Source organism: Gordonia aichiensis (assembly GCF_039946255.1).
GTDB classification, from domain to species: domain Bacteria; phylum Actinomycetota; class Actinomycetes; order Mycobacteriales; family Mycobacteriaceae; genus Gordonia; species Gordonia aichiensis_A.
The window spans coordinates 1-56,645 of record NZ_JBCDWL010000009.1 but is presented as its reverse complement, the minus strand read 5'-3'; the positions used below and the strand labels follow the sequence as shown (position 1 = coordinate 56,645).

The window sequence follows — 56,645 nt, the reverse complement described above, 5'->3', positions numbered from 1 at the left end:
GCGACGGGTGGCGGGCGGAACCGCGACCGACCGCTGGATCTTCGACTCGTTGTCGAGCGGCGACCGGGTCGATCTGCGCGGCCCGTGGGGCGATTTCGTCCATGACCTGGAGACCACCGGCCCGATGATCCTCCTCGCCGGCGGCACCGGACTGGCGCCGTTGAAGTCGATCGCGCTCGAAGCGCTCTCCCTCGACCCCGAGCGAGAGGTCCACCTCTACCACGGCGTGCGGTATGCCGACGACCTCTATGAGAGCGACTTCTGGCGGTCGATCGGCGTCGCGCATCCCGGCTTCCGGTACCAGCCCTGTGTCAGCCGCGAGACCGGCGTGGGCCGCCCGGGTTACGTCGGCGACGCCGTCGCCGACGACTTCGCCACCCTGCGCGGCGCCGTCGCCTACGTCTGCGGCCCGCCCGCGATGGTCGACGGCGCCATCAAGGCGTGCCGACGCAGGCGGATGTCCGCGCGGCACATCCACCGCGAGAAGTACACCCCGGCGACCGAACTCGCATCGGTCGAGGGGTGAGAGAGGCGGGGGCCGCTCGAGGCGTCAGCCGCCGCGCCTACCCGCGGAGCATCTCCGCGACCAGGAACGCCAGCTCCAGCGACTGCTGCGTGTTCAGCCGCGGATCGCAGGCCGTCTCGTAGCGGCCCTCCAGATCCAGATCCGAGATGTCTTGGGCGCCGCCCAGGCATTCGGTGACGTCCTCGCCGGTGAGTTCGATGTGGATGCCGCCGGGATGGCTGCCCAGCGCGCGATGGACCTCGAAGAAGCCCTGCACCTCGTCGACCACCCGGTCGAAGTGGCGGGTCTTGAAGCCGGTCGACGCGGTGTGCGTGTTGCCGTGCATCGGGTCGCACTGCCAGATGACCTTGTGCCCGCTCTGCTCCACGGCCTGGACGATCGCCGGGAGCACCTCGCGGACCTTCCCGTTCCCCATCCGCGAGACCAGGGTGAGCCGCCCCGGACGGTTGTCGGGGTCGAGCGCCTCGACGTACTCGACGGCCAACTCGGGGGTGGTGGTCGGACCGATCTTGACCCCGATCGGGTTGTGGATCATCTTGGCGAGCGCGATGTGCGCGCCGTCGAGCTGACGGGTGCGCTCCCCGATCCACAGGAAGTGCGCCGACAGGTCGTAGAGCACCTTGTCGGCGCCGCCGCGCGGGTCGGCGGCCAGGCGCAGCATGGCCCGCTCGTAGTCCATGACGAGCGCCTCGTGCGAGGCGAAGATCGACGCCGACTCCAGGCTCGAGTCGGTCACGCCGCAGGCGTCCATGAACCGCAGACCGCGGTCGATCTCGGCGGCGAGCGCCTCGTACCGGGCGCCCGCGGGCGAGGTCCGGACGAACTCACGGTTCCAGTTGTGGACATGCGCCAAGCGCGCCTCCGAGCCGGTCAGCGCACGCACCAGGTTCATCGCCGCGGCGGCGTTCGCGTAGGCGCGGACCAGCCGTGACGGATCGTGGACGCGAGCCTCCTCGGTGGCTTCCAGACCGTTGACCATGTCGCCGCGGTACGACAGCAGACCGAGCGCGTCGGTGTCGGCCGACCGCGGCTTGGCGTACTGCCCGGCGATGCGAGCGACCTTCACCACCGGCAGGCTGGCGCCGTAGGTCAGCACGACGGCCATCTGCAGGAGGGTGCGGATGTTGCCCTTGATGTGCGGCTCGGTGTTCGCCGCGAAGGTCTCGGCGCAGTCGCCGCCCTGCAGCATGAACGCGCGTCCGTGGGCGACCTCGGCGAGCTGATCGGCCAGTGTCTCGACCTCGGACGGCATGCAGATCGGCGGCACGCTCTCGAGCACCGTCCGCATCTTGTGCGCTTCCGCCTCCGGCCAGTTCGGCTGCTGCAGCGCGGGACGCGCGAGCATGTCGTCGAACTCCTCGGCGAGATGTCCCGGCAGCGGAGGCAGCTCCGGAAGCTCGTTGATGGGCACGTCTACGGTCCAGTTCACCACTGCACCAGCCTAGCCTGACCGACCCGCCCGCGGTGCGCTCGACCCGCTGCGCGGACCCGGCCCGCCGACGGCTACCGCGCCGGGGCGTGCAGGACCGCCTCGATGGCGCGCCACTTCACCAGGTTGTGCCGGGCGTCGGCGAGCGCGTCGTGGGCGTTGGCAGGCGCCGGCGGCAGCTCCGGACGCCCGGCGGCCTCCCAGTGCTGCCGGAGTTCACGGGTGAATCTCGGCATCTCCCTGGGCAGTTCGGTCATCGAGCCCCACAGCTGACAGAGGACGACGTGGTCGTAGGCGCCCACCCACGCCCACAGTTCGACACGATCGGCGGGCTCGGTGAGGAATTCGAACAGGCTCTCGCGGATGGCCCGGCGACTCCGCCACGCCTTGTCGGCCGGGGAGGGCAGCTTGTCGAGCACGTTGGACCGCACCCAGTCGCCGGCCTTCGCGGGATCGAACTCGGTCGACACGGCGTAGAACTCGCGACCGTCCTCGCCGATCACCCCGATCGACACCAGCTCGATCGTCGTTCCGTCCTCGATGAATTCGGTGTCGTAGAAGTAGCGCACGGGTTCTCATTATCCACCCGGGGCAAGGAATACTGACTGTCATGCTCACTCCACGCGGTCAGCGGCCCGCGCCGCAGGCCCCAGGCGCGCCTGCGTTCGATCGATTCCAGCGGCGGCTGAGCGACTGGCGTCCGGGCCCCGCCACGCGGATCGGGATCGCCGTCGCCTTCCTCGCCTCGGCCGTCCTGCAGATCGTCGGCGTGCCCTTCACCTCGAGCTTCGCCACCCGCACCCGCTTCGACATGGACGTCTACCGGCTCGGCGGGCAGATCTGGCATCAGGGATTGAGCCTGTACGCCGACGGTTCGATGCCCTTCACCACCGACGGCATCTGGCTGCCGTTCACGTATCCGCCGTTCGCCGCCCTCCTCTTCACCCCGCTCGGCGCCATCCCCCTGTCGGTCGCGAGCATCGGCGTCTCGGTGGTCACGGTGCTGCTGATGATCTTCGTCACACACCTGTCGCTGACCGTGCTCGACCTCGGTTCCACCGCCAACCGCTGGTCGCTCGCCACCGCGCTGTCGATCGTGACGATCTGGTTCAACCCGTTCTGGATGACGCTCGGCTTCGGCCAGATCAACGTGGTGCTGATGGCGATGATCATGGTCGACGTCTTCCTCGTCCCGCGGCTGGGCCGGGGCCGGGCCCAGGGGGTGCTCATCGGATTGGCCGCCGCAATCAAGCTGACGCCGCTGGTGTTCCTGGGGATCTTCCTGCTGGCCCGCCGCTTCCGCGCCTTCCTGACCGGTGCGGCGACCTTCGTCGGTGCCGCGGCGATCGGCTGGCTCTGGATGCCCGACGACTCCCGCACCTACTGGACCGACACGCTGTTCCACACCGCGCGCATCGGGCAGCCCGAGGGCCGCATCAATCAGAATCTGAACGCGGCGTGGTTGCGCGTCTTCGGCGACGCGGGCAGCACCGCCGAGATCTGTTGGATCGTCTCGAGCCTGGCGGTCACCGGCCTGGCGATCGCCGCCGCGCTGCGGGCCCGCCCGGCGGCGGCGTTCAAGCCCGGTCCGATCGTCGGGCGCATCGACGCGCTGACGGTCACCTGCATCGTCGCCGTGTGGGGTCTGCTGGTCTCACCGACCACCTGGGCCCACCACTGGGTCTGGTGCATTCCCGCGGTCCTGAGCTGCGTGGCGATCGGCCTCACGGCCAGGCGGCGCGCGCAGCGCATCACCTACTTCACCCTCGCCGGCGTGGGCACGGTGCTCTTCGCCGTCGGCCCGTTCCAGCTGCTGCCGCCGATCGAACGCGGATGGGGACTGTGGCAGCACCTGGTCGGCAATTCGTTCACCCTCTGGGGGCTGGCGCTGCTGCTGGCCCTGTGGCTGCTGCCCCACCGGGACGGCGCCGTCCAAGCGGGCCGGCCTCAGACCGTCGACGACGATCCGCTGCCGACGTCGCCGGCCCGGCCCTGACCGATCAGGCCGCGTCGCCCGAGTCGACCCCGCGGACGCTCGGCGCCGCGGGCTTGGCGGTCCCGTCGGCGTTCTTCAAGCTCGCCGCGTAGACGTCGACGTACTGCTGACCGCTCAACCGCATCAGCGCATACATGATCTCGTCGGTGACCGCGCGTTCGATGAACCGGTTGCCCGCCATGCCCTCGTAGCGCGAGAAGTCGAGCGGCTCACCGACGCGGACGACGATCTTGGTGGGACGGGGCAGGATCGTGCCGGGCGGGTTGATCCGATCGGTGCCGACCATCGCCACCGGGATCACCGGCACACCGGTCTCGAGCGCCATCCGCGCGAGCCCGGTCTTGCCCTTGTAGAGGCGACCGTCCGGGGACCGCGTGCCCTCCGGGTACAGACCGAGCAGGCGTCCCTGTTCCAGCACGCGCTTGCCCGCGAGCAGCGCACCGGCCGCCGCGGTCGCCCCCGACCGGTCGATCGGAATCTGTCCGGAGGCGCTGAAGAACCAGCGCTGAAAGCGCCCCTTCAGTCCGGTACCGGTGAAGTACTCGCTCTTGGCGAGGAAGAAGATGCGTCGCGGCACCATCAGCGGCAGGTAGAAGCTGTCGACGACGGCCAGATGATTGGACGCGAGCAGCGCGGCACCGGACTTCGGAATGTTCTCCAGCCCCTCCACGCGCGGTCGGCCCATCAATCGCAGCCCGGGGCCCATGAAGATGTATTTGAAAAGGTAGTACCACATGTACGTTCCTGCCCCTCGTGCTCAGAATCCCAGTGCGTCGTCCAGAACGGCGCATCGTCGAAAACCGCTTCCGACAAGTCTGTGGTGCCGGGCGCCGGCGAGTGCGCTCCTCACGGTGCGCTCCTCACTGGGCGCTGTCGCCGATCGCGGCCAGCCCCTGGCGCGCCACCTGCGCGGCGCCGATCACCCCGGCGGCCTCACCCAGCTGGGTGCCGCGGATGCGCGCCAGCTGCCGATGGCCGGCGCCGGTGATCGCCGACGCGTAGTGCTCGCGGGCGTCGTCGAGGAACAGGCCCGAGGCCGCGCCGACGCCGCCGGCCAGCACGATCAGGTCGGGGTCGAAGACGTCGGCGATCATGCCCAGACCGTAGCCGAGCCAGCGTGCCATGTCTTCGTAGGCGGCCAAGGCCGCCGGATCCCCGTCTGCGGCGGCCGCCGCGACGCGTCGGCCGGTCAGCGACCCCGGATCGGCCGCCGACTCGGCGGCCAGCACGCTCCGCGGATAGTCCTGCGAGGCGAGGTACTCCAGTGCGGTGTCCACCAGGGCGGTCCCACTGCAGTAGCGCTCCCAGCAGCCGCGTTTGCCGCAGCTGCACGGGCGCCCGTTCGGCACCACCGTGAGGTGCCCGAACTCGGGTGCGACGCCGAAACTGCCCCGGTAGATGGTGCCGTCCATGATCATGCCCGCGCCGATGCCGGTGCCGATCGACAGTACGAGGGTGTTGTGCCCGCCCGCGGCGGCGCCGAAGTGGAGCTCGGCGATGGCCGCCGAGTTGGCGTCGTGCTCGGCGAAGACCGGCAGACCCAGCCGTTCGGACATGAGCTCGGGCACGCGCGTCTCCCGCCAAGCCAGGTGGGGCGCGTATCGGACCGTCTGCCGGTCCGGCGTCAAGAACCCGGCGATGGCCAGGCCGACGGCCGACACGGCCCACCGGTCGCGCAGTTCGGTCACCAGCCGCTGCAGGCAGTGCTCGAGCGATTCGGCGGTCGGCGGGGTCGCCGTCCGCAGTGTGTCGAGTTGACGGCCCTGGGCGTCGACGACGCTCGCCCGCACGCTGGTGCCGCCGATGTCGATCCCGATGGTCAGTTCACTGCTCACTCGCGGCTCCCCTTCACCGGCCCGGACGCGCGATGTCGACCGTGATCGCCTGGAACCGGGTGGACGACTGCGCTTCGCCACCGGGCTCGGACCGCAGCATCTCCGCGATCGCCTCGAGGACGGCGATGAACGCGGCGATCACCCGGGCCAACAGGTCGCCGAGTTCTTTGATGAGCGAACCGACCTCGCCGAGCAACTCGGGAACCGGAGACGCACCGAAGGTCGGACCGCCGACGCCTGCGATGAGGCCTGCCAGTTGATCGATCTGATCGGCGAAGCCCAGCAACAGGGCCTGCACCGGATCGCCGGCGCTCCCACCGCTCTGGTTCTCGCTCATCGTCAGTCGATTCCTCATCAGTCGGGCCGACCGTTCGGGCCGGACATTCACGGGGCGGACACCTGACGCTACCGGTCTGGGCGACGCTACCCTACGGCCGGACACCGCCCGGGTGATCGATGCCACATCGCCGGACTCGGGCGGCAGACGACTCGGGCGGCAGGTGACTCAGGCGGCGGGGTCCATGCGCCCGATCTTAACCGGCGGCTCCGACAACTCGGCTCCGACAGCCCCTCCGACAGGAGGGCGCAGGACACTGGTGTCCTGCACTACGCCCCGCCGGTGTCCGGCCGCACGGGCCAGACCGCGGGGTCGGGTCGGAAACGCAAGACGAGCGCCCCGTCGCGCCATTGCGCGGAGACCACCACACATCGCCTGAGCACCGACGGAAGCCGTACGGGGTACCGGAACCCGGACACGGTGACGAGCAGATCGTCACCGGACCGGCCCAGCTCCAGGCGGTCGGGGTCGGGCAGGCCCTGAATCCAGGACAGCTCGAAGACGCTGTCGAGTCCCTCGCCGGAGACGTGCGCGACGGTCAACGCCTGCGAGCCGCGCGGCCGACCGGTCGGTCGGGGCAGTTCGACGTCGATTCGACGGATCCGGGCGAGCCGATCGACGGCCGCCTCCCGCGGAACCGGTGCGACGGCGACCGCGGGGTCCTCCCGCATCAGCGCGCGGGCCTGCGCGAGCGCGTCGTCGGCGCCGTCACCGATGCCCGCGTTGACCAGCACCGAGCGGAGCGGCAGCCCCATCAGGTCGGCCACGGCGACGAAGTCGGGCAGCGCGCGACGGCCGCGGTCGCCGGCGTCGACGACCAGGTGGACCGCGACACCGTGCGGGTCGGCGAACAGTTCGATGAGGTCCTGACAGTCACGGTCGATCCCCTCGACCGCCGCCGACAGCTGCGCGACCGCCGGCTTCTCGGCGGCCTCGGCCAGCCGGGTATGGCGCGGCCACAGTCGTTCGAGTGCGGCCGAGAGCACTTTCGGAGCCCGCAGCAGCTCGAAGGGGTCGCCGACGCCCGACAGGTCGACGACGACCCGCTCCCATCGCCCGGCGGTCGCGGCCTCGCGGATCTGCCGCAGCAGCAAGAACTCCTGAGCACCCGGCAGCACCGTCAGCTCCCCCGGCGCCACCGAGGTCAGGGTGCCGACGAGCGGCAGCGGCGCCTTTCCCCCGACGACCGCCGTCAGTGCCGCCGTGAACTCGCCCCAGGCGGTCTCCACGACGGCGAGCGGATCCAACTGCAGCAGATCGGTCTGTCCGGTCACCGGCACCGGGTCGCCCGGGAGACGGAGAACCCCCAGCCGTTCGGGGAGGTGCGACCGGGATCCCAGCGACATCAGCACGGTCCCGCGGTCGGCGCCGACGCGCACACCTGCGGGCAGCCCGACGTCACCGCGAAGCGCCGCGGCCGCGGCCACGACGGACACGCCCGAGCCCCCCGGGCCGAGCACCAGATGGATGGGCGCGAGGTCGATCAGCCTTCGACCCTCTTCTTGAGATCGCCGAGCGCCGACTCGGTGATGGCCTTCTCCGCACGTCGCTTGAGCTGGCTGATCATCGGGATCTGCAGGTCGACCATCAGTGAATAGGTGACCTTCGTCGACCCCGGCACCTGCTGCGTCAGACGGTAGCTGCCCTCTTGTGCACGCTGCAGGTCGCTCGACACCAGCGACCAGGACACGCCGGCGCCGTCGTCGTCCCAGACATAGCGGAGCTCGTAGGTGTCGGCCAGGACGCCGGCGTCGACCACGAACCGCACCCGCACCCCGCGGCCCCGGGCGTCCCGCTCGAGCACCGTCGCCGAGCGCGCGGCGGTCACCCACTGCGGGTAGTTGTCGAAGTCCGCGATCACCGCCATCACGTCGGCGACGTCGGCGTTGACGACGATCGACTGCTCGGTGTGGTCAGCCATGCCTACTCCTTCGCGGCCGTGGCGGGCGCCCCGACTTCGCGGTCGCCTTCCAACAGCCACTTGACGTGGAACGACATCTCCTTGCCTGCGATCCGGCGCACCCGATTCATCTCCGCCAGCGCGTCCCAGCGTTCGCGGTCGTCTGCCGGGAGCGCCGAGAGCGGCTCGGCATGCAGGTAGTAGTGCAGGATGAAGCCGTCCATGCACGTCTCGCACCAGATCTCCATGGTGCCCTCGAGCGGACCGGTCACGGTCCACCGCACGCCCTGATCGCCTCGATCCTCGACGACGGTCAAGGACAGATCCGGCCACCACTGGCGCCACCGTGCCCGGTCGCCGACCACCGCACCGGCAAGGGAGGGCTCGGCAGCCACGAATACCTCGTCGGCAACCTGAATGCTCGTCACCGTCTTAGCTTCACACACCCGTCGCCGTGGGAGAAACCCGACTCGTGCGAAGAGTACGTCACCCTGGGGCTAGGATCACTGAAGAGATTCAGGTGATTCTGAGATTTTTCGGTTCGGGAAGGTGTATTGAATGGCCGAATGCCGCGTGCCCGCGAAGTTCGTAATCCCCGAGGAGCGGAATGCGTCCGACGTGCTTTTCGACATCGTCGAGAAGCAGCCGGGCAAGACCGTCTTCCGTAGGCAGCAGGGAAGCCAGTGGCTGCCGGTGACCGCGGGCGACGCCGGTGCGCAGGTGACGGCCTTGGCCAAGGGTCTCATCGCCTCCGGCATCAAGCCCGGCGACCGCGTCGCGCTGGTCTCGTCGACCCGTCTGGAGTGGACGCTCCTCGACTTCGCGATCTGGTCGGCTGGTGCGGTCACCATCCCGATCTACGACTCGTCGTCGGCGGCGCAGATCGACTGGATCATGCGCGATTCCGGCGCCATCGCGGTCATCGTCGAGTCCGCGGCCCATCGCAGCGTCCTCGACGACGTCGAATCGGTCACCGACGCGATCCAGATCTTCCAGATCGACACCGCCGACGGGCCGGGCGCAGTGGAGTCGCTCACCGCGGCGGGCGCCGGCGTCTCCGACGACGAGGTCACCGCGTGCCGCCGCACCCTCACCGCCGCCAGCCCCGCGACGCTGATCTACACCTCCGGCACCACCGGCCGCCCCAAGGGCTGCATGCTGACGCACGCCAACCTGCTCGGTGAGATCGGCGGCGTCATGCAGACCTCGCTGAACACCCTGCTCGGCGACGGCAAGCGACTGCTGCTGTTCCTGCCGATGGCGCACGTCCTGGCGCGCGCCATCAACCTGGTCGCGATCGAGGCCGGCGTCGAGGTCGGCTACACCTCCGACATCCCCAATCTGCTGCCGACCTTCGCGGTGTTCAAGCCGTCGCTGATCCTGTCGGTGCCGCGCGTCTTCGAGAAGGTCTACAACTCGGCGCGCCAGAACGCGCACGACGGCGGCAAGGGCAAGATCTTCGATCTCGCCGCCGATGTCGCCGTCGAGTTCTCCACCGCCAAGCAGGCCGGCGATGTCGGTCTGCTGCTGCGGGCCAAGCACGCGCTGTTCGACAAGCTCGTCTACGGCAAGCTGCGCACCGCGCTCGGCGGCGAGTGCGAGCTCGCCATCTCGGGCGGCGCACCGCTCGGCGCACGCCTCGGCCACTTCTTCAGCGGCGTCGGCATCCCCGTCTACGAGGGCTACGGCCTCACCGAGACCACCGCGGCGATCGCCGTCAACACCCCGGGTGAGGTCAAGGTCGGCACCGTCGGCCGCCCCATCCCGGGCAATGCGATCAAGATCGCCGACGACGGCGAGATCCTGCTCTCCGGCGAGGTCGTGTTCACCGGATACTGGCAGAACGAGGAGGCGACCGCCGCCGCGATCACAGACGGCTGGTTCCACACCGGCGACCTCGGCGATCTCGACGCGGACGGCTTCCTGCGGATCACCGGCCGTAAGAAGGAGATCATCGTCACCGCGGGCGGCAAGAACGTCTCGCCCGCCCCGATGGAGGACATCATCCGCGCCAGCGCGCTGGTCTCGCAGGCCGTGGTCGTCGGCGATCAGCAGCCCTTCATCGGCGCGCTGATCACCATCGACCCGGAGGCCTTCCCGGCCTGGAAGACCCGCAACGGCAAGCCCGCCGACGCCAGCGTCGCCGATCTCGCCGTCGACCCCGAACTGATCGCCGAGGTTCAGCTGGCCGTCGACGCCGCCAACGAGACCGTCTCGCACGCCGAGACGATCAAGAAGTTCCGTGTCCTCCCGTCCGACTTCACCGAGGAGTCCGGCGAGCTGACCCCGACCCTCAAGGTCAAGCGGAACGTCGTGGCCGACAAGTGGGGCGCGGAGATCGCGGCCATCTACGCGAAGTAGCAGTTCGGCTTCCCGCCGTGGCTTCGGGCGGGCGTTCTCGGTTCGGCAATCCGCACCGGGACGCCCGCCCGAACCTCTTCGGTCTCATGCGCCCTGCTCGGCGAGCGTCTGTGTCACCGAACTGACGAACGCGGGTCGAGGGCCGGCGGCGGGGATCGTGAGCCCTCCGCAGCGACGAGGCGCCAGCCGAGGAGCGAGGACTGCCGAACGAGCACCGCCGCCGGCCCTCGACCCAGAACCGACTACAGCAGACGCATCAGCCGAGCCGCCTGACTTCTCCACTGCCAGTTCTCCACCGCCCACTCGCGCCCGTGCCTGCCCATGGCGGCGGCGAGTGTCGGGGAGGCGAGGATCTCGATGATCGCCTCGGCGATCTCGTTGCGGCTGCGTCCGTCGACGACGGTGCCGGTCAGGCTCTCCCGAACGGTTTCGGGGGCGCCGCCGGAGTCGCCGGCGACGACGGGGACGCCGCTGGCCGAGGCCTCCAGGAAGACGATGCCCAGGCCCTCGACGTCGAGCCCGCGGCCGCGGGTCCGTGTCGGCATCGCGAAGACGTCGGCCATCGCGTGGTGCATCGGCAGTTCGGCGGCGGGCACGCCGCCGGTGAAGGTCACCGAATCGGTCACCCCGGCCCGTCGGGCCAGGGCGTGCAGCTTGTCCGCGTAGGGGCCGCCGCCGACGATCACCAGCCGCGCGCCGGGGATCGCCGCGCGCACCGTCGGCCATGCGTCGATGAGCGCGTCCTGCCCCTTGCGGGGAACCAGGCGGGACAGGCAGACCACGGTCGGCGCCTCGCCGAGCCCGTAGCGTTCGCGCAGCAGCGCCCGGGCCTGCGGGTCGGGCGCGAACCGCTCGACGTCGACGCCGCAGGAGACGTATTCGAGCGCCGCCCGCGGCCCGAACGCCGACGCGAACCGCCCGCGCGTGTAGCGGCTCACGTAGGTGATGACGTCGGTGTTGTCTCCGATGTACCGGAGCACCTGCCGGGCGCCGGGGAGCATCGACCAGCCCACCTCGTGCCCGTGGGTGCTGGCGACGACTCGACGCGCCCCCGCTTTGCGCAGCGCGGGTCCGAGTACCGCCAGGGGTGCCGCCGCACCGAACCAGACCGTGTGGATGTCGTTGTCGCGCACGAGTTTCGCCGCTCGGCGTCGGACGGCCGGGGTCGGCAGCATGAGGCTGGTCCGGTGCCGCACGATGCGATACGGCGCGGCCGCGTCATAGGCCTCGCAGCCCTTCCAACGCGGTGCGTAGACGATCACCTCGTCGGGCGGCAGGAAGGCGACCAGGTTCTCCAGGTACGACTGGATGCCGCCGGGGCGCGGCGGGAAGTCGTTGGTGACGAGCAGGGTGCGGCGCATCAGCGGACCTGCCCGCGCAACCACGTCTGCCAGTCGGCCACCACTGCGCTCTTGTCCACGCCGAGCGCCTCCTTCATCGCGGCATCGGTGGTCGCGGTGTCGCCGCCCCTGCCGACCCCGATGTACATCTGTTTGAGTCGGTCGTCGCCGAAGGTCTTGCCGACGTAGGCCGCGAACGACCATGCGCTCTGGTACGCCACGCGGGCGGCATCGGTGTCGACCGAGAAGGATCCGTCCGAGGGCAGCGCCCGCGGAACCTGGCCGCCGGCGACGGCCGCAGCCAGTTCCGGGGCGGCGTCGACCAGATCGCGGTAGGTGCCCTTGCGGCCGACGTACTCCGGAACGCCCTCGGTGAGCCACAGGGGCGCGCCTTCGGCGGTGGTCAGTCGCGAGGCGACGTGGGTCAGTTCGTGGCGAAGCACGACCGCCAGCGCCGCCGGCGACAGGCCACGGGCGGCCGGGGTCAAGACGATCCGCTGTCCGACGACCTGCCCCTTCTGCCGGTCGATCATCGTGAACACGGTGGCCGCGGCCGCCGCGGCGGTGCTGCCGGCGTCGGTCCGCGTCAACGCCGCGAACTGAGCGTCGGTGGCGGTGGCGACGACGGCGGCGCGCCGGACCCAGTCGGTGCCCCAGAACTTCGAGACCTCGTCGACGGCGCCCGGCAGGATCTTCGCCGCCGACACCGCGGTGCGTTCGGCGCCCGGGTACGACAGCACCGTCGAGGTGCCGCCCGCCGTCCGGACGTCGGTGGCCGCGAGTCCGGGGAACTCCCACGGCCCCACCTCGGGGGCCTTCGGACTCTCCCGGGCCTGTGCGGTCGGGTCCGGGGCCAGACCGCCGTCGCCGACGACCTTCCAGTCGTCTCCGTAGCGGGCGAAGGTGAAGCTCTGGTGCAGGGTGACGGTCGGCTCGTCGAGCCCCGGTACGGCGGCGCCGCCGAGCGCGTACTCCAGATCGACCGGGCTCACCCAGGTGTCGGAGGCGCCCGCCTGTTCCAGGCGGGTGGCGAAGTCCTGCTCGAGCAGATGCTCGGGGCCGTTCTGCGGCGCGACCCGGTAGCGGAACTCCTTGAGCTTCAACGGCTTCCGTGTCGGCTGTGACGAAGGCGTCGCGGCCGCCGGGCCGCCCGCGAAGTCGGCGGCGATCGTCTGCATGTGCTGCCGGAACTCGGGCGTGGCCGCGGCGTCGATCAGGCCGGCCAGACCGCCGCGGTCACCGTTGACGAGGGTGGACGAGAGTTGGTCGAGCAGGGCGCTCACCCCGTCGTACCGCTGCTGCTCGTAGGGGTTCAGCGGTGTCGTCGACGCGGCCGATGAGGACGGCGCCGGCTGCTCGCCGTCGGCGCCGCACGCCGTCACCGGCAGCAGCAGCGCGATGGCCAGAGCCGGGGCCGCCGCGACGCGAAGGGGCCGCACTCAGTACCGTCGCGCGGAGTTGAACGGGCCGGCCTTGTCGATCGGCACCACGGCCACCGGGACGCCGAAGGTCGATGCGTGCACGACGTAACCGTCGCCGACGTACATGCCGACGTGGCTCGCGTCAGGGTAGTAGATGATCAGGTCGCCGGGCTTGAGGTCGGCGCGGTCGACGGCGGTGCCTCCCGCGAGCTGAGCCTCGCTGGTCCGCGGGATCGTCCGACCCGCCTGCCGATAGGCCCACAGCATCAGACCCGAGCAGTCGAACTGGTTCGGCCCGGTCGCACCCCACACGTAGGGATCGCCGATGCGCGAGATCGCGGCCTGGACGGCGACGAGTTCGGGCGAGGTGCCCTTCGGCACGGCCCGGGGATCGAAGTCGTAGCGGGGACCGCGAAGCGCTGCGAGCTGCCTGCCGGTCATCGACTGGTAGATCGCGCGGATCTGCACCGCTTCGATCTGCAGGTCGGCCTGCTTGGCCTGCAGTTCGCCGCGCTGCTTCTCCGAGGCGGCGATCGCCTGGGTCGCCGCGGCGGCCGTGCGTTCGGCGGCGGACTTCGCGGCACGTGCGGCCCGTGCCGTGGCGACGACACTGCGCAGATCCGCTGCCGACTGCCTCGACATGACCTCCAGGCCCGACATGTTGTCCAGGAGGCTCTGGGGCGAATCGCTCACCAGCATCGCGTACAGGCGATTGATCCGCGCACCGCGGTAGCTGACGCGCGCGAGCGCGTCGACCTTCCGCTGCGCGGCGTCAACGTGGACCTGCATGTCGGCGAGCTGCTTGGCGGCCGCATCGGCCTTCTTTCGCTCCCGGACGACGATCCCGCGCTGCTTGTCGTACTCGACCTGCGCAGCGTTCATCGCCTCGGCGGTCTTCTCGGCGTTCACCGAGAGCGACTTGTACTGACTCAGCAACTGGTCGGAGGTCCGCACCGGATCAGCGGTCGCGGGAGACCCGATCAGGGCGGCGACGGAGACCGTCACCGCCACCCCGACTGTCGCGGCACGACGACGCGCCCGCAGCTTCGCACTCGATGAGACCACTTGCACTCGATCCTTCAGACACGTGAGGGCGGGCCGGTGTGTGTCACACCGGCCCGCCCTGCACCGAACTCAGTCAACCGGCGTCGCTCAGTAGCGGCGGATACCGGTCAGGCTCCACTCCTTGACCTTGTCGCGCTTCACGGGCACGCCTTCGGTGGACGAGTGAACGAAGATGCCGTTGCCGGCGTAGATTCCGGCGTGGCCACCGCCGTTGAAGATCAGGATGTCGCCGGGCTGCGCGCTGGCGAGCGAGGCGACCGGAGTGCCGCCGCCGAGCTGTCCGTAGCTGTCGCGCGGGATGATCTTGCCTGCCTGCTTGTACGACCAGTAGAGCAGTCCCGAGCAGTCGAAGGCGTTGGGGCCTGCGGCGCCGTAGACGTACGGCGAGCCGATCTTCGACTCAGCGTTGGCCAACGCCTGCTTGGCGCGCACCTGCTGAGGAGTGCCGAGGTCGACCTTCGGCGCCTTCGGCACGATCTGCGACGGCAGACCGGGGATGTCGAACGTTCCGACGTTCGGGATCGTCACGGGCGCGGCATCTGCAGCGGGGGCAGCGGCGAACGCCAGCGATCCGCCGATGGCGATCGAGCCGGCGAGGACTGCGGACTTGGCGGCCTTGCGGCCGATGCCGGGCTGCTCCAAACGGTGTTTGGCCACGAAAACACGTACTCCTTGTTGTCTCCCTGTCGCCGACCGGGTTAGCTGTCGGGTTCGGGCCGGAAGAGACAGGCCCTACGCGCACAGACCAGTACCCTGGCGGGCACTGGCGCACTGCGATTCACCCCAATCCGCATGCCGGTTCCGGCATCGCGGAGGAAGTGGTTCCCCGGTTCGCACTCCTTTGGTGAGTGCGATTAGGCGATGACCCTCAGGACCCACCCGGACTACTCCGGGAGAACCCTGACTTGAAGGTCTCGAAAAGATTACGAAACCCCGTGGGCGATGTCTACCGCCTCCCGCAGAACGTGCCATCGCCCCGACACTCACACCGCACGCGGCGTTCGCCGAATCCGCCCGCCCACAGCGTTGTCACCTGCATGAATGACGGACATCGCGGCTGCGGCGGCGGCATCGGACATCAATTCCGTGTCAGCGAACACATCGACCGCCGCAGCCAGTTCCGAGACGCTCGGGTCATCGATGCACGACGACGCATACTCGCTGGTAGCCGGGTCGAAGAAGACTCGCATCATGCAGTCGCCGCACTCGTACCCGCGGGCCGGGCACCGCGCACAATCAATCTTCATGTGATCTGCCTCTCAGCACGTGTCGAAGCCTTCGCCATCCGGGCAATCGACGTGGTCGAGGACCGTCCGGAGACCGCTCTCGAATGATTACGCTCGGCAGCATACGAAGAGCCTCCGACATCGGCCGTCGCCCGAGCCGCCGGACGGTTCGGACCGGCGGCGTCGTATCGGTGGCCTCGCATCGGCGATGTCGTAGGCGACTCGTACCGTGCTGGCATGAGCGCCGAACAGCTGTCGTTCTCCGACCTCCCCGACTCAGACGAGTTCGGGGCCGCGGCCCTCGCCGCCACGACCTTCGTCGTGGTCGATCTGGAGACCACCGGCACCGACCCCGAACGCGACCGCATCACCGAGATCGGCGCCGTTAAGATCCGCGGCGGCGAGGTGCTCGGCGAGTTCGCCACGCTGGTCGACCCCGGGCGCGCGCTGCCGCCCCAGATCGTCGCCCTGACGGGGATCACGACGGCGATGCTGTACGACGCGCCGCCGATCGAGCAGGTCCTGCCCGCCTTCATCGAGTTCGCGCGCGGCAGCGTGCTCGTTGCCCACAACGCCCGCTTCGACATGGGCTTCCTGCGGCACAGCGCAGCCCGTCTCCGATTCGAGTGGCCGTTCGGCACGTCGCTGTGCACCGTCGTCCTGGCGCGCCGCGTGCTCGACAGACAGGAGGCCCCCAGTGTGAAGCTGTCGGCGCTGGCCGACCTCTTCAACGTGTCGGTGCGGCCCACGCATCGTGCGCTCGACGACGCCCGCGCCACCGTCGACGTCTTCCACCGATTGCTCGAGCGAGTCGGGAACCAGGGTGTGCACACGGTGGGCGAGCTGACCGGGTACCGGCCGCGAGCCTCACCGCGAGTGCGGGCGAAGCGGTCGCTGTCGGCCGGGTTGCCGCGCCGGCCCGGCGTGTACCTCTTCCGCGGCCCCGCCGACGAGGTCCTGTACGTAGGCACTGCAGTCGACCTGAACCGCCGCGTCTCCGGGTACTTCAACGGCAGTGATCCCCGGCCTCGGATGGACGAGATGGTGTCGCTGGCCAGTCGCGTCGATCATGTGGTCTGCGCGCATGCCTTGGAGGCGGGCGTCAGCGAGCTGCGTCTGCTGGGTGTGCACAAGCCGATGTACAACCGACGATCGCGCAATCCGCAGCGCGGTTGGTGGATCACCCTGACCCCCGGCCGCTTCCCGCGGCTGAAGCTCACGCGCTCGGCCGGAGCCGAATCGCTCGGTCCGGTGTCGAACCGGACGGTCGCCGCCGAGGTCGCCGACGTGATCGCCGGAGCCGCCGGACTGCGCACGTGCACCGCGGAGCTGAAGAACGCGTCCCATCACTGGTGCGAGGGCCCCAGCGCGGCAGCCGCCCTCCCCGACCCCCTCGTCGCCGCCGTGCCCGGCGCGTGTCGCGCCGCGAGCGATCGCCCGCAGACCCTCGCCGACTACCTGTGCCGCGTCGAAGCCGCCCGCGATCTGATCGCCGGCCGCTCCGACGCGCTCCTCGTCTCGCTGCACGAACGGCTCGACGTGCTCGTGGAGCAACGCCGGTTCGAGTCGGCGGCGCGAGCGCGGGACCGCCTCTCGTCGACGATCGAGGTCCTCGCGCGCTGTCAGCGGCTGACCGCTCTGGCACAGCGGTCCGAGATCATCGCCGCGCGCCCGGACGGCGACGGCGGATGGGAGTTGAGCATCATCCGCTTCGGTCGGCTGGCTGCGTCAGCGCACGCCGCTCGCGGGGTGCCACCGATGCCGGTCATCGATCGACTTCGGATGTCGGCGACCACCGTCGCCTCGCCCGCCCCGGATGCGGGCCCCCTCGCCGGCTGTTCCGCCGACGAGCTCGCACTGATCGAACGGTGGCTGTTCCAGCCGGGCGTCCGACTCGTCGAGGCCTCCGAACCGCTCTCGGCGCCCATCGGTTCGGCTCAGCGCTGGATGTCGTTCGCGGCGTCGGCACGACAGGCCCGCGAAGGCCTGGTCGCCACACCGCAGGGGTGAGCGTCGATGCAATAGAGTCGAGCCATGATCACCGCCATCGTGCTCATCGGAGCCGACATCCATCAGATCCCCGAGACCGCCCAGGCGGTCGCCGACATCCCCGGCGTCACCGAGGTCTACTCCTGCGCAGGCGACGTCGATCTGATCGCCAAGGTGCGCGTGCGCAACCACGAGGAGATCGCCACCGTGGTGACCGGTCAGATCAACCGCATTCCCGGCGTCCGCTCCAGCGCCACCCACATCGCCTTCCGCAGCTACGCCAGTTCCGAAGTCGAGGGCGGCTTCTCCATCGGCGAAGCCTGACATCGGCGTCGGCGGTCAGCCCTGCTGGGCCGCCAGACGATTGCTGACCGCCTGCCACCGATCGAGCAGCGCCGACGCGTCGCCGGAGTCGATGACCTGCGCCACCCGCTCGCGAGCGGCGCGCATCGCCTCGACGAACTGCTGCTGTGTGAACAGTTCGCGCTGTTCGAAGGCGACCACGGCCGCCGCCGCGTTCAAGGTCACCGCATCGCGCACCGGTCCGAGTTCGCCGGCGAACAGCTCTCGCGCCACCTGAGCGTTGACCGTCGCGTCGCCGCCCTGCAGGGCAGACAGTTCGACGAGGTCGATGCCCAGTTCCCGCGGATCAACGGTCAGTCGGCCGATCCGCCCGCCGACGACCTGCCAGACCGACGAGGTAGTCGTCGTGGTCAGCTCGTCGAGACCGTCGTCACCGCGCACCAGCAGCACGCGGTTCCCGCGTTCGGCGAAGGCCTCGGCCAGCACCGGCGCCAGATCGCTGAACGCGCACCCGATGAGTCCGGCTTCGGGTGCGGCGGGGTTCGTCAACGGACCGAGCACGTTGAACACCGTCGGGATCCCGATCTGGCTGCGCGGAGGCCCGGTGAACCGGAACGCCGGGTGGAAGACCGGCGCGAAACAGAAGCCGATGCCGGTCTCGCGCACGCACTCCTGCACCGCGGACGGACTCAGGGTGATCGAGACGCCGAGCGCTTCGAGGACGTCGGCGCCGCCGCTCTTCGACGACGCCGCCCGGTTGCCGTGCTTGACCACCGGGATTCCGGCCGCGGCCACGACCACCGAGGTCATCGTCGAGATGTTGACCGTGTGCGATCGATCGCCGCCGGTGCCGACGATGTCGAGTGTCGGGCCCGCGACGGTCACCCGGTTGGCGAGCGCGAGCATCGCCTCCGACAGGCCGCGCAGCTCCGACGACGACGCGCCCTTCATCTTCACTCCGACGCCGAATGCCGCGATCTGCGCGCCGGTCGCCGCATCGGACATGATCTCGCGCATCGCCCATGAGGCCTCGTCGACGGTCAGGTCGAACCGATCGGTCACCTTCCCGAGAACATACGGCCAGGTGTAGGCGGGATCTGTACCGGTTGCGTCCACTGCAGTCACGCGATCAACCCTAACGGCACACTCGGACGGCCGTCACGCCATATCAGCCGACCGCAGCAGCGCCCAGCCCTCCACGCGACCGGACGCGCGCGACGCCACACTCGACACCCTCGCGCGCTCGCGCGAAAGCACCACCGGGTCCACGACGACCGTCTGAGCCACCGCCACCAGCACGAGCCCGTCCTCCGCGGTCGCCGCGCTCACCGATTCGTCGGCTCGATACCCGGCTGTCGTGAATCGCGCCATGATCTCCTCGACGCGAGCCGACGGCAGCCACAGGGTGTGGCGGAGGACGACCGGCTCCGCGGCCGCGAAGCCGCCCTCTGCCAAGGCCGTCGAGCTCGCCGTCGCCTCGCCGCCTTCGGCGACCACCACCAGCGTCGGATCGCCGACCACCGGCGCCGGCCGCGTGCGACGGCGTCCCCGACGACGAAAACCCCAAGAAGCCATCAAGACACCTCCAACCATGACGTCATGGTCTTCAAGGTAACGCTCATCGGAGTCTCAGGACACGCCGGTATCCTACTTCTGCACTGCGCCGACCTGCGGAAAGGCACCGGGTTCAATCTATTTTCCGACCCGGGTGGTCAACGGTTACTACGAACCGTCATACTTCTCTTGTGACTAGCGCTGTGGGTAACTCAGAAACCGCCATCACCTCACGCGTGCACTCGCTGAACCGTCCGAACATGGTCAGCGTCGGCACCATCGTGTGGCTGTCGAGCGAATTGATGTTCTTCGCTGGCCTCTTCGCGATGTATTTCGTCGCGCGGGCCAACGCATCGGACGGCTGGCCTCAGCCGCCGACGCACCTCAACTTGTGGCTGGCCGTGCCAGTGACGACGGTGCTGATTCTCAGCTCCTTCACCTGCCAGGCAGGCGTCTTCGCCGCCGAGCGCGGTGACGTCTTCGGCCTTCGCCGCTGGTACACGCTGACGCTGGCGATGGGCACGTTCTTCGTGATCGGGCAGGCCACCGAGTACTACTCGATGATCAACGAGGGCACCACCCTCTCGTCGAGCGCCTACGGCTCGGTCTTCTACATGGCCACCGGCTTCCACGGTCTGCACGTCATCGGCGGCCTCGTCGCGTTCGTCTTCCTGCTGGTGCGCACGCGACTGTCGAAGTTCACCCCGGCGCAGGCGACCGCAGCGATCGTCGTCTCGTACTACTGGCACTTCGTCGACGTGGTGTGGATCGCGCTGTTCGTCGTCATTTACTTCATCCGGTAGCCCCCGGCGGCCGCAGAACCGGCAATAGTTCGGGCCGGTTCACATACATTCAGTCCAAACCGCTTAGTAGAGAGTCACAGATGAGATCATCTCCACCGAGTTCGCCGGAAGGCCGCGACGCCACCGACGTCTCAGCAGAGCGCGTGTCGACCGCCGGATCCGCAAAGACCGCAGGCGCACGCGCCAAGTCGCGCCGTAAGCTGCGTCGCCGCGCCAGCGGCACGATCTTCCTGCTCCTCGGCCTGCTGGCCGCCGGCCTCATCGCCGCGCTGGTCTCGCCCAAGCCGCAGGTCGCCACCGCCGACGACAAGAGCGTCGCCTCGGTCGCCGCAGGCAAGCAGCTGTACGACACGTCCTGCATCACCTGCCACGGTGCCAACCTCGAGGGCGTCGCCGATCGCGGCCCGTCGCTCATCGGTGTCGGCGACGCCGCCGTGTACTTCCAGGTCTCCACGGGCCGTATGCCCGCGGCCCGCAACGAGGCACAGGCGCTGCGCAAGCCCACCAAGTTCACCGAGGCTCAGATCGACCAGCTCGGCGCCTACATCCAGGCCATGGGCGGCGGACCGTCGGTCATGTACGAGAAGGACGCCGACGGCAACATCAAGTACCAGGACGGCTTCCCCGTTCTGGCCATGGATTCGCTGCGCGGCAACGACATCGGTCGCGGCTCCGAGCTGTTCCGCCTCAACTGCGCCTCCTGCCACAACTTCACCGGTCGTGGCGGCGCGCTCTCGAGCGGCAAGTTCGCTCCCCCGCTGACGGACGTCAACCCGCAGCAGCTCTACACCGCCATGCTCACCGGCCCGCAGAACATGCCGAAGTTCTCGAACCGTCAGCTGTCGGTCGACGAGAAGAAGGACATCATCGGCTACGTGCGTTACGTCGATTCCGCCAACCCCAGCGGTGGTTACGGACTCGGCGGCTTCGGCCCGGTCTCTGAGGGCATCGTCATGTGGGTCGTCGGTGTGTCGGCGGTCGTCGCCGGCGCAATGTGGATTGGATCACGAAATTGAGCGATACGAGTAAGGACGTCCCGTCCGACGACCAGCTCGCCGCAATGTCTCGCGACGAGAAGGTCCGTCTCGGTACCAACCTCGACGGAGTGGAGATCATCCACCGCGCCGAGCGTTTCCCCGAGCCGGGCACCACGGCTGAGAAGCGTGCCGAGTTCGCTGTCGCGATCTGGTTCGTGCTCTCCGGCCTCTTCGCCATCGCGGGCTTCGCCCTCTTCATCTGGAACCAGTGGGAGTTCCGGATGCCGGAGGAGAGCGGCTACTGGGCGTACACCTTCTACACCCCGCTGCTGGGCGTCAGCTTCGGCCTGTCGATCCTCTCCTTCGGTTTCGGCGTCGTCCAGCTGACCAAGCGCTTCATTCCGGCGGAGATCTCGGTCCAGGATCGCCATGACGGCGGCTCCTCCGAGGTCGACAAGCAGACGATCGTCGCCGGCCTGCAGGACACGCTGGAGACCTCGACCCTCCCCCGCCGCAAGATGATCATCGGTTCGGCCGTCTTCGGTCTGGGTGCACTGTCGGTCGCCGGCGGTGTCGCCGCGATCGGCGGTTTCATCAAGAACCCGTGGGCCCTGCGCGACAAGTCGCCGCTGTGGCACTCCGGATGGTCGCCCGTCTACAACGAGACCAAGGGCGAGACCGTCTTCATGCGCCGCGACACCGGCAACCCGTACCAGGTCGCCCTGGTCCGGCCCGAGGATCTCGACGCCGGCGCCATGGAGACCGTCTTCCCGTGGCGTGTCTCCGACGGCTACGGCGAGACCGAGGAGTCGCGTCACAAGCTGCTCGAGGGCCTGCGCAACGTCCACAACCCGGTCATGCTGATCCGTCTGCGCCCGGCCGACGCCAAGCGCGTCGTCAAGCGTCGCCATCAGGAGAGCTTCAACTACGGCGACTACTACGCCTACACCAAGGTCTGCAGCCATCTCGGCTGCCCGACCTCGCTGTACGAGCAGCAGACCAACCGGATCCTCTGCCCGTGCCACCAGTCGCAGTTCGACGCTCTCGAGTACGGCAAGGCGGTCTTCGGACCGGCCGCGCGTGCTCTGGCACAGCTGCCCATCTCTGTTAACAACCAGGGCTACATGGTCGCCAACGGTGACTTCCTCGAGCCCGTCGGACCGGCATTCTGGGAGCGTAAGTCATGACGATCGCTGACCGCCTCGCCACGCAGGCAGAAGGTGTCGACTCGCGTTATCACCTCGCACCCGGCGTGCGTCGACAGATCAACAAGGTCTTCCCCACCCACTGGTCGTTCCTGCTGGGCGAGATCGCTCTCTACAGCTTCATCATCCTGTTGCTGTCGGGCACCTATCTGACCCTGTTCTTCGACCCGTCGATGGCACACGTCGTGTACGACGGTGCTTATCAGCCGCTCAACGGCGTCACCATGAGTCGCGCCTACGAGACCACCCTGAACCTCTCGTTCGAGGTTCGCGGCGGCCTGTTCGTTCGCCAGATCCACCACTGGGCGGCCCTGCTGTTCGCAGCGTCGATCATCGTCCACATGATGCGCATCTTCTTCACCGGTGCGTTCCGTCGCCCGCGTGAGGCGAACTGGGTCATCGGCTGCTTCCTGCTGCTGCTGGCGATGTTCGAGGGCTTCTTCGGCTACTCGCTGCCGGACGACCTGCTGTCGGGCACCGGTGTTCGCGCCGCCATGTCGGGCATCGTCCTCGGCATCCCGCTGATCGGCACCTGGGTTCAGTTCGCACTGTTCAACGGCGACTTCCCGGGCGACATCATCATCCCGCGCCTGTACGTCCTGCACATCCTGATCTTCCCGGCGATCATCCTGGGTCTGATCGGTGCGCACCTGGCGCTGGTCTGGTACCAGAAGCACACGCAGTTCCCCGGCCCCGGCCGTACCGAGAAGAACGTCGTCGGCGTTCGGATCCTCCCGGTCTTCGCAGCCAAGGGCGGTGCGTTCTTCGCGATCATCACCGGCTTCCTGGCTCTGATCTCGGGTGTCTTCCAGATCAACGCGGTCTGGAACATCGGTCCGTACAACCCGGCGCAGGTCTCGGCCGGCTCGCAGCCTGACATCTACATGATGTGGACGGACGGCTTCGCTCGACTGATGCCGCCGTGGGAGCTCTACCTCGGCAACTACACGATCCCGGCCATCTTCTGGGTCGTCGTGGTCATCGGCGTGGTCTTCGGGGTGCTTTTCACCTACCCGTGGATCGAGAAGAAGCTCACCGGCGACGACGCTCATCACAACCTGCTGCAGCGTCCGCGCGACACCCCGGTCCGCACGGCCGTCGGTGCGATGGCCCTGATGTTCTACGCGATCCTCACGATCAGCTGTATGAACGACATCATCGCGCTGAAGTTCCACATCTCGCTGAACGCGACCACCTGGATGGGCCGCATCGGTCTGCTGGTGCTCCCGCCGCTGGTCTACTTCATCGCCTACCGCTGGGCGCTGTCGCTCCAGCGCAGTGACCGCGAGGTCCTGGCACACGGCATCGAGACCGGCATCATCCGTCGCCAGCCGAAGGGTGAGTACATCGAGATCCACCAGCCGCTCGGCCCGGTGGACGAGCACGGCCACCCGATCCCGCTCCCCTACCAGGGTGCGGCGCTGCCGAAGCGGATGAACAAGCTCGGCTCGGCCGGCTCGCCCGGCACCGGTACCGTCCTGGTTCCGGACAGCCCGGAGGAGCAGGCGCTCAACGAGCGGATCGCTCACGAGCAGCACGCTGCCGAGAAGCGCGCCCTGATCGCTCTGCAGGAGAAGGGCGGCAAGGCCATCGAGGACTGATCCTCGACAGCAGTCGCTACGAAGGAGGCCGTCTCGCTTACGCGAGGCGGCCTCCTTCGTGTTCGTATTTCTCTGCCACCCCTCCCCTACCCTGCCGACTCATCGTGACAACGACGCTTGCCGCCGGCCCGCCGGCCCACACTCCGTGGTCTCGATACGCCGCTTCGCTTTCGCTCAGTGGCTACTCGACCACCCTGCTGCCGCCGCCGGAGGACAGCGTTAGCCGCGCGTCACGGCCCCGCCCCGGAGCCGCGGTCTCGATACGCCGCTTCGCTATCGCTCAGTGGCTACTCGACCACCCTGCTGCCGCCACCGGAGCGGCGCGTGCGACAAGACGCGCTTCACAGTTCCGTTCGTATGCTTCCAGGCTGATCGAGTAAGCGACCGGAGCGAAGCGCAGGAAGCGCATCGAGATCCCCCGCACATCGACAACCTCGTGCACCGTGGACGCGGCTTCGCTGCCGGGTTCGGCCTCGGCCGCCACGGTACCGCCGTCGAGCAATCGAGAGAATGGGTCTCGACATGGTCACAGTCGTGGTGTCACAATCGAGATGGCGGGCGTTCCTTTCAGTCGCTTGTCAGGGCGACCGGTCCGGTGACCGTTGCGAGGCAGATCTCTAACGAGTCCCATCCCGTCTTTTCAGTTGTCGAGACGTCGAAGACGGGACTGACATGCTCTTATCTAGCCGAGCAACGCGAGGGCCGGTCCCAGCCCCTCACCACCGAGCTGACAAGTCGAGCCGAACGCCGCCGCACGAGATCGTTCTCAGGCTAACCGGGTGAGCTCCGAAGCCGAGCACAGGAATCTCGTCGCGCTCCGCCCGCACCACCAGGTCTCGATACGCCGCTTCGCTATCGCTCAGTGGCTACTCGACCACCCTGCTGCCGCCACCGGCGCACAGCGTTAGCCGCGCGTCACGGCTCCGCCCCGGAGCCGCGGTCGATACGCCGCTTCGCTGCCGCTCAGTGGCTACTCGACCACCCTGGCTGCCGCCGCGGGAAGAAGGCGGTTGCCGCGCATCACGGCTCCGCCGGAGCCCGCGGTCCCGATACGCCGCTCTTCGCTATCGCTCAGTGGCTACTCGACCACCCTGCTGCCGCTGCCGGAGGACAGCCTTGGCCGTGCATCACGGCCCCGCCGGACCCGCGGTCTCGATACGCCGCTTCGCTGCCGGTCAGTGGCTACTCGACCACCCCGATCTCGCTGCCGGAGCGAAACGCAAAGCACCCAGGTCTCTCTATACGCCGCCTGCCCCTGCTGCAGCGGAGTGAGGCGCAGGAACAGGCCGGCTCCGGCGTTCTCGGACCAGAATCCCCGGACAGGGCGCACATCGCGTTGAGAGGGGTTCTGAGCCCTCAGCGGGGAATCGGGTCCGTCTGACGCGCGATCATCGCCGATGGCCTAATCAGACTCCGGAGCCTAAGACGCGAGAGCCGCACCCTGGTTTCCGGGTGCGGCTCTCGCGTCAGAACGTTGCGTGTCAGTGCTTCTCGGGTCCGACGTGGTACTCGAAGACCAGGCCGGCGACACATCCGATGATGATCGGGATGACACCGATCGCGAACCACCAGTTGGCGGAAGCGAAGCCGATGGCGAACAGTGCGGCTGCACCGGCGATCATGATCGGCCAGTAGCTGTGCGGCGAGAAGAAGCCGAGTTCGCCTGCGCCGTCCTCGACCTCAGCTTCGTCGAAGTCCTCGGGGCGGATCTCGACCCGTCGGGCCACGAACCGGAAGTACGTGCCGGCGATCAGCGCGAGGCCACCGGAGAAGAACATCGCCGTGGCGCCCGCCCACTCCACACCGGTGCGGTAGTAGAACGTGGCGATCGTGTAGACGACGCCGACCACGAAGAAGAAGACGGCGATTGCCTCAAAGATGCGTGCTTCGACCTTCATTGCTTCTTAAACCTCCGGGGTGCACTGGGCGATCGTGGTGTTGCTGGTGTCACCGAGGTGCTTGGGGGTCTTGCCGTTGGAGACGCGACGCGTGTCGAACGGAACCGTCACAACCGACTCGGGAACCTGGCACACGGCCTTGAGCGCCTGCGCGTTCGTGGCAGTCGGGTTGGCCTGGCGGTACTTGATGTAGCTGACGAAGGTCTCGGGGCTCACTGCACGGAGCTCGAAGTTCATCATCGCGTGGAAGGTGCCGCACATCTCGGCGCAGCGGCCGACGAAGGCGCCCTCACGGTCGATCTTGGAGACCTGGAACGTCGGATCCTGGTGGTTCTGCTCCGGGAACGGCATCACGTCACGCTTGAACAGGAACTCCGGAACCCAGAACGAGTGGACCACGTCGGCAGCCGCGAGATTGAACTGAATGCGGGTGTTGGTCGGGAGCACCAGGATCGGGATCTCCGACGACGAGCCGAGCGTCTCGATCTTGTCGTAGCTCAGGTAGTCGCGGATCTCCGCCGAACGACCGCCGGCAGCGCCGAGGATCGCTTCCTGCTTGCCGTCTTCCTCGCGGTACTTGGTGATCTGGTCCGCGAAGGGCTCGCCCTTCTTGGAATCGGTCTTCGGGTTGACCAACTGCTGACCGTTGATGGTCACCGAGTTGTATCCGAACTTCCAGTTCCACTGGAAGGCGGTCACGTCGACCGCGACGGCCGGATTCTCTTCCTTCTTCTCCACGTTGGTCTGGACCACGACGGTGAAGTAGAACATGACCGCGATCAGCACGAACGGAATCGCCGTGTACGCGAGTTCGAGCGGCACGTTGTAACCGGTCTGACGAGGGAACTCGTCTTCCTTGGTGCCGTTCTTCTTCCGACGGTGGAACGTGATGGTCCAGAAGATCAGACCCCACACCAGGGCGCCCATCGCCAACGCGGCGATGACGGCCCAAGTCCAGAAATTGCGCATCTCCTGGCCTTCGGGCGTGATGCCCTCCGGCCAGCCGAATCGCAGAGCTTCTTCAGCACTGCAGCCCGATGTCATCAGCACACCGACGCCGAGGACTGCGAGGCCACTCAGTCTCTTGATCATGCGCGAGGGAGAACCCTTCCTCCGCGCCGACGGCCGTACACCGTTCGTCAATTTCACGCCTTCCTGCTGGCAGGGAGCTGTTCTTTCAAGGCCTGCCACGACGAGCAGACACTCCTCGAAGCAATTCTTGCACCTAGTACTACGCAGCGTAGACCAACCCGACGAAGTCTTCGTGATTGGGGTTCACTGTTTCCCGGAACTTTTTCCACGACCTGGGAGTTCCGCCCGCGGGCAGGGGTGATTCCACCCTCACCACGGGGTGGCGGACTCGCTACGGGCAAGTCATCTGCGGCATAGTGGAACCGCTCGCGCCCGCGTGAGTCGTCACGTACCCAAGGAAAGAGGCCCTGACACCGTGTGTGGCTTGCTCGGAATGCTCACCAGCGACGGTTCGGCGTCGTCCTCCACCGACCTGGTCGCCACGGCCGCCCGCTGCATGCGCCACCGCGGGCCCGACGATCTGGGCACCTGGAACGACGACGACCTGGTCTTCGGATTCAACCGCCTGTCGATCATCGACATCGAGCACTCGCATCAGCCGCTCCGGTGGGGCCCGCCGGAGAACCCGGAACGGTATGCGCTGGTCTTCAACGGCGAGATCTACAACTACCTGGAACTGCGCGAGGAGCTGCGCCGCGACTTCGGCGCCGAGTTCCGCACCGAGGGCGACGGCGAGCCGATCGTCGCAGGCTTCCATCACTGGGGAGCCGACGTCCTCGGCAAGCTCCGCGGGATGTTCGCCTTCGCCGTCTGGGACACGCAGACGCGTGAGCTCTTCCTCGCCCGCGACCCGTTCGGCATCAAGCCCCTCTTCCTGGCGACCGGGCCGGGCGGCACGGCGTTCGGCAGCGAGAAGAAGAGCGTCCTGGAACTGCTCGACCGCCTGCAGCTTCCGGCCGATCTCGATCCGCGCGCGACCCAGCACTACACGGTGCTGCAGTACGTGCCCGAACCGGAGACCCTGCACGCCTCGGTGCGTCGACTCGAGTCGGGAAGCTACGCCCGGCTGACTCCGGGGTCGGCACCGGTGACCACGCGCTACTTCACTCCCGGATTCAAGGTGCGCCCCTTCGCGTCCGCCGGCGATCAGAAGCGGTACGACGAGATCGCCGACGTCCTGCGCGACTCGGTGGCCAAGCACATGCGCGCCGACGTGACGGTCGGATCGTTTCTGTCCGGCGGCATCGATTCGACGGCCATCGCGGCGCTCGCGATCCAGCACAATCCGGATCTGATCACGTTCACGACCGGTTTCGAACGTGACGGCTACTCCGAGGTCGACGTGGCCGCGGAGTCGGCCGAGGCGATCGGTGCGCGACACGTGGTCAAGGTGGTCAGCCCGTCGGAGTTCATCGAGGCGCTTCCCAAGATCATCTGGTACCTGGACGACCCGGTCGCCGATCCGGCGCTCGTACCGCTCTACTTCGTGGCCGCCGAGGCCCGCAAGCACGTCAAGGTGGTGCTGTCGGGTGAGGGCGCCGACGAGTTGTTCGGCGGCTACACCATCTACAAGGAGCCGCTCTCGCTGAAGACCTTCGACCGGCTCCCCGGCGGACTGCGCCGACTGGCGGGCAAGGTCTCGGACCGGATCCCGGAGGGCACCCGCGGCAAGAGCCTGCTGCACCGGGGGTCGCTGACGCTGGAGGACCGCTACTACGGCAATGCGCGCAGCTTCGACGACGCCCGCCTGCGCGCGGTCCTGCGGAACTTCCGCGAGGACTGGATGCACCAGGACGTCACTGCACCGATTTACCGGATGAGCGAGGGACTCGATCCGGTCGCCCGCATGCAGCACCTGGACCTGTTCACGTGGCTGCGCGGCGACATCCTGGTCAAGGCCGACAAGATCACGATGGCGAACTCCCTGGAGCTGCGGGTGCCCTTCCTCGACAAGGAGGTCTTCGCCGTCGCCGAGCAGCTCCCCTTCGACGAGAAGATCAGTCACGGCACCACCAAGTACGCCCTGCGCAAGGCGCTGGAGCAGATCGTGCCGCCGCACGTGCTGCACCGGCGCAAGCTCGGCTTCCCGGTGCCGCTGCGGCATTGGCTCGCGGGCACCGAGATGTACGACTGGGCGCACCAGGTGATCGCCGATTCGGCGACCGACCACATCTTCGACCAGGCCTTCGTCCTGGAGATGCTGCGCGAGCACCGGGCGGGCACGGTCGACAACAGCCGTCGTCTGTGGACGGTGCTGTGCTTCATGATCTGGTACGGCATCTTCGTCGACGGCACGGTGGTCCCGCAGATCGAGGATCACGAGTACCCGGTTCGGCTGTAGCCGACAGAGTTTACAGAGAGCAGACAGAACTGACAGCAGAGCCCGGATCCGCAGCGGATCCGGGCTCGCTGTCTCAGCGGACGTCGATCACAGGACGGTCTTGATCTCCGCGGCGGCGTCGGCACCGTAGGCGGCGCTCAACCGCTCGACGGCGGCGTCGACGTCCCAGGCCCAGCCCTGCGTCGACTCCGACTCCAGGACCAGCGTGGCGACCATCGCCCCCAACTGTGCGGCACGTTCGTAGCCGAGGCCGCGGGACAGACCGGTCAGGAAGCCGGCTCGGAAGCCGTCGCCGACGCCCGTCGGGTCGACCTGCTCGACCACCGGGACGACGCCGACGTGGGTGGTGGTGCCGTCGCGTTCGATGATGTCCACTCCCCCGGCGCCGAGCGTGGTGATGCGGGTGCCCACCATCTGCGCGACCTCGGCGGCGTCGAGGCCGGTCTTCTGCTGCAGCAGGCCCCACTCGTACTCGTTGGTGAACAGGTACTGCGCCCCGTCGATCAGCTCGCGGGCGGCGTCGCCGTCGAGCCGCGCGAGCTGCTGCGACGGGTCTGCGGCGAAGGCGATGCCCTGCTCGCGACAGGTCCGCGTGTGACGGACCATCGCATCGGGATCGTCGGCGCCGACGAGGACCAGGTCGGGTCGGCCGGTGGTGGCGAACAGCTCGGTCAGGTCGATGTCGCGGGCCTCGCTCATGGCGCCGGCGTAGAAGCTGGCCAGCTGCGCCATCGTCTCGTCGGTGGTGCACATGAACCGTGCGGTGTGCTTGGTGGCCGAGCGGGCCACTCCCCGACAGTCGACGCCGTGCGCCGACAACCAGCTCTCGTACTCGTCGAAGTCGGCGCCGGCCGCCGCCACCAGCAGGGGCTTCTCGCCGAGCGTGCCGATCGCGTATGCGATGTTGCCGCCGACGCCCCCGCGGTGAACGACCAGGTCCTCGACCAGGAAGCTGAGTGAGATGTGCTCGAGCTGGTCGGCGACCAACTGCTCGGAGAACTTTCCGGGGAACTTCATCAGGTGGTCGGTGGCAAGCGACCCGCAGACTGCGATAAACATCTGTCCAACGCTACTGGGCGCGGAAACGACGAGGGCCGCGACCCCGTCCGGTGGTGTCCCGGTGGGATCGCGGCCCGATCGTCGACGACGGACGTTCGCGTGGGTTCGGTCCGACGCGCGCTACTCGATCAGTTGAACGAGTCGCCGCAGGCGCAGCTGCCGGTGGCCTGCGGGTTGTCGATGGTGAAGCCCTGCTTCTCGATGCTGTCCACGAAATCGATGGTGGCGCCCTGCACGTACGGCGCGCTCATCCGGTCGACAGCCAGCTTGACGCCGCCGAAGTCCGCGACCACATCGCCGTCCAGGCTGCGATCGTCGAAGAACAGCTGGTAGCGCAGGCCCGCGCAGCCACCGGGCTGCACGGCGATGCGCAGGGCGAGGTCGTCGCGGCCTTCCTGGTCCAGCAGTGCCTTCGCCTTGGCGGCGGCGGCATCGGTCAGCAGAATGCCGGTCGCGGTTTCGTTCTCAACGGTCATGGGCGCTCCTCGTGTCGCCGGCCGCTGCAATCTCGGCGACCGGATACGTTGGTCATCGGCTGCGGCTCCGGCTCCACGTGTCCGGTGCACAGCTGACTGCATCAACGGTACTCGTTAGCACGGTATTCCCGCATCTCGCCCTCCGATTTCTGCGACCTCAGCCGGCCGCCGGGTCCCCTGTCGCGGCGACGTGCGCGGCCACCTCGGCGAGGATCGCCCGCGGTTCCCGCATCGCCCGCTGCACCGAGCCGGCCCACTCGGTCATCGAGTACACGGCGCTCACGCCCGCCACCTCGGCGTCGGTGCCGACCTGTCCGGCGATCACGACGGCGGGCAGGTGCGCCGCGCGCGCATCGGCCGCGACCGACGCGACCACCTTGCCGTATCGCGTCTGCGCGTCGTATGTGCCTTCGCCGGTGATCACCAGGCGGGCTCCGGCGATCCGGGCGGCGCGACCGGTCACCGCCGCCACCAGCGCAGCCCCGGCCTCACGGCGCCCGCCGAGCGCGAGCAGCAGAGCGCCGAGTCCCCCGGCCGCACCCGCTCCGGGCCGCGTGGCGACCGGCTCGGCGTCGAGCTCGAGTTCACGAGACCAGGCCGTGAGCCGCGCCTCCAGGGCGGCCACCGTCGGTGCATCGGCACCCTTCTGCGGACCGAACACCGCGGCGGCGCCGGTCGGTCCCAACAGCGGATTGGTCACATCGGTCGCGGCGATCAGCTCCACGTCCCGGAAGCGGGCGCGCGCGGCGGCCAGACCGCCGAGGGCCTGCACCGCGCCCCGCCCGCCGTCGGTGCTGCCGCTGCCGCCCAGGCCGACGACGATCCGCGCGGCGCCCGCGGCGAGCGCTCGATCGAGCAGGACGCCGACGCCCGCGGTGTTCGCCCGCTGCGCCGACTGCGGACTCGGCGAGGTGCCGAGCAGGTGCAGCCCGCAGGCCTGCGCCGATTCGACGTACACCGTCCGACCGTCGACGAGCAGCTGTGCCTCGACCGGGTCCCCGAGCGGCCCGGGGACGCCGACGGTGCGGAGTTCGCCGCCGAGCGAGTCGGCGAGCACCTCCAGGAAACCGGGCCCGCCGTCGGACTGCGGCAGCAGGTCGAGGACGTCGTTCGGTCGCACCGACCGCCATCCGTCGGCGATGGCGTGCGCGGCCTGCGATGCCGACATGGTGCCGCCGAACTCGTCGGGGGCGATCACGACCGGTCGCACCGAGCGGGTCCCGGCGGGGTCGGCGTCGTCCGGATCCGGGTGTGTGCCGTTCATCACCATCCAGGCTAGCCCTCGCACCTCGCCCGATGGCCGCCCCCGGGCGCCCATCCCATAAGCTGGACGGGTGAAGTTGCCCTGGAACTCCGACGCCGACAAGAGCGCGACCACCCCGGCCGAACCCGCCGTGGAAGCCGACGACGCCACCGCAGCTGCGGGCGCCACCACGCCCGGCAAGGGCCGCCCCACCCCCAAGCGGCGCGACGCCGAGCGTCGCCGCGGCCCGGTCGCACCGCCGCCGACCAATCGCACCGAGGCGCGCGCCCGGAAGAAGGCGCTCCGCACGTCGATGACGAAGGAGCAGCGCAAGGAGCTCTCGGCCGAACGCCGACGCGCCCGCCTGGACCAGCGCGAGAAGATGATGGCCGGCGACGAGAAGTACATGATGGCCCGCGACCAGGGACCGGTCCGCAAGATGGCCCGCGACCTCGTCGACTCCCGGCGGAACTTCGCGGGCCTGTTCCTGCCCTTCGCGATCTTCCTGCTGGTGGTGCTGATGGTTCCGAACCTCGCGATCATCGGCAACCTGGTGCTCCTGGTGTTCGTCCTGCTCGTCGTCATCGACTCGCTCTACCTGGGCCGGATGGTCAACAAGCGGGTCGCCGAGCGCTATCCGGACACCACCGACACCGGCTTCCGCCTGGGCTGGTACTGCTTCACCCGCGCCATGCAGCTGCGGATGATGCGTGCGCCGCGACCCCAGGTCAAGCCCGGCGACAAGGTCTAGCGGGTGCGCACGCTCGTCCTCGGCGGCATCCGCTCGGGCAAGTCCGCCTACGGCGAGCAGCTGCTGGCCGACGCGGAGACGATTCGGTACGTCGCCACCGGCGACGCCGCAGGCGATCCGGCCTGGCAGTCGAGGGTGGCCGCGCATCGCGACCGTCGCTCGGACCGCTATCGGACGGTCGAATCCCGCGATCTGGTCGGGCTGCTCCGCGACGATCCCGCCGCGACGACGCTGATCGACGATCTCGGCAACTGGCTCACCGCGATGCTCGACGAGGTCGGCGCGTGGGACGACGAGACCGCTGACATCGCCGATCGCGTCGACGACCTCGCCGACGCGGTCGCCGCCTTCACCGGCGACCTCGTCGTGATCAGTCCCGAGGTCGGGCTGACGCTCGTGCCTGCGACGTCGTCGGGCAGGCGGTTCGCCGACGAACTCGGGCGGCTCAACGCGCGGATCGCGTCGGCGTGCGAGGCGGTCACGCTGGTCGTCGCCGGTCGGCCGCTGACACTTCCCGAGGCGCCGCGACCCGCCGCGCCCGAGTCCCGCGCGCCCCAGCCCAGCACCCCCGCGCCCGTCGCTCCGGTACCGGCGAGCGCCGAGGCGGAACCGTCGCCGCTCGCCCCGGTACCGGTCGACGGCGGCATCGATCCCGTCGACGCCGAGCTGTTCCCGATCGTCGAACTCCCCGATCATCAGATCGCCGAGCAGGCCCGCCTGCGACACCTGCAGCTGACCAAACCCGCCGGGTCGCTCGGCCGCCTCGAAGACCTCGGGGTGTGGATGTCCTCCTGCCAGGGCGTCTGTCCGCCGCGCACGCTGCGCGCGCCGGCCGTCGTGGTCTTCGCCGGCGACCACGCCGTCGCGACCGACGGCGTCTCCGCCTATCCGCCCGAGGTGACCGCGCAGATGGTGGCGAACATCGCCACCGGCGGTGCCGCGATCAACGTGCTCGCCCGCCGGGCCGGCGCCGTCGTGCAGGTCGTCGACATGGCGGTGGCCGCGGACACCGAGCCGTCGGTGTCGGCGTTCAAAGTCCGACGCGGCAGCGGTGACCTGCGCCGCGGCGAGTCCCTGACCCTCGCGGAGGCACGCCGCGCGCTGGCCGCCGGACGCGCCATGGCCGACCGTCTGGTCGACGCCGGCGCCGACCTGTTGATCGCGGGCGACATGGGCATCGGCAACACCACGCCCGCGTCGGTGCTGGTCGGCACCCTCACCGATCGCGAGCCGGTGGTCGTGGTGGGCCGCGGCACGGGCATCGACGACGCGACGTGGATCCGCAAGACGGCCGCCATCCGCGACGGCATGCGGCACGCGCGCCGCTACCGCAACGAGCCCCTCGCGCTGCTGGCGGCCGTCGCCGGCGCCGACATCGCGGCGATGGCCGGCTTCCTCGCACAGGCCGCCGTCCGGAAGACGCCCGCGCTGCTCGACGGCATGATCACCACGTCTGCGGCACTGGTCGCACAGCAGCTGGCACCGGGTGCGGCCGCCTGGTGGCAGGCCGGGCACCTGTCGACCGAGCCGGCGCACAAGTTCGCGCTCGACACTCTCGGCCTCGTCCCGATCATCGATCTGTCGCTGCGTCTGGGCGAGGGCACCGGTGCGGTGGCCGCGCTCCCCCTGCTGGCGTCGTCGATCGACATCCTGACCGACATGGCGACGTTCGACGAGGCCGGCGTCAGCGCCGGAGAGTAGATGCGCCGGGCTCTGGGCGCTCTGCACGATGCCTTCAGCTGGCTGACCGTGGCGCCGGTGCCGCAGCCGCGCGGCGACTTCGACCGGCGCCGCGGCGCGGCGGTCATCGCCGCGACCCCGCTCGTCGGTCTGTGCCTCGGCGCGATCGCGGCCGGGGCGGCGTTCGGCTTGTCGCACACCCGGCTGCCGGACGTGCTGGTCGGCACGATCGTCGTCGCGCTGCTGGCGCTGTCGACGCGCGGCATGCACCTGGACGGTCTGGCCGACACCGCCGACGGCCTCGGCTGCTACGGCGACCCGGCCCGGGTGCGGGAGGTGATGCGGACCGGCGACGTCGGTCCGTTCGGGGCCGCGACCTTGACGCTGGTCCTGCTCGGGCAGGCGCTGGCCTTCGGGACGCTGTCGGCTGAGGGCCGCTGGTCCGGCATCGCGCTCGCCGTGTTCGTCGGCCGCATCGCCGTCCCGATCGCCTGCCGGCGTGGCCTGCCCGCAGCAAACAGCAACGGGTTCGGCGCCCTGGTCGCCGACTCCCAGCGCGTCTCGCTCGCGGTGTGGCCGGTCCTGGCGATCGCCGGTGCCGTCGGCACGGCGATCATCGACACGCCCCGCGACGGCGCCGCCCTGATCACCGCATGCCTGGTGACGGCGACGGCACTGGCCTTCGCCTGGGCGTTCAGCCGCCACTGCGCCCGCCGGACCGGCGGGATCACCGGCGACGTCCTCGGTGCGACCCTGGAGCTCAGCACCGTGGCCGTCGCGGTGGGCCTGCTCTGCTACCCGTGAGGCTCCAGCCTCACGGCGCCGGATGCAGCGTCGTCATCCAGCCGTGCGTGTCGGCGAAGGTGCCGCGCTGCAGGCCGGTGAGGGTGTCGCGAAGGGCCTGGGTGACCTCGCCGGTGCTGCCGTCGCCGATCACGTAGTCGTCGGCTGCGCCCTGCACTCGTCCGACCGGCGTGATGACCGCGGCGGTGCCGCAGGCGAAGACCTCGGTGATCTCCCCGCTGCGGACGCCGTCACGCAGTTCATCGGTCGAGATCCGTCGTTCCTCCACCTGGAAGCCCGCATCGGAGGCCAGCGTCAGCAGCGAGTCGCGGGTGATGCCCGGCAGCAGGGAACCCGACAGCTCCGGCGTCACCAGGCGAGCCTCCGAACCCGAACCGTAGACGAAGAACAGGTTCATTCCGCCCATCTCCTCGATGTAGCGGTGCTCGAGGGCGTCGAGCCAGACCACCTGGTCGCAGCCCTTCTCGGCCGCCTGCGCCTGCGCCAGGAGCGAGGCGGCGTAATTGCCGCCGAACTTGGCGTCGCCGGTCCCGCCAGGCGTCGCCCGGACGTACTCGGTGCACAGGTAGACGCTCACCGGCTTCACACCGCCGGAGAAGTAGGCGCCGGCGGGCGAGGCGATCAGGGCGTAGAGGTACTTGTCCGCGGGGCGGACGCCGAGGCTGGCCTCGGTGGCGAGCATGAACGGACGCAGATAGAGCGACTCCTCGCCGCCGGCGGCGGGCACCCACGCGTTGTCGGCGGCGAGCAGCGCCTGCAGCGACCCGAGGAAGTCTTCGGCGGGCAGTTCCGGCATCGCGAGGCGACGGGCCGAGTTGTTGAATCGAGCCGCATTCGCCTCGGGTCGGAAGGCGGCGATCGAGCCGTCGGGCTGACGGTAAGCCTTGAGCCCCTCGAAGATCTCCTGCGCGTAGTGCAGGACCATCGCCGCCGGATCGAGCGCGAGCGGACCGTACGGGGTCACCCGCGCGTCGTGCCATCCGTGCTCGCGGTCGAAGTCTACGGTCACCATGTTGTCGGTGAAGTAGTTGCCGAAGCCCGGCGCGGCGAGGATCTCGGCGCGTCGATTCTCCGACACCGGATGCGGATGCTCGGTACGGGTGAACTCCAAGGTCATGCGGTCATGCTACCGCCGCGGTGCAACCGGGTTTTCGGCACCGTTCCCGACCCGGCTCACCGGCGGCCGACGGCCCCTCGAGCTCAGACGTGGCTCTCGACGAAAGGCGGCAGGACGACCTCGCAGGTCAGCGCGCGCCCGCGCACGTCGACCACCACCTCGTCGCCCTTCTTGACGCCGGAGTCGGCGTCGATGAACGCGAGCGCGACGCCCTGCTTGAGGGTCGGCGAGAAGGTCCCCGAGGTGCACACCCCGACGACCGGTCCGCCGGCCTCCGCGTGCACCGTGCAGTCGGCGCGGGGCACTCCGCGCCCGGTCGCCTTGAGGCCGTAGATGCGTCGGGCCGGTCCGGCGGCGCGCTCGGCCAGCAGCGCTTCGCGGCCGAAGAAGGCCGGCTTGTCCCAGCCGACCGCCCACGACGACCGCGCCTGGACCGGCGTGATGTCGACGCTCAGCTCGTGCCCGTGCAGGGCGTACCCCATCTCGGTGCGCAACGTGTCGCGCGCGCCCAGGCCGGCGGGCTGCCCGCCGCGCGCGGTGACCTCCGCCAGCAGGGCGTCGAAGACGTCGCCGGCGTCGTCCCATCGGGGCAGGACCTCGTAGCCGTGCTCGCCGGTGTAGCCGGTCCGGCACACGCGGACCTCGACGGTCCGGCCGGCGACCTCGATCCGAGCGTCACGGTAGGCCATGTAGGCCATCTCGGTCGGCAGGCCGCGCGCGGCGAGCACCGCGGCCGACTCGGGTCCCTGCACGGCGAAGACCGCGTACTCGCGGTGCTGGTCGACGATCTCGACGTCGGCCGGGGCGGCCTCGCGCAGCGCCGCCACGACCGCCGCCGTGTTCGCAGCGTTCGGGACCAGGAAGACCTCGTCGTCGCTCACCAGGTAGGCGATGAGGTCGTCGACGACGCCGCCGCGATCGTTGCAGCACAGTGTGTACTGCGCCTTCCCCGGCTCGATCTTGGTCAGATCGTTGCTCAGGGTCGAGTTGATGAAGGCGGCCGCGCCCGGACCGCTGACCAGCACCTTGCCGAGGTGGCTCACGTCGAAGATCCCGACCGCGGTGCGGACCGCGGTGTGCTCGGCGACGGTGCCGGCGTACGAGACGGGCATGTTCCAGCCGCCGAACTCGGCGAAGGACGCTCCGAGAGCGGTGTGGCGATCGGCAATCGGGCCGGCGAGCAGTTCAGTCATGCGATCACGGTATCGTCCGGCGGTTGCGAAGTCCCAGTCGATGCGGTCGTCCCGGCGTGTGGGCGCTCTTCGGACCCGTCCGACCGTCCTGTGGCAGAGTTGAACGGCGTGAGCGCCAACGACTTCTCCGACCGCGTCCGCGGTCCCCGCATCGACCTGACCACCGGCCTCTCGGCCGACGACGACGTGCTGGTCGTCGGCTTGATCGCCCCGGCCGACGACGACACCGACGCGACCCTGCTGCTGGTCGACGATCTCCTCGGCGACGAGCCGGCGGAGCAGATCAGTCTCGCACTGAAGGCGCTCGGCGCCGGCGGTTCGCGCGGCGAGATCACCCGCCTGCCCGCGCCCGCCTCGCTGCCCGTCGACGTGGTGCTCGCCGTGGGACTGGGTGCGGCCGCCGACCTGGACGATCCGGAGGTCGTCCGGCAGGCCTCGGGCGAGGCGATCCGCGCCCTCGACGGCTCGCCGCGCGTCGTGAGCACCCTGTCGGCGGCGGGCTTGGCCGCTGCCGCCGAGGGCGCCTTCCTCGGCGCCTACCGATACGACGAACTGCGCACCGAGAAGTCGCGGTCATCCAAGCAGCCGCCTGCCACCGTGCTGCTGGCGGTCGCCGAGAAGTCCAAGCAGGCCCGCGCCGAACTCGACCACGCACTCGTCGTCGCCGACTCGGTCGCCATCGCGCGCGACTTCGTCAACACGCCGCCGAACCTGCTGTACCCGGCGGAGTTCGCCGAGCGCGCCCGCGTCCTCGGCAGCAAGGCGGGCCTGCGCGTGGAGATCCTCGACGACGTCGAGCTGGCCAAGGCCGGCTACGGCGGCATCGTCGGCGTCGGGCAGGGGTCCTCGCGCAAGCCGCGCCTGGTCCGCCTCACCCACGAGGCCAAGGGCGCCGACCGCACCGTCGCCCTGGTCGGCAAGGGCATCACGTTCGACACCGGCGGCATCTCGATCAAGCCCGCCGCGGGCATGGAGCACATGACCTCCGACATGGGCGGCGCCGCCGCCGTCATCGCCTCCGTGATCGCCGCCGCGCGTCTGGACGTGCCGGTCACCGTCATCGCGACGGTCCCGATGGCCGAGAACATGCCGTCGTCGACGGCGCAGCGCCCGGGCGACGTCCTGACCCAGTACGGCGGAACCACCGTCGAGGTCCTCAACACCGACGCCGAGGGCCGTCTCATCCTGGCCGACGCGATCGTCCGCGCCTGCGAGGACGAGCCGGACTTCCTGATCGACACCGCGACGTTGACCGGCGCTCAGATGGTCGCGCTCGGCACCCGGACGCCCGGCGTGCTCGGCACCGAGGACTTCCGCGACCGCGTCGCGGCCATCTCGCAGTCGGTGGGCGAGAACGGTTGGCCGATGCCGATGCCGACCGAACTTCGCAGCGACCTGAACTCGCGAGTCGCCGATCTGGCGAACGTGACCAACCACCGCTGGGGCGGCATGCTCTCGGCCGCGATGTTCCTGCGCGAGTTCGTCACCGAGGGCCTGGACTGGGTACACATCGACGTGGCCGGACCGGCGTTCAACACCGGTGGACCGTGGGGATACACCGGCAAGGGCGGCACGGGCGTGCCGGTCCGGACGATCGTCGCGGTCATCGAGGACATCGCCGGGCAGGGACGTCCGACACCGTGACCGGGACCGCGTCCGAGGGTTCGGTGGACTCGCCCGGGCGCGGAACTCTTTGGGAGTAAGGTTGGTCACGGGCGTCTGCTCACCCAGCCGACATCACGCGGGTCGACACACGCCGGCCGACCCGCGAAACCACCACCGCATCGACTGATCGATCGAACAGCACAGTTCACGAATTTGTTAGGGAGTCACACACAAATGGCCTTCTCTGTCGAGATGCCCGCATTGGGCGAGAGCGTCACCGAGGGAACCGTCACCCAATGGCTGAAGCAGGAAGGTGACACCGTCGCGGTGGACGAGCCCCTGCTCGAGGTCTCGACCGACAAGGTGGACACGGAGATCCCGTCGCCGGTCGCCGGTGTGCTGGTCAAGATCGTCGCCGCGGAGGACGACATCGTCGAGGTCGGCGGTCAGCTCGCCCTCATCGGCGAGGCCGGTGAGGCCGTCGCCGATTCCGCACCTGCCGCTCCCGCCGCAGCGCCCGCCCCCGAGCCCGCCGCCGTGCCTGCCGCACCGGCCCCGGCCCCGGCTGCTCCTGCCGCACCTGCGGCGCCCGCAGCCGCCGCCTCCGGCGTGGACGTCGTGATGCCGGCGCTGGGCGAGTCGGTCACCGAGGGCACCGTGACGAACTGGCTCAAGCAGGTCGGCGACACGGTGGCCGTCGACGAGCCGCTGGTCGAGGTGTCCACCGACAAGGTCGACACCGAGATCCCGTCGCCGACCGCAGGTGTGCTCCTGGAGATCGTCGCCGACACCGACGAGATCGTCGAGGTCGGCGGTCGCCTCGCGGTGATCGGCGATCCCGCTGCTGCGGCCCCCGCGGCTCCCGCCCCGGCTCCGGCTGCTCCCGCACCGGCGGCCCCCGCTCCCGCCCCGGCTGCTCCCGTCGCCGCAGCGCCCGCGCCGGCCGCGCCTCCCGCTCCCGCGGAGCCTGCGGCTCCCGCAGCCCCCGCGGCACCGGCTGCTCCGGCACCCGCTGCCGGCGATGAGATCCAGTCGACCCCGTACGTCACCCCGCTGGTGCGCAAGCTCGCCGCCGAGAACGGCATCGACCTCGCCACGGTCAAGGGCACCGGCGTCGGCGGGCGCATCCGCAAGCAGGACGTGCTCGCGGCCGCCGAGGCCAAGTCCGCTCCCGCGCCGGCCGCACCGGCGGCTCCCGCTGCGCCGGCAGCCCCCGCGGCACCGGCCGCGGTTGCCAGCCCCGAGCTCGACGCCCTGCGCGGAACGACGCAGAAGATCAACCGGATCCGGCAGATCACCGCGGCCAAGACCCGCGAGTCGCTGCAGACCAGCGCCCAGCTGACGCAGGTCCACGAGGTCGACATGACCAAGGTCGCGGCCCTGCGCAGCGCCGCCAAGGCCTCGTTCAAGGCCGCCGAGGGCGTCAACCTCACGTTCCTGCCGTTCTTCGCGAAGGCCGTCGTCGAGGCGCTGAAGGTGCACCCGAACGTCAACGCCTCGATCAACGAGGACGCCAAGGAGATCACGTACCACGCCAACGTGCACCTGGGCATCGCCGTCGACACCGAGCAGGGTCTGCTCTCCCCGGTGATCCACAACGCCGACGACCTGTCGCTGGCCGGCCTGGCACGGGCCATCGCCGACATCGCCGCGCGCGCTCGCTCGGGCGGCCTCAAGCCCGACGAGTTGGCCGGCGGCACGTTCACCATCACCAACATCGGCAGCCAGGGCGCCCTGTTCGACACGCCGATCCTGGTTCCGCCGCAGGCCGCGATGCTGGGCACCGGTGCCATCGTCAAGCGCCCGGTGGTCCTCACCGCGGCCGACGGCACCGAGTCGATCGCCGCTCGGTCGATGGCGTACCTGCCGCTGACCTACGATCACCGGCTGATCGACGGCGCCGACGCCGGTCGCTTCCTGACCACCGTCCGGCACCGGCTCGAGGCCGCCGAGTTCGCCGCCGACCTGGGGCTGTAAGCACCCGGCATGCGTATCGCCGTAGCGGGCAGCCACGGGCTGATCGGATCCGCCCTGGTCGCCACGCTCAGGCAGGCGGGGCACGACGTTCACCTCCTGGTGCGTCGTGCCCCCGCAGGCCCCGCCGAGATCGAGTGGGCGCCGGCGCACGCGCGCCTGGCCCCGGACGCCTTGGCGGGGTTCGACGCCGTCGTCGGGCTCGGCGGTGAGAACATCGGCGCGCACCGCTGGAGCGGCCAGGTGAAGCAACGCCTGCGCGACTCCCGCATCGTTCCGACCTCGATCCTGGCCGACGCCGTCGCCGCGGCCGGGGTGGGCGTCTTCGTCAACGCCAGCGCCACCGGGTTCTATGGCGACACCGGCGACGCGGTGGCCGACGAGGACAGCCCGCGCGGCACCGGCTTCCTGTCCGATCTCGTCCTGGACTGGGAGGCGGCGACCGCCCCGGCGGCCGAGACCGCGCGCGTGGTCACCCTGCGCACCGCGCCGGTGCTCGCCCCGCGCGGCGGAATCCTGGCTCGCCTGGCCCCGCTCTACCGGTTGGGGCTCGGTGCCCGGATCGGTGACGGCAGGCAGTGGTTCTCCTGGATCTCCCTCGCCGACCACATCGCCGCGATCGACCGCGTCCTGGGCGACGACACCCTCGCCGGCCCGATCAACCTGACCTCGCCGGAGCCGGTGCGCTTCACCGACTTCTCCGCGACGCTGGCGCAGACCGTGCATCGCCCGGCCGTGCTGCGCATCCCGGCACCGGTCGCACGCCGCGTCGGCGGCGAGATGGTCGCCGAGATGGTCCTGGCGTCGTCGCGAGTGACGCCGGGCCGGCTGGACTCGCGGGGCTTCGACTTCACCCACCCGAATCTGACCTCTGCACTGGAGTACTGCTGTGCGTAATGTGTCCCGCGCCGACGACAAGCCGATCGAGGTCCGCCGACTCGGCGTCGTCGACTACACCGAGGCCTACCGGCTTCAGCACCGACTGGCCGAACAACGCGCCACCGGCGAACTCGACCACGATCTGCTGCTCCTGCTGGAGCACCCGTCCGTCTACACCGCGGGCAAGCGGACCGAGGACTCGGACCGACCGGTCAACGGCGCCCCGGTCATCGACGTCGACCGCGGCGGCCGCATCACCTGGCACGGCCCCGGCCAACTCGTCGGCTATCCGATCATCAAGCTGGCCGAACCGCTCGACGTGGTCGACTACGTGCGCCGACTCGAAGAGGCCCTGATCGACGTCTGCGACCGCCACGGCGTCCGCACCGGCCGCGTCGAGGGCCGCTCGGGTGTCTGGATCTGCGACGACGCGGGAGAACGCAAACTCGGCCAGATCGGGATCCGCGTCGCGAAGGGCGTCACGCTCCACGGCTTCGCGCTCAACGTCGCCCCCGACATGACGGTCTTCGACGCGATCGTGCCGTGCGGCATCGCCGATGCCGGCGTCACCTCCCTGGCCGTCGAACGCGGCGCCCCCATCACCGTCGACGACGTCATCGACGACGTCATCGAATCGGTCGGCCGGTGTCTGGACGACCCGGTCGGCCCGTCCGCCGACGCCACCCCGCCGGGCGCCTCGTCGCCGGCGCCCGAATCACCAGTTCCAACCCACGTAGGATCAGTGCAGTGACCGCCAGCCCTCTGTCCCCCACGCCCGCCGACGCGCCCGCCGGCCGCAAGCTCCTTCGCCTGGAGGTGCGCAACGCGCAGACGCCCATCGAACGCAAACCCAAGTGGATCAAGACTCGAGCGACGATGGGACCGGAGTACACCGAACTCAAAGGCCTGGTGCGCAGCGAAGGGCTGCACACCGTGTGCGAAGAGGCGGGCTGTCCCAACATCTACGAGTGCTGGGAGGACCGCGAGGCCACCTTCCTCATCGGCGGCGAGCAGTGCACTCGACGCTGCGACTTCTGCCAGATCGACACCGGTAAGCCCGCCGCGCTCGACCGCGACGAGCCCCGCCGCGTCGCCGAGTCGGTGCAGGCGATGGGCCTGCGGTACTCCACCATCACCGGCGTCGCTCGCGACGACCTGCCCGACGAGGGCGCCTGGCTGTACGCCGAGACCGTGCGCAAGATCCACGAGCTGAACCCCGGCACCGGCGTCGAGAACCTGATCCCCGACTTCCACGCCAAGCCCGACCTGCTCGACGAGGTCTTCTCCTCGCGTCCGGAGGTGCTGGCGCACAACCTGGAGACGGTGCCGCGGATCTTCAAGAGCATCCGCCCGGCGTTCCGGTACGAGCGGTCCCTGGAAGTGCTGACCCGCGCCCGCGACTACGGCCTGGTCACCAAGTCCAACCTCATCCTCGGCATGGGCGAGACGCCCGACGAGGTCCGCTCGGCGTTGCGCGACCTCCACGACGCCGGCTGCGACATCGTCACCATCACCCAGTACCTGCGACCGTCGGTCCGGCACCATCCGGTGGAGCGCTGGGTGAAGCCCGAGGAGTTCGTCGAGCACTCCCAGTACGCCGAGGAGATCGGTTTCGCCGGTGTGATGGCCGGGCCGCTGGTGCGTTCCTCGTACCGGGCCGGGCGCCTGTACGCGCAGGCCATGGCCAAGCACGGACGGCCGCTGGCACCCGGACTCGCGCATCTGGCCCAGGAGGGCAGCGCCGCACAGGAGGCCTCCTCGGTCCTGGAGCGCATGGCGCGCTGACCGCGCCTCAAGCGTCGATCGACCGGCCCGAATCACCGATTCGGGCCGGTCGATTCCATTCAGCGGGACACCCCCGCCAGTAGCCCCGACACCGCGTCGAGGCGCATCCGGTGCACCGTAGACTGGCAGTCATGGCTAAGGCGCAAGACAAGTCGAGCAAAGAGGCGAAGCGGGCCGCGAAGGTCGCACGCAAGGCGGCGAGCAAGGAACGCAGGCAGCAGATCTGGCAGGCGTTCCAGATGCAGCGGAAGGAGGACAAGGCCCTCATTCCGCTGATGGTCGGAACCATCGTCGCGACGACCGTCGTCTTCGGTCTGCTCGGCCAGTTCGTCTTCCACAGCCTGTGGCTGACCCTTCCGCTCGGCGTCATCCTCGGCGCGCTGCTGTCGTTCGTCCTGTTCGGCCGGCGCGTGCAGCGCAGCGTGTACAAGAAGGCCGAGGGCCAGCCCGGTGCCGCCGGCTGGGCGTTGAGCAACATCCGCGGCCAGTGGCGGGTGCAGCAGGCCATCACCGGCACCTCGCATCTGGACGCCGTGCACCGCGTCATCGGAAAGCCCGGCGTCATCCTGGTCGGCGAGGGCTCGCCCAGCCGCGTCAAGCCGCTGCTGGCGCAGGAGAAGAAGAAGGCCGCGCGCGTCGTCGGCGACACCCCGATCTACGAGATCATCGTGGGCGACGGCGACGGGCAGGTTCCGCTGTCCAAGCTCGAACGCCACATCCGCAAGCTCCCCAGCAACATCGACCGCAACCGCATGGAGGCCCTCGAGGGCCGGCTGGCCGCCTTGAAGGCCAAGGGCGGCGCGGGCGCGGCGATGCCGAAGGGCCCGATGCCGCAGGGCGCCAAGATGCGCAACATCAGCCGTACCACCCGTCGCCGAGGAGCCTGACATGACCGACCTCACCAAGTACGGTCCCTGGGCCCTGGTGGTCGGCGGATCCGAGGGCGTGGGTTCGGCGTTCGCCCGCCGCCTCGCCGAGGACGGCTTCGGCGTGGTGCTGGTGGCCCGCAACGCCGAACGACTCGACGCCGTCGCCGACGAGGTCCGCGCCCGCGGCGCGCAGGTCCGGACCGTCCCGCTCGACCTGCTCCGCGACGACGCCGTCGGCCAGCTGATCGAAGCCACCGCCGATCTCGAGATCGGCCTGCTCGTCCTCAACGCGGGCGCCAACGCCTACGGGGCGCCCTTCGTCACCGGCGACCTGGCCCGCCACGAGGAGGTCCTGACTCTCAACGTGCTGCGCCAGCTGCCGCTGGTCCATCACTTCGCCGGTCCGATGGTGCAGCGCAAGCGCGGCGGCATCATCCTGGTCGGCTCGCTGTCCGGGTACAACGGCTCCTCGCGCGAAGGCGTGTACGCGGCGTCGAAGGCCTTCAGCCGGATCTTCTCCGAGGGCCTGTGGGTGGAGTGCAGGCCCGACAACGTCGACGTCCTGCACCTGGTCCTCGGCCTCACGCGCACGCCCGCCATGGAACGCAAGGGCCTCAAGTTCGACATTCCGGGTGTCCCCGTCGGGGAGCCGGACGAGGTGGCCGCCGAAGGCCTCGCGCACCTGGCCGACGGCCCGGTGTGGATCGTCGACGGCAACGCCGAGACCGCTCGGCGCCGTTCGGGTCCCGATCGCGCCAAGATCGTTCAGGCCGCGGTCGACGCGGTCAGCAAGATCGTCGGACGCCACTGATGCGCATCGGTCTCGGGCTGCCGGTCGTCACCGCCTATCCCCCCACCACGCAGGCGTGGGAGGCCGGCGCCGGGATCACCGAGATCGCCGCGGTGGCCCGCATGGCCGACGCCCTCGGCTTCGACCACCTCACCTGCAGCGAGCACGTCGCGGTCCCGGACGCGGTCGCCGCCGAGCGCGGCGGGACCTACTGGGATCCGCTCGCGACGTTCGGCTACCTGGCCGCGGTGACGCGGCAGATCCGGTTCGCGACCAGCGTCCTGGTGCTCGGCTACCATCATCCGCTCGAGGTCGCCAAGCGATATGGAACGCTCGATCAGGTGTCCGGGGGCCGGCTGATCCTCGGCGTCGGCGTCGGCAGTCTGCGCGAGGAGTTCGACCTGCTCGGCGCCGAGTTCGCCGATCGCGGCGCGCGCGCCGACGACGCGCTCGCCGCGATCCGCTCGGCGCTGCCCACCGGCAGCCCCGTCCATTCGGGGCCCTATTACTCGTATTCGGGTCTGACGGTCCAGCCGCACGCCGTCCAGGCCCGGGTCCCGGTGTGGGTCGGCGGGCGAACCCGACGAGCCCTGCGCCGGGCCGTCGAACTCGGCGACGGTTTCAGCCCGTTCGCGCTCGCGCCCGCGGAGGTCGCGCAGATGCTCGCGCAGGCCGACCTGCCCGCGGACTTCGATGTCGTCCTGACCAGCGGCCCGCTCGATCCGCTCGGCGACCGGGGCGACGCCGTCCGGCGGCTCGACGAGCTGCGGAAGGCCGGCGCCACCGTCGTCACCGCCTCGATCGCGGCGACCGGCGTCGCGCATTACAGCGACCAGCTCGACGCCCTGCACGCCCTCGCCCGCGCCGAGGGCGTGAGCTTCTCCGAACCGAAGGACTGAGCACCGTGACCGTCGATGACCGGCTCGCCGCCCTCGAAGAGCGGCTCCGACTCGTGGAGGATCGGCTCGCGATCACCGACCTCATCTACCGGTACGGTCCGGCGATCGACACCGGATCGGCCGCCGACGTGCTGTCGCTGTTCACCGCGGACGGCGTGTACGACGTCGACACCGGGCGCCTGTCGGGCGCCGAGGCGATCGCCGAGATGGTCGACGGGCAGGCCCACCAGGGATTGGTGCACCGCGGTTGCAGCCATGTGATGAGCGCGCCCCAGATCGAACTCGACGGCGACACCGCGACGGTCGTGAGCTATTCGCAGCTCGTCCTGCGCCGCTCCGACGACCGCGCCTACGCGGTGCTGCGAGCGACCGCCAATCACTGGGAGCTGGTGCGGACCCCGGACGGGTGGCGGGTCGCCAAGCGCACTGCGCGAAAGATCGACGGCTCCGCGCAGGTGCGGGCACTGCTCGGCTCCCACCTGACCGGCGCCGCGACCGGCGCGGACGGGTCAGCCGCGGACTGAATCCGTCGCCGTCTCCCCCACCCGCACGGTGAAGTGCTCGGGCACCGGACGGGCCAGCATCTCGTCGAGCGTCTTGCGGTCGAAGGGCCACAGGTCCACCACCCCCGACTCGGTGAAGTACCACGAGTTGCATCCGCCGGTGTTCCACACGGTGGGTTCCAGCGCGGCCATCACCTGTCGGTTGAACTCGGCGGTGGCCTCCTCGGTCACCTCGATCCGCTCGGCGTCGCCGCGGGCGAACCACTCGAACCACTGCACCAGATAGCGGGCCGTCTTCTCCGCCGAGTACTGCAGCGAGATGGAACCGGTCGGCGAATTCGGTCCGAGCACGGTGAACAGATTCGGAAAGCCCGGGATCGCGGTCATCCGATAGGCGCGCGGCCCGTCGGCCCACGCCTCGTCGATGGTCAGACCGTCGCGGCCGATCACGTTCATCGGCCGCATGTAGTCGTGCGCGCGGAAGCCGGTCGCCAGAACGATGACGTCCACGGCGTGCAGCCTGCCGTCGGCGGTGACGATCCCCTCCGGGCGGACTTCGGTGATCGCCTCGGTCACCAGGTCGGTGTTCGCCGCGGTGATCGCCCGATAGTAGGTCCCCGACACCACCTGTCGTTTGCAGAGCGGCTGGTAGTCGGGGGTCAGCCGCGCGCGCAGCGCTCGGTCGGCGACCTGCGCCCGCAGCGACAGCCGGGCGTAGTTCTGGACGGCGCGTCGGCGCCAGGTGTCGCGGCGGATCACGTCGGGCAGGACGCCGGCGCCCCAGAGGAGCACGCGGTGCAGCGCGTCGTGGACGGCGGGGAACTCGGCGAGGACGCGGTCGGCGAAGGGCACCTGCGCAAGCCCCATCGGCGCCCACAGGATCCATTGCGGGGTGCGGCTGAAGTGCGACAGCCGGGAGGCCTCGGGCTGCAGCGCCGAGACCACCTGCACGCCGGTCGAGCCGGTGCCGATCACCGCCACCCGCCGGCCCGCGGTCTGCACGTCCTCGTCCCAGCGCGCCGTGTGGATCACCGGCCCGGCGAAGGTGTCCAGCCCCGGGATGTCGGGAATCGACGGATTCTGCAGGACGCCGGTCGCACAGACGACGAAGTCGGCGACGAGCTGCTCGCCGTCGGCGAGCGCCACGGTCCATCGGCCCGACTCGTCGTCGAACACCGCACTGACCGCCTCGGTGTCGAGTCGGATGCGGTCCATCAGCCCGAATCGCTCGACGACGTCGCGGTGGTACTGCGCGATCTCCCGGCCGCTCGCCCAGATCTTCGTCCAGTCGGCCTTCGGCGCGAACGCGAACTGGTAGATCTGCGACGGCACGTCGCAGGTGAGCCCCGGATACCGGTTCCAATGCCAGACGCCGCCGACGTCGCTGCCCTTCTCCAGGACGACGAAGTCGGTGAAGCCGGATTCCTGCAGCACATGGGCAGTGGTGATCCCGGCGACGCCGGCGCCGATGACGACGATCCGCGGTTCGCGACGTGAGCTCAACGCCGGTCCCGCCCGTCCAATGCCCGCTCCACGGTCGCCGGAACCGACGCCCGCGCCGAGGCGAAGGTCTGCGCGCGGCGGCGGCGGTTCATGAAGTGGGAGCCGAGCCCGGCCAGGTCGGCGGTCGTCGGCGCGATGTGCACCACGCGGGTGCCGCGCGCTCGCACGGCGGCGATCTCGGCGTCGAGTGTTCTCGACATGGGACGGCGCAGCAGGAACTCCTCGAGGCGTCCGCCCGGGCCGGGCGCCCGCACCGACGGCGCCGACGCCATCGGCGTGATCAGGTAGACCAGGTCGGCGTCGTCGGAGCCGAGCAGATCGAGCGACGCCGTCGACGCGGTGCCCCCGTCGAGGTAGGTGGCGCCGTCGATCGTGACCGGCGGCATCCACGCGGGCACCGCCCACGACACGCGCAGGGCCTCGCCGACGCTCGCGGTCGGGGCTCCCGGCGCACCGAAGGCGACGCGCCGCCCGTCGTCGACGCGGTAGGCCACCAGGCGCGTCCCGGGGTGCGGCAGCCACCCGCCGCCGGGCGCGACCGCGTCGGCCAGCCGCTGCAGCCAGGAGGCGTCGCCGCGGCCGCGGGGTGCGATGCCCGACAGCGCGGCGTGTCCGCCGGACCGCGTCCACAGGGTCGACGGTCGCAGCCGGGTCGGCGCCGGGATCGGCGGCAGGCTCGGCGGGGTGTGGTCGAGGTGCGAGCGCAGCACCGGGTCGGCGGACCGGCCGGCCTGCATCTGCGCCAGGTCGGCGGCGGTGTGCCCGGCGGCGAGCATCGTGACGATCTCGGCGCCGGCCGAGGTCCCCTGCAGCACCGAGGCGGTGCGCGGATCCCAGGAGGTCTGGCGGACCAGCTCGTCGAGCGCCGCGATCGCCCAGGCGCCGCCGATGGTGCCGCCGCATCCGATGACGAGCGCCGTCCTCATCGGAGCCCCGATCGCGCTGCGTCCGATCCCCGCGCGTCCGATCCCCGCGCGTCCGATCCCCGCGCGTCCGATCCCCGCGCGTCCGATCCCCGCGCGTCCGATCCCTCGGCGGCCGAGTGCTCGCTGGCCTGCCTGCTGATGCGGGACAGATACCCCGCTCGCGCCGCCGGATCCAACGACATCGCCTGCCGGTGGCAGGCCAGTTCACGAACGACTCGTTCGATCGACTCCGGGACCAGCCCGTCGACGTGCAGCCACGCCGGAAGGACCCACCCGGGCACCGAGGTGCGCGCCGCGCGGGTGTGCAGACTCCGGACGATCGCCCGTGCCACCTGCTCGGGGTCGACGGTCGGCAAGGTGCCGCCCAGATCGGCTCCCGACGACAACTCGGTGCGCACCGCCGAGGGCAGCACCGCCGCCATGCCGTTCAGGACGCCCTTCACGTTGACGTCGATGATCAGATCGGTGGTCTCCGGAGGCTGCGCGGTGAACGGCCCGACGGGCATCACGCCGGCATTGTTGACCAGGACGTCGAGGCGGCCGTGCTCGGCGAGGATCTCGTCGACCAGTGCGGCCCACAGGGCGCGATCGGTCACGTCGAGCCGCCGCGCCCTCGCCCCCTCGATCGTCGCCGCGGTCGCGGCGACGACGTCCGCGTCGACGTCGCACAGCCACACGTGCGACCCGGCGGCACCGAACGCTCGCGCCACCTCCGCGCCGATGCCGCGCGCGGCGCCGGTGACCACGACCACCGCACCGGCCGCTTCGATTCGCGGATTCGAGCGGGCATAGGACCCCGGGAGCAGTTCGCTGAGCAGTTCGGGCAGGCGCACGTGCGCCCCTTTCGTCGACTGTGACACTGATCGTTGTCAACGATCCTGGTGCATCGTCGTCGTTCAGGCAAGGCGCCGCACCGGGCTCAGCGGGCGTGCGGGGTCAGCGCGAGCGCACGATCGCGGTCCCCGTCGCGCGGTCGTGCATCGCCCGACCGTTGTAGTCGTTGATGAGCGCGGGGACCACGAACAGCAGGATCACCTGACGGCCCAGGGAGCGGATGATGCCGACCGCCGCGCGCTTGTCGCCCGCGGCTTCGGCCGCACCGTGCTCGGCGCCGAGGTCGACGCGCGCCACCCGGGTGCCCGCGATGTACTGGCCCGGCGTGAAGCCGAAGAAGGCGACCGCGAGCACGCCGATCGCGAACCAGATGATGAGCTGCGGCGTCGACGCGCTGCGCATCGTCATCTCCAGGCTCGAGGCCATCTCGTGGGCCGGCTGGACGCCGACGATCGCGATCGCGACCCCGCCCGCGATGATCCAGTCCAGGAGCAGACCGACCACTCGCAGCCATCCCCCGGCCAGCGATCCCGGCCCCGACTCCGGCAGACCGAGGTCCTCGCCCCGATAGGTGTTGTCGGAGGCCCCGGGAAACTGCGGGCCCGACAACCAGGTACCCGTTGCACGCGCCACTACTGGTCTCCTCGGAAATCGGTCATGGCCTCAATGGTAGCCAGCCGCGCCGACCCGCCCAATTGCGTGACTCGCGACACAGGAGAACGTCGCACAGGTGCGTTTTCGTAACGCATCCGGGGTCCGCGTAACAAGGGAGAAACATTGGTTTATCGCACGAGCAACGTCATCTCCGTAATCTGTCTATCGAGATTCGCGCCGCCCTCGGGGGTCGGCGCGGGTTCCGGGTCAGAGAGTTTCTGCCCGGATCTTCACCGCGAGGGTCCTCGATCTCCGATGATCGTCGGCGCGAAGATCCCTACTGAGAAGGAGTCAGGCGAACCGTGTACAACACGAATGAGGAACTGCTCGAAGGCATCAAGGCCGAGGGTGTCGAGTACGTCGACATCCGCTTCTGTGACCTGCCGGGAACAATGCAGCACTTCTCGATCCCCGCAGCAGCATTCACCGAGGACGTCTTCGAAGAGGGCCTGGCATTCGACGGTTCGTCGGTTCGCGGCTTCCAGTCGATCGACGAGTCCGACATGATGCTCCTGCCCGACCCGGCGACCGCCCGGATCGACCCGTTCCGCCGGGCCAAGACGATGAACATCAGCTTCTTCGTCCACGATCCGTTCACCCGCGAGGCCTACAGCCGCGACCCCCGCAACGTCGCTCGCAAGGCCGAGGAGTACCTGGCCTCGACCGGCATCGCCGACACCTGCTTCTTCGGCGCCGAAGCCGAGTTCTACATCTTCGACTCGGTCTCGTACAGCTCCGAGATGAACTCGACCCATTACGAGGTCGAATCCGAGTCCGGCTGGTGGAACGCCGCCTCCCCGACCAACCCCGACGGCACCCCCAACAAGGGCTACAAGGTGCGCCCGAAGGGCGGCTACTTCCCCGTCGCACCGTACGACCACTACGTGGACCTGCGCGATGAGATGTCGACCCACCTGACCGAGTCGGGCTTCATCCTCGAACGCGGCCACCACGAGGTCGGCACCGGCGGCCAGGCCGAGATCAACTACAAGTTCAACACGCTGCTGCACGCCGCCGACGACGTCCAGCTGTTCAAGTACATCATCAAGAACACCGCGTGGCAGAACAACAAGTCCGTCACCTTCATGCCGAAGCCGCTCTTCGGCGACAACGGCTCGGGCATGCACGCCCACCAGTCGCTGTGGAAGGACGGCAAGCCGCTGTTCCACGACGAGTCCGGCTACGCGGGCCTGTCCGACATGGCGCGCTACTACATCGGCGGCATCCTGCATCACGCCCCGTCGCTGCTGGCGTTCACCAACCCGACCATCAACTCGTACAAGCGCCTGGTCCCCGGTTACGAGGCCCCGATCAACCTGGTGTACAGCCAGCGCAACCGCAGCGCCTGCGTCCGCATCCCGATCACCGGCAACAACCCGAAGGCCAAGCGCATCGAGTTCCGCTGCCCCGACAGCTCGGGCAACCCGTACCTGGCGTTCGCCGCGATGATGATGGCCGGCCTGGACGGCATCAAGAACCGCATCGAGCCGCACGAGCCGGTCGACAAGGACCTCTACGAGCTCCCGCCGGAGGAGGCCAAGGGCATCCCGCAGGCGCCCACCTCACTGTCTGCGGTGATCGACCGCCTCGAGCACGATCACGACTACCTCACCGCGGGCGGCGTCTTCACCGAGGACCTCATCGAGACGTGGGTCGCGCTCAAGCGCGAGCACGAGATCGAGCCGATCCAGATCCGGCCGCACCCCTACGAGTTCTCGCTGTACTACGACTGCTGAGGTCTGACCTGCTAAGACGGGCTTTTCGTCCGCAGTCCGTCCGCAGTACCGTCGACCCGCTCCGCGATCACCGCCCCGATCGCCGAGCGGGTCGATTCGTCTGCGTCCGGCCACAGGTGCGTGTACGTGTCCAACGTCGTGCGCGCCGAGGCGTGCCTCAGACGCGACTGAACCGTCTTCACGTCGGCCCCCGACGCGATCAACAGGGATGCCAGGTAGTGCCGCAGGTCATGGAAGCTGAAGCCATCGGGCAGACCGGCGACCTTCTCCCGGGCGTCGCGCATCGCCCGCTCGATCGTCCACGGCGCAGCGTGATCCGTTCCAGGCCCCTGCGTCAGCACCATCCCCTTCGATGACGGGTACTTGCGCACCGACTCCGAGAGCATCACGACGAGCTCCTGCGGAATCGGCAGCGGCTGACTACTCCCCTCGGTCTTCAGCTCCTCGGCCGGCCACTGCTGAACCGGCAGCACGATGCCGCGCATGAAGTCGACGTCCTGGACCCGTAATGCCGCGGCCTCCGACACACGCAAGCCGACGAACGCACCGAGCAGGACCGCGGCCTGTAGCGGTTCCTCGATCGCCTCGTAGAGTGCCCACACCTGTTCGGTCGTCGCGACGTACGGTTTCTGGTCCCCTGACGGTGGAGACGTCCGCTTCGAGCACGGATTCCTGCCGAGGACGCCGTCAAGGACGGCGTCGCCGAGGATCTGGGACAGCCTCGAGTGCAGCGCGTGCACGTAGCTCGGCTTGAACTCGCGTGCCTGCAGCTTCACGATCCACGCCTTGACCATCGTCGGTCTGATCGCGGTCAGTTGCACCTCGCCGAACTCCGCAACGATGTGCGCGATGTGCGTGCGCGCCTGGCGGACTGTCGACGCCCGGTTCACCTTGTAGGACTCGATCCACAGGTCGCACCACTGTTGCATCGTCAGTTGGTCCCGCGGCGCGATGTGCGTGCCGGTGACGAGCGCCGACGTCTGGGCGTCCAGCCATGCTTGTGCGTCGACTTTCCGCGTGAAGCCTTTCGAGTGCTCCCGCCCATCATCGTCGACATACCTTGCACGCCAGCGCTTCCCGACACCGTCTGACTTAGACCGCGTCCCGTCCTGCTTACGCCAGCGATCCTCGACACCCGACCGCCGATTACGCCTCTGAGTCATCGGCCGTCCCGACGCCTTAAGTCGGCGAGCGCCGCCGCGTCATCCGCTGCTTGACTGAGCTCGGCGAGCCGCGCGTCAGAGTCGTCCTGTATGTCATCGATCAACTCCAGCTCACGCTTGTCGAGCCCGTTCAGAATCTGCGGATCCTTGTGGACGAGTTCCCACACGGCCTCGTCGGTACCTTCCATCAGCATCTGTGCGCCAATGATCCTGGCTCTCTGCTCAGCCCATCCGTGAAGAATCCGCCGTAGTTCATGCAGGTCTGCGGTCTCACTCTCAAAGAAACTTTCCGGCCGCGCGTCAAACACTCTCGACAGCGCTTCCAACTCCGAAACCGTCGTCGGCCTCGTCCCGGCTTCCATTCTGGTGATCGTCGTCGGGTCGATCTTTGGCTTACCCAGCTCGTCAGCGAGCTTGTGCGCCAGTTCCGACTGCGACCAGCCATGTCGCTGCCGTAGGCGTTTGACGTTTGTCCCGACGACCTCGTTCAGGCTGATTCCCGATTGCTGCATGAGGATCAGGATGGCACTGGTTGACGCGCAGGGCAAGACGTGTGTAGCGTTTGCTGCGTCAGGATCAGTTCGATCCTGCATCACACGCAAAGGACCAGATGAAGTGTCTGACCCGTACCTGACCACCAAGCAAGTCAACGAGGAGTTCCCGTTCCTCCCCGAAGCCACTCTTAGGTGGTGGAGACACGCCGGCCGAGGACCCGCCTCGTTCGTCATCGGCAAGAAGGTTCTCTACCGGAAGTCCGAAGTCGAACGCTGGATCGCAGAGCAGGAGAAAGCCACCACCCGAGGAGGAGCAGCCTAAATGAACATCCCCGAAGCCATCACCGCCCACCCCAACTACAACGCAGACCGCAGCACGATCGGCGAGTACTACTTCTCGATCATCAAGTACAAGACCGACGACGGGCACCTTTACCCGTACCCCGGAGACCCGTTCGAAGCCTTCCTCCCAGAAGACTACGACGACCTGCCGATCATCGAGTTCCTGCTCATCAGTGGCGGACCGGTCGACTGGATGCGCATCTCCGCCGAGCACGCCGACGAGGCCAGCAGGAAGTTCATCGAAGCCTTCGTGGAGTCGTAATGACCACTTCCCCGACAACCAAGAAGCCCCCGGTGTCTTCCGCCAAGACGACCACCGAGGGCAACGCTTCCACCACTCACGAAGGAGAAGAAAGCATGTCCCACCCTACCCCTCGCCTGATCGACCGCTGCGGAGTCGACATGATCGACAGCATCCACGGCTACTACTGGGACGACCTGTTCGGCGAGTACATGGTCAAGGTCGACCTGATCGACTCCAAGGGCCGCATCCATCGCGGGTGCATCGCCGCCGACGACCTCCTGATCACCGAGGCGCGTCACGCCGCCACGATCGCCGGTGCTCAGGATCAATTTGCTGACAGCAGCAAGATGGTCTCGGTCGGATCTGGTGCCGAACGCGCCGTCGCCGACGACGAGGAGCCTGAACCGACTGTCACCCGCTCGCAGCTGCTGCACCAACTCGCTGACGCCCTCGACGAAGCCGACTTCGACGCCCTCGACGAAGGCGATCTGATCCTGTTGGTCGGCATCCTCGGCAGGCACACGCCCACGGCACAGCAGTCCTGCAAGGAGGCCAACGATGACTGACTTCCTGATCGTCGGAGACGACGGAGAACCGATTGCGTTCATGGACTACGACAAGATGACCGCCGACGCCACCCGACTCATGTATCAGATCGCGATGACAGCAGGTGACGACGAAGCAACCGATCAGGTCGGAATCGAATGGACCCGCCGCCTCGACCCCGACTACTACGGCTACGTCGCAGCCGGTGCCCTGTCCCTCATGGTCCGCTGCATCCTGGCGCCCATCCTCGAAGTCACCGATGAACTCGGAGTTGATCTCCGCAAGGGACTCCGAGACTCCGCTACCAACGCCGAGGCCACTCTCGGTTGACCACCAGTACCGCCCAGCCGTCGAGGACTCACCCCCTCGACGGCTGGAGCGTACCCAAGGAGGCGAAGTGAACGAAGGCTTCGTGATGCTCCCCCACACCTTCATCCGTGCTGGCATCCTTCCGCCGTACGAACTCGCCGTATACCTCGTGCTCCTCTCGCACCGAGATCACCGAGATGGCACATGCTGGCCGTCGTACGCCACCATCGCCGCTGAAGCCCAGGTCTCCGTCCGTACTGCGAAGGCCATCATCGGCAAGTTCGAGGACCGCGGTCTGATCAAGGTTCATCGCGTTCGGAACGAGTCGAACATCTATACGGTCCCTCTCCCGGACAAGATTCCACCAACGGCAGGTGGTGCAGGAGATGCACCAGGTGGTGCAGGAGATGCACCAGGTGGTGCAGGAGATGCACCAGAGGTGGTGCAGGAGATGCACCCCGGTGGTGCAGGAGATGCACCCAAAGAAGAACCACTTAAGAAGAACCAAGAGAAGAAGAACCACGAAGAAGATCTAAGGTTCCACGCTTCCGCGTCGAACGAGCGAGACGCCTTCAAATTCGAGACCGCAGAAGACAAGCCAGTGACCGAACGGCAAATCACCTACCTCTGCGATCTCTACATTCACTTCACCGGGGACGAGGCACCCACAGCCCAGGTCGAAACCTGGCGCAGCTATACCGCCAGCCAAGCGAACGCGACCATCCAGGCATGGAACAGGACAGTTCCGCGATACAGCGAATACAACGGTCCAGCCTCCGGCGACCCCGCCTACAACCGTCTATCCACCAACGGACAAGACGCCGCAGACAGAGGCCTCATCCCAGACCCATGCATCGGAGGAGACGCAGCATGACCTACGAGACCGTGCCCCTCAAGTTGGGCCTCACCGCCATCTACATCACCTACGACGAGATCGCCGAGGACGACATCCACTACGACGACGAGGAGATCTTCTGATGGTTCGCAAACGTCCGACCAAGTACTGCATCGACTGCAACCGAACGACGAAGTCCATCACGCGCTACTGCAACGACTGCAGACCAGCAGAAGCACACCCATTCGTCCACAAGGTTCCCGGAGGCATCAGCTTCGCCGGCCACACCTACA

Annotated in this window: 55 protein-coding genes, 1 pseudogene and 1 riboswitch (1 of these 57 running past the window's edge); of the genes and pseudogenes, 28 read left to right on the top strand and 28 right to left on the bottom strand. The window is 69.1% G+C overall.

Features of this window, described 5'->3' with window-relative positions; genetic code table 11:
• Positions 1–526 carry the 3' portion of a 2Fe-2S iron-sulfur cluster-binding protein gene (locus tag AAFO60_RS12340; RefSeq protein WP_347956501.1) on the top strand. Its footprint begins 503 nt before the window's first position, so 526 of the gene's 1,029 nt are visible here — the last part of the coding sequence; its start codon lies off the left edge, out of view; its stop codon occupies positions 524–526.
• 37 nt (positions 527–563) lie between these two features.
• Here the strand turns inward: AAFO60_RS12340 and AAFO60_RS12335 are convergent, their stop codons facing one another.
• The gene (locus AAFO60_RS12335; protein ID WP_347956500.1) at positions 564–1,958 is read right to left on the bottom strand and encodes a class II 3-deoxy-7-phosphoheptulonate synthase; all 1,395 of its coding nucleotides are present in this window, start codon (positions 1,956–1,958) and stop codon (positions 564–566) included.
• A 71-nt stretch (positions 1,959–2,029) separates the two neighbouring features.
• Positions 2,030–2,524 carry a polyadenylate-specific 3'-exoribonuclease AS gene (locus AAFO60_RS12330; protein WP_347956499.1) on the bottom strand — a complete coding sequence of 165 codons (495 nt, stop codon included), beginning with the start codon at positions 2,522–2,524 and terminating at the stop codon, positions 2,030–2,032.
• A gap of 41 nt (positions 2,525–2,565) precedes the next feature.
• On the opposite strand from AAFO60_RS12330, the gene AAFO60_RS12325 reads away from it, so the two are divergent.
• Positions 2,566–3,951, top strand: a complete 1,386-nt coding sequence (locus AAFO60_RS12325; protein WP_347956498.1) for a glycosyltransferase 87 family protein — start codon at positions 2,566–2,568, stop codon at positions 3,949–3,951.
• Positions 3,952–3,955: 4 nt separating this feature from the next.
• Here the strand turns inward: AAFO60_RS12325 and AAFO60_RS12320 are convergent, their stop codons facing one another.
• The 6 genes from AAFO60_RS12320 to AAFO60_RS12295 form a co-directional block, all read right to left on the bottom strand.
• Complete coding sequence (locus AAFO60_RS12320; protein ID WP_347956497.1) at positions 3,956–4,687, bottom strand: lysophospholipid acyltransferase family protein; 732 nt, start codon at positions 4,685–4,687, stop codon at positions 3,956–3,958.
• Between the two features lie 124 nt (positions 4,688–4,811).
• A complete protein-coding gene (locus AAFO60_RS12315) occupies positions 4,812–5,786 on the bottom strand; it encodes an ROK family protein (RefSeq protein WP_347956496.1) in 975 nt (324 codons plus the stop codon).
• Positions 5,787–5,799: 13 nt separating this feature from the next.
• The gene (locus AAFO60_RS12310) at positions 5,800–6,123 is read right to left on the bottom strand and encodes a hypothetical protein (RefSeq protein WP_347956495.1); all 324 of its coding nucleotides are present in this window, start codon (positions 6,121–6,123) and stop codon (positions 5,800–5,802) included.
• A gap of 269 nt (positions 6,124–6,392) precedes the next feature.
• On the bottom strand, positions 6,393–7,586 hold the full coding sequence (locus AAFO60_RS12305) for an ArsA family ATPase (protein WP_347956589.1): 1,194 nt from the start codon (positions 7,584–7,586) through the stop codon (positions 6,393–6,395).
• Between the two features lie 20 nt (positions 7,587–7,606).
• Positions 7,607–8,044, bottom strand: a complete 438-nt coding sequence (locus tag AAFO60_RS12300) for an SRPBCC family protein (RefSeq protein ID WP_347956494.1) — start codon at positions 8,042–8,044, stop codon at positions 7,607–7,609.
• A 2-nt stretch (positions 8,045–8,046) separates the two neighbouring features.
• Complete coding sequence (locus AAFO60_RS12295) at positions 8,047–8,451, bottom strand: hypothetical protein (RefSeq protein WP_347956493.1); 405 nt, start codon at positions 8,449–8,451, stop codon at positions 8,047–8,049.
• A gap of 130 nt (positions 8,452–8,581) precedes the next feature.
• On the opposite strand from AAFO60_RS12295, the gene AAFO60_RS12290 reads away from it, so the two are divergent.
• The gene (locus AAFO60_RS12290; RefSeq protein ID WP_347956492.1) at positions 8,582–10,384 is read left to right on the top strand and encodes an AMP-dependent synthetase/ligase; all 1,803 of its coding nucleotides are present in this window, start codon (positions 8,582–8,584) and stop codon (positions 10,382–10,384) included.
• A gap of 242 nt (positions 10,385–10,626) precedes the next feature.
• Here the strand turns inward: AAFO60_RS12290 and AAFO60_RS12285 are convergent, their stop codons facing one another.
• From AAFO60_RS12285 to AAFO60_RS12265, 5 genes are all read right to left on the bottom strand, one after another.
• Positions 10,627–11,745 (bottom strand): glycosyltransferase family 4 protein, encoded by a 1,119-nt coding sequence (locus AAFO60_RS12285; RefSeq protein WP_347956491.1) that lies wholly within the window; start codon positions 11,743–11,745, stop codon positions 10,627–10,629.
• Entirely contained in the window at positions 11,745–13,163 is a 1,419-nt protein-coding gene (locus AAFO60_RS12280) for a peptidase MA family metallohydrolase (RefSeq protein ID WP_347956490.1), read from the bottom strand. The genes AAFO60_RS12285 and AAFO60_RS12280 overlap by 1 nt, the downstream gene beginning before the upstream one ends.
• Complete coding sequence (locus AAFO60_RS12275; protein ID WP_424307630.1) at positions 13,164–14,210, bottom strand: NlpC/P60 family protein; 1,047 nt, start codon at positions 14,208–14,210, stop codon at positions 13,164–13,166.
• An 87-nt stretch (positions 14,211–14,297) separates the two neighbouring features.
• Complete coding sequence (locus AAFO60_RS12270; RefSeq protein ID WP_347956489.1) at positions 14,298–14,867, bottom strand: C40 family peptidase; 570 nt, start codon at positions 14,865–14,867, stop codon at positions 14,298–14,300.
• A 15-nt stretch (positions 14,868–14,882) separates the two neighbouring features.
• Positions 14,883–15,081, bottom strand: a riboswitch (cyclic di-AMP (ydaO/yuaA leader).
• Positions 15,082–15,193: 112 nt separating this feature from the next.
• On the bottom strand, positions 15,194–15,403 hold the full coding sequence (locus AAFO60_RS12265; RefSeq protein WP_347956488.1) for a hypothetical protein: 210 nt from the start codon (positions 15,401–15,403) through the stop codon (positions 15,194–15,196).
• Positions 15,404–15,673: 270 nt separating this feature from the next.
• Here AAFO60_RS12265 and AAFO60_RS12260 point away from each other — a divergent pair, with 270 nt between their 5' ends.
• Positions 15,674–17,446, top strand: a complete 1,773-nt coding sequence (locus tag AAFO60_RS12260) for a DEDD exonuclease domain-containing protein (RefSeq protein ID WP_347956487.1) — start codon at positions 15,674–15,676, stop codon at positions 17,444–17,446.
• 24 nt (positions 17,447–17,470) lie between these two features.
• Positions 17,471–17,749: an Lrp/AsnC family transcriptional regulator gene (locus AAFO60_RS12255; protein ID WP_347956486.1), complete on the top strand. Its 279-nt coding sequence runs from the start codon at positions 17,471–17,473 to the stop codon at positions 17,747–17,749.
• Between the two features lie 15 nt (positions 17,750–17,764).
• On the opposite strand, the gene trpD is transcribed toward AAFO60_RS12255, so the two are convergent.
• A complete protein-coding gene (gene trpD / locus AAFO60_RS12250) occupies positions 17,765–18,853 on the bottom strand; it encodes an anthranilate phosphoribosyltransferase (RefSeq protein ID WP_347956485.1) in 1,089 nt (362 codons plus the stop codon).
• A gap of 33 nt (positions 18,854–18,886) precedes the next feature.
• Positions 18,887–19,303 carry a hypothetical protein gene (locus tag AAFO60_RS12245; RefSeq protein ID WP_347956484.1) on the bottom strand — a complete coding sequence of 139 codons (417 nt, stop codon included), beginning with the start codon at positions 19,301–19,303 and terminating at the stop codon, positions 18,887–18,889.
• 170 nt (positions 19,304–19,473) lie between these two features.
• Between AAFO60_RS12245 and ctaE the strand changes: the two genes are divergently transcribed.
• From ctaE to qcrB, 4 genes are all read left to right on the top strand, one after another.
• A complete protein-coding gene (gene ctaE / locus AAFO60_RS12240) occupies positions 19,474–20,085 on the top strand; it encodes an aa3-type cytochrome oxidase subunit III (protein ID WP_347956483.1) in 612 nt (203 codons plus the stop codon).
• Between the two features lie 80 nt (positions 20,086–20,165).
• Positions 20,166–21,101, top strand: coding sequence for a cytochrome bc1 complex diheme cytochrome c subunit (qcrC, locus tag AAFO60_RS12235; RefSeq protein WP_347956482.1), 936 nt, complete (start codon positions 20,166–20,168; stop codon positions 21,099–21,101).
• Entirely contained in the window at positions 21,098–22,249 is a 1,152-nt protein-coding gene (gene qcrA / locus AAFO60_RS12230; RefSeq protein WP_347956481.1) for a cytochrome bc1 complex Rieske iron-sulfur subunit, read from the top strand. Before qcrC ends, qcrA begins: the two co-directional genes overlap by 4 nt.
• The gene (gene qcrB, locus AAFO60_RS12225) at positions 22,246–23,868 is read left to right on the top strand and encodes a cytochrome bc1 complex cytochrome b subunit (protein WP_347956480.1); all 1,623 of its coding nucleotides are present in this window, start codon (positions 22,246–22,248) and stop codon (positions 23,866–23,868) included. The genes qcrA and qcrB overlap by 4 nt, the downstream gene beginning before the upstream one ends.
• Before the next feature lie 1,481 nt (positions 23,869–25,349).
• On the opposite strand, the gene AAFO60_RS12220 is transcribed toward qcrB, so the two are convergent.
• The gene (locus tag AAFO60_RS12220) at positions 25,350–25,766 is read right to left on the bottom strand and encodes a cytochrome c oxidase subunit 4 (protein ID WP_347956479.1); all 417 of its coding nucleotides are present in this window, start codon (positions 25,764–25,766) and stop codon (positions 25,350–25,352) included.
• A gap of 6 nt (positions 25,767–25,772) precedes the next feature.
• The gene (gene ctaC, locus AAFO60_RS12215; protein ID WP_347956478.1) at positions 25,773–26,858 is read right to left on the bottom strand and encodes an aa3-type cytochrome oxidase subunit II; all 1,086 of its coding nucleotides are present in this window, start codon (positions 26,856–26,858) and stop codon (positions 25,773–25,775) included.
• A gap of 355 nt (positions 26,859–27,213) precedes the next feature.
• On the opposite strand from ctaC, the gene asnB reads away from it, so the two are divergent.
• The gene (gene asnB, locus AAFO60_RS12210; protein ID WP_347956477.1) at positions 27,214–29,139 is read left to right on the top strand and encodes an asparagine synthase (glutamine-hydrolyzing); all 1,926 of its coding nucleotides are present in this window, start codon (positions 27,214–27,216) and stop codon (positions 29,137–29,139) included.
• Between the two features lie 87 nt (positions 29,140–29,226).
• On the opposite strand, the gene AAFO60_RS12205 is transcribed toward asnB, so the two are convergent.
• From AAFO60_RS12205 to AAFO60_RS12195, 3 genes are all read right to left on the bottom strand, one after another.
• Positions 29,227–30,198: a carbohydrate kinase family protein gene (locus AAFO60_RS12205; protein WP_347956476.1), complete on the bottom strand. Its 972-nt coding sequence runs from the start codon at positions 30,196–30,198 to the stop codon at positions 29,227–29,229.
• A 128-nt stretch (positions 30,199–30,326) separates the two neighbouring features.
• A complete protein-coding gene (locus AAFO60_RS12200) occupies positions 30,327–30,674 on the bottom strand; it encodes a HesB/IscA family protein (protein ID WP_347956475.1) in 348 nt (115 codons plus the stop codon).
• A 157-nt stretch (positions 30,675–30,831) separates the two neighbouring features.
• Positions 30,832–31,938 (bottom strand): glycerate kinase family protein, encoded by a 1,107-nt coding sequence (locus tag AAFO60_RS12195; protein ID WP_347956474.1) that lies wholly within the window; start codon positions 31,936–31,938, stop codon positions 30,832–30,834.
• A gap of 70 nt (positions 31,939–32,008) precedes the next feature.
• On the opposite strand from AAFO60_RS12195, the gene AAFO60_RS12190 reads away from it, so the two are divergent.
• From AAFO60_RS12190 to AAFO60_RS12180, 3 genes are read left to right on the top strand one after another with little or no spacing between them, the layout of a single operon-like run.
• Positions 32,009–32,668 carry a DUF3043 domain-containing protein gene (locus tag AAFO60_RS12190; RefSeq protein WP_347956473.1) on the top strand — a complete coding sequence of 220 codons (660 nt, stop codon included), beginning with the start codon at positions 32,009–32,011 and terminating at the stop codon, positions 32,666–32,668.
• Between the two features lie 3 nt (positions 32,669–32,671).
• Complete coding sequence (cobT, locus tag AAFO60_RS12185) at positions 32,672–34,369, top strand: nicotinate-nucleotide--dimethylbenzimidazole phosphoribosyltransferase (protein ID WP_347956472.1); 1,698 nt, start codon at positions 32,672–32,674, stop codon at positions 34,367–34,369.
• Entirely contained in the window at positions 34,370–35,152 is a 783-nt protein-coding gene (locus AAFO60_RS12180) for an adenosylcobinamide-GDP ribazoletransferase (protein ID WP_347956471.1), read from the top strand. It abuts the gene before it with no gap.
• Between the two features lie 10 nt (positions 35,153–35,162).
• Here the strand turns inward: AAFO60_RS12180 and AAFO60_RS12175 are convergent, their stop codons facing one another.
• Together AAFO60_RS12175 and gcvT are read right to left on the bottom strand one after the other, a co-directional pair.
• Entirely contained in the window at positions 35,163–36,269 is a 1,107-nt protein-coding gene (locus AAFO60_RS12175; RefSeq protein ID WP_347956470.1) for a branched-chain amino acid aminotransferase, read from the bottom strand.
• Positions 36,270–36,352: 83 nt separating this feature from the next.
• Positions 36,353–37,462, bottom strand: coding sequence for a glycine cleavage system aminomethyltransferase GcvT (gene gcvT, locus AAFO60_RS12170; RefSeq protein WP_347956469.1), 1,110 nt, complete (start codon positions 37,460–37,462; stop codon positions 36,353–36,355).
• A 108-nt stretch (positions 37,463–37,570) separates the two neighbouring features.
• Between gcvT and AAFO60_RS12165 the strand changes: the two genes are divergently transcribed.
• The 9 genes and pseudogenes from AAFO60_RS12165 (at position 37,571) to AAFO60_RS12125 (ending at position 46,787) form a co-directional block, all read left to right on the top strand.
• Positions 37,571–39,106 carry a leucyl aminopeptidase gene (locus tag AAFO60_RS12165; protein ID WP_347956468.1) on the top strand — a complete coding sequence of 512 codons (1,536 nt, stop codon included), beginning with the start codon at positions 37,571–37,573 and terminating at the stop codon, positions 39,104–39,106.
• Positions 39,107–39,301: 195 nt separating this feature from the next.
• Positions 39,302–41,044 carry a 2-oxoglutarate dehydrogenase, E2 component, dihydrolipoamide succinyltransferase gene (gene sucB, locus AAFO60_RS12160; protein ID WP_347956467.1) on the top strand — a complete coding sequence of 581 codons (1,743 nt, stop codon included), beginning with the start codon at positions 39,302–39,304 and terminating at the stop codon, positions 41,042–41,044.
• Positions 41,045–41,053: 9 nt separating this feature from the next.
• Positions 41,054–41,938 carry a TIGR01777 family oxidoreductase gene (locus AAFO60_RS12155; RefSeq protein WP_347956466.1) on the top strand — a complete coding sequence of 295 codons (885 nt, stop codon included), beginning with the start codon at positions 41,054–41,056 and terminating at the stop codon, positions 41,936–41,938.
• Positions 41,931–42,671 (top strand): lipoyl(octanoyl) transferase LipB, encoded by a 741-nt coding sequence (gene lipB, locus AAFO60_RS12150; RefSeq protein ID WP_347956465.1) that lies wholly within the window; start codon positions 41,931–41,933, stop codon positions 42,669–42,671. Before AAFO60_RS12155 ends, lipB begins: the two co-directional genes overlap by 8 nt.
• 11 nt (positions 42,672–42,682) lie before the next feature.
• A pseudogene (gene lipA, locus AAFO60_RS12145) lies at positions 42,683–43,705 on the top strand (lipoyl synthase); the annotation flags it as partial.
• Positions 43,706–43,836: 131 nt separating this feature from the next.
• Positions 43,837–44,592, top strand: coding sequence for a DUF4191 domain-containing protein (locus AAFO60_RS12140; protein ID WP_347956463.1), 756 nt, complete (start codon positions 43,837–43,839; stop codon positions 44,590–44,592).
• A gap of 1 nt (position 44,593) precedes the next feature.
• A complete protein-coding gene (locus AAFO60_RS12135; protein WP_347956462.1) occupies positions 44,594–45,385 on the top strand; it encodes an SDR family NAD(P)-dependent oxidoreductase in 792 nt (263 codons plus the stop codon).
• Positions 45,385–46,263 carry an LLM class F420-dependent oxidoreductase gene (locus AAFO60_RS12130; protein ID WP_347956461.1) on the top strand — a complete coding sequence of 293 codons (879 nt, stop codon included), beginning with the start codon at positions 45,385–45,387 and terminating at the stop codon, positions 46,261–46,263. The genes AAFO60_RS12135 and AAFO60_RS12130 overlap by 1 nt, the downstream gene beginning before the upstream one ends.
• 5 nt (positions 46,264–46,268) lie before the next feature.
• Entirely contained in the window at positions 46,269–46,787 is a 519-nt protein-coding gene (locus tag AAFO60_RS12125) for a nuclear transport factor 2 family protein (RefSeq protein ID WP_347956460.1), read from the top strand.
• Here AAFO60_RS12125 and AAFO60_RS12120 read toward each other — a convergent pair.
• From AAFO60_RS12120 to AAFO60_RS12105, 4 genes are all read right to left on the bottom strand, one after another.
• Positions 46,773–48,269: a flavin-containing monooxygenase gene (locus AAFO60_RS12120; protein ID WP_347956459.1), complete on the bottom strand. Its 1,497-nt coding sequence runs from the start codon at positions 48,267–48,269 to the stop codon at positions 46,773–46,775. The genes AAFO60_RS12125 and AAFO60_RS12120 overlap by 15 nt on opposite strands.
• On the bottom strand, positions 48,266–49,195 hold the full coding sequence (locus AAFO60_RS12115; RefSeq protein WP_347956458.1) for a patatin-like phospholipase family protein: 930 nt from the start codon (positions 49,193–49,195) through the stop codon (positions 48,266–48,268). The genes AAFO60_RS12120 and AAFO60_RS12115 overlap by 4 nt, the downstream gene beginning before the upstream one ends.
• Positions 49,192–50,001, bottom strand: coding sequence for an SDR family NAD(P)-dependent oxidoreductase (locus AAFO60_RS12110; RefSeq protein WP_347956587.1), 810 nt, complete (start codon positions 49,999–50,001; stop codon positions 49,192–49,194). The genes AAFO60_RS12115 and AAFO60_RS12110 overlap by 4 nt, the downstream gene beginning before the upstream one ends.
• Before the next feature lie 130 nt (positions 50,002–50,131).
• Positions 50,132–50,662, bottom strand: a complete 531-nt coding sequence (locus AAFO60_RS12105; protein ID WP_347956457.1) for an RDD family protein — start codon at positions 50,660–50,662, stop codon at positions 50,132–50,134.
• Between the two features lie 323 nt (positions 50,663–50,985).
• On the opposite strand from AAFO60_RS12105, the gene glnA reads away from it, so the two are divergent.
• Positions 50,986–52,419, top strand: a complete 1,434-nt coding sequence (glnA, locus tag AAFO60_RS12100) for a type I glutamate--ammonia ligase (protein WP_347956456.1) — start codon at positions 50,986–50,988, stop codon at positions 52,417–52,419.
• 11 nt (positions 52,420–52,430) lie between these two features.
• Here glnA and AAFO60_RS12095 read toward each other — a convergent pair whose 3' ends face one another.
• Together AAFO60_RS12095 and AAFO60_RS12090 are read right to left on the bottom strand one after the other, a co-directional pair.
• Positions 52,431–53,348: a tyrosine-type recombinase/integrase gene (locus tag AAFO60_RS12095; RefSeq protein ID WP_347956455.1), complete on the bottom strand. Its 918-nt coding sequence runs from the start codon at positions 53,346–53,348 to the stop codon at positions 52,431–52,433.
• 230 nt (positions 53,349–53,578) lie between these two features.
• On the bottom strand, positions 53,579–54,094 hold the full coding sequence (locus AAFO60_RS12090; protein ID WP_347956454.1) for a helix-turn-helix domain-containing protein: 516 nt from the start codon (positions 54,092–54,094) through the stop codon (positions 53,579–53,581).
• On the opposite strand from AAFO60_RS12090, the gene AAFO60_RS20995 reads away from it, so the two are divergent.
• The 5 genes from AAFO60_RS20995 to AAFO60_RS12065 all read left to right on the top strand — a co-directional run bounded on the left by AAFO60_RS20995 (position 54,093) and on the right by AAFO60_RS12065 (position 56,391).
• Positions 54,093–54,398: a helix-turn-helix transcriptional regulator gene (locus AAFO60_RS20995; RefSeq protein ID WP_432211705.1), complete on the top strand. Its 306-nt coding sequence runs from the start codon at positions 54,093–54,095 to the stop codon at positions 54,396–54,398. The two genes, AAFO60_RS12090 and AAFO60_RS20995, sit on opposite strands and share 2 nt — an antisense overlap.
• Entirely contained in the window at positions 54,399–54,680 is a 282-nt protein-coding gene (locus AAFO60_RS12080; protein WP_347956453.1) for a hypothetical protein, read from the top strand.
• Positions 54,681–54,775: 95 nt separating this feature from the next.
• Positions 54,776–55,228, top strand: a complete 453-nt coding sequence (locus AAFO60_RS12075; RefSeq protein ID WP_347956452.1) for a hypothetical protein — start codon at positions 54,776–54,778, stop codon at positions 55,226–55,228.
• A complete protein-coding gene (locus AAFO60_RS12070) occupies positions 55,221–55,538 on the top strand; it encodes a hypothetical protein (protein WP_347956451.1) in 318 nt (105 codons plus the stop codon). Before AAFO60_RS12075 ends, AAFO60_RS12070 begins: the two co-directional genes overlap by 8 nt.
• Positions 55,539–55,605: 67 nt before the next feature.
• The gene (locus AAFO60_RS12065; RefSeq protein WP_347956450.1) at positions 55,606–56,391 is read left to right on the top strand and encodes a helix-turn-helix domain-containing protein; all 786 of its coding nucleotides are present in this window, start codon (positions 55,606–55,608) and stop codon (positions 56,389–56,391) included.
• Positions 56,392–56,645: the final 254 nt, after the last annotated feature.

What these genes read in the sequence shown, in the direction of transcription:
- AAFO60_RS12205 (WP_347956476.1), bottom strand. Translation starts at nt 30,198, where the DNA reads ATGTTTATCGCAGTCTGCGGGTCGCTTGCCACCGACCACCTGATGAAG.
- AAFO60_RS12290 (WP_347956492.1), top strand. Translation starts at nt 8,582, where the DNA reads ATGGCCGAATGCCGCGTGCCCGCGAAGTTCGTAATCCCCGAGGAGCGG.
- AAFO60_RS12070 (WP_347956451.1), top strand. Translation starts at nt 55,221, where the DNA reads ATGACTGACTTCCTGATCGTCGGAGACGACGGAGAACCGATTGCGTTC.
- gcvT (WP_347956469.1), bottom strand. Translation starts at nt 37,462, where the DNA reads ATGACTGAACTGCTCGCCGGCCCGATTGCCGATCGCCACACCGCTCTC.
- AAFO60_RS12115 (WP_347956458.1), bottom strand. Translation starts at nt 49,195, where the DNA reads ATGAGGACGGCGCTCGTCATCGGATGCGGCGGCACCATCGGCGGCGCC.
- AAFO60_RS12245 (WP_347956484.1), bottom strand. Translation starts at nt 19,303, where the DNA reads ATGGCTTCTTGGGGTTTTCGTCGTCGGGGACGCCGTCGCACGCGGCCG.
- AAFO60_RS12265 (WP_347956488.1), bottom strand. Translation starts at nt 15,403, where the DNA reads ATGATGCGAGTCTTCTTCGACCCGGCTACCAGCGAGTATGCGTCGTCG.
- AAFO60_RS12135 (WP_347956462.1), top strand. Translation starts at nt 44,594, where the DNA reads ATGACCGACCTCACCAAGTACGGTCCCTGGGCCCTGGTGGTCGGCGGA.
- sucB (WP_347956467.1), top strand. Translation starts at nt 39,302, where the DNA reads ATGGCCTTCTCTGTCGAGATGCCCGCATTGGGCGAGAGCGTCACCGAG.
- AAFO60_RS12095 (WP_347956455.1), bottom strand. Translation starts at nt 53,348, where the DNA reads ATGCAACAGTGGTGCGACCTGTGGATCGAGTCCTACAAGGTGAACCGG.
- AAFO60_RS12300 (WP_347956494.1), bottom strand. Translation starts at nt 8,044, where the DNA reads ATGGCTGACCACACCGAGCAGTCGATCGTCGTCAACGCCGACGTCGCC.
- qcrB (WP_347956480.1), top strand. Translation starts at nt 22,246, where the DNA reads ATGACGATCGCTGACCGCCTCGCCACGCAGGCAGAAGGTGTCGACTCG.
- AAFO60_RS12180 (WP_347956471.1), top strand. Translation starts at nt 34,370, where the DNA reads ATGCGCCGGGCTCTGGGCGCTCTGCACGATGCCTTCAGCTGGCTGACC.
- AAFO60_RS20995 (WP_432211705.1), top strand. Translation starts at nt 54,093, where the DNA reads ATGAGGATCAGGATGGCACTGGTTGACGCGCAGGGCAAGACGTGTGTA.
- qcrC (WP_347956482.1), top strand. Translation starts at nt 20,166, where the DNA reads ATGAGATCATCTCCACCGAGTTCGCCGGAAGGCCGCGACGCCACCGAC.
- AAFO60_RS12080 (WP_347956453.1), top strand. Translation starts at nt 54,399, where the DNA reads ATGAACATCCCCGAAGCCATCACCGCCCACCCCAACTACAACGCAGAC.
- AAFO60_RS12320 (WP_347956497.1), bottom strand. Translation starts at nt 4,687, where the DNA reads ATGTGGTACTACCTTTTCAAATACATCTTCATGGGCCCCGGGCTGCGA.
- AAFO60_RS12155 (WP_347956466.1), top strand. Translation starts at nt 41,054, where the DNA reads ATGCGTATCGCCGTAGCGGGCAGCCACGGGCTGATCGGATCCGCCCTG.
- AAFO60_RS12325 (WP_347956498.1), top strand. Translation starts at nt 2,566, where the DNA reads ATGCTCACTCCACGCGGTCAGCGGCCCGCGCCGCAGGCCCCAGGCGCG.
- AAFO60_RS12255 (WP_347956486.1), top strand. Translation starts at nt 17,471, where the DNA reads ATGATCACCGCCATCGTGCTCATCGGAGCCGACATCCATCAGATCCCC.
- AAFO60_RS12075 (WP_347956452.1), top strand. Translation starts at nt 54,776, where the DNA reads ATGTCCCACCCTACCCCTCGCCTGATCGACCGCTGCGGAGTCGACATG.
- AAFO60_RS12090 (WP_347956454.1), bottom strand. Translation starts at nt 54,094, where the DNA reads ATGCAGCAATCGGGAATCAGCCTGAACGAGGTCGTCGGGACAAACGTC.
- AAFO60_RS12260 (WP_347956487.1), top strand. Translation starts at nt 15,674, where the DNA reads ATGAGCGCCGAACAGCTGTCGTTCTCCGACCTCCCCGACTCAGACGAG.
- AAFO60_RS12200 (WP_347956475.1), bottom strand. Translation starts at nt 30,674, where the DNA reads ATGACCGTTGAGAACGAAACCGCGACCGGCATTCTGCTGACCGATGCC.
- AAFO60_RS12130 (WP_347956461.1), top strand. Translation starts at nt 45,385, where the DNA reads ATGCGCATCGGTCTCGGGCTGCCGGTCGTCACCGCCTATCCCCCCACC.
- AAFO60_RS12220 (WP_347956479.1), bottom strand. Translation starts at nt 25,766, where the DNA reads ATGAAGGTCGAAGCACGCATCTTTGAGGCAATCGCCGTCTTCTTCTTC.
- AAFO60_RS12195 (WP_347956474.1), bottom strand. Translation starts at nt 31,938, where the DNA reads ATGAACGGCACACACCCGGATCCGGACGACGCCGACCCCGCCGGGACC.
- AAFO60_RS12175 (WP_347956470.1), bottom strand. Translation starts at nt 36,269, where the DNA reads ATGACCTTGGAGTTCACCCGTACCGAGCATCCGCATCCGGTGTCGGAG.
- ctaC (WP_347956478.1), bottom strand. Translation starts at nt 26,858, where the DNA reads ATGATCAAGAGACTGAGTGGCCTCGCAGTCCTCGGCGTCGGTGTGCTG.
- AAFO60_RS12285 (WP_347956491.1), bottom strand. Translation starts at nt 11,745, where the DNA reads ATGCGCCGCACCCTGCTCGTCACCAACGACTTCCCGCCGCGCCCCGGC.
- AAFO60_RS12140 (WP_347956463.1), top strand. Translation starts at nt 43,837, where the DNA reads ATGGCTAAGGCGCAAGACAAGTCGAGCAAAGAGGCGAAGCGGGCCGCG.
- AAFO60_RS12310 (WP_347956495.1), bottom strand. Translation starts at nt 6,123, where the DNA reads ATGAGCGAGAACCAGAGCGGTGGGAGCGCCGGCGATCCGGTGCAGGCC.